Source organism: Roseateles sp. GW821-FHT09G09 (genome assembly GCF_059415965.1).
In genome coordinates, this window is sequence record NZ_JBWKOG010000001.1 from 57,031 (window position 1) to 113,382 (window position 56,352).

The 56,352-nt window shown below is 69.5% G+C and carries 50 protein-coding genes (2 of these 50 cut by a window edge); 18 read left to right on the forward strand and 32 right to left on the reverse strand.

Annotation, left to right across the window (positions count from 1 at the left end; all coding sequences use genetic code 11):
- Both tlpB and mltA read left to right on the forward strand, forming a co-directional pair.
- Nucleotides 1-1,255 carry the 3' portion of a transporter-like protein TlpB gene (tlpB, locus tag AC07O8_RS00245; protein ID WP_495046136.1) on the forward strand. It extends 743 nt beyond the left edge of the window, so the window shows 1,255 of its 1,998 coding nt (coding positions 744-1,998); its start codon lies off the left edge, out of view; the stop codon is at nt 1,253-1,255.
- Nucleotides 1,256-1,421: 166 nt separating this feature from the next.
- Nucleotides 1,422-2,606 (forward strand): murein transglycosylase A, encoded by a 1,185-nt coding sequence (gene mltA, locus AC07O8_RS00250; RefSeq protein WP_495046137.1) that lies wholly within the window; start codon nt 1,422-1,424, stop codon nt 2,604-2,606.
- Here mltA and AC07O8_RS00255 read toward each other — a convergent pair.
- Nucleotides 2,596-2,877 (reverse strand): DUF427 domain-containing protein, encoded by a 282-nt coding sequence (locus AC07O8_RS00255; protein WP_067279015.1) that lies wholly within the window; start codon nt 2,875-2,877, stop codon nt 2,596-2,598. The genes mltA and AC07O8_RS00255 overlap by 11 nt on opposite strands.
- A gap of 11 nt (nt 2,878-2,888) precedes the next feature.
- Between AC07O8_RS00255 and AC07O8_RS00260 the strand changes: the two genes are divergently transcribed.
- The gene (locus AC07O8_RS00260; RefSeq protein ID WP_495046138.1) at nt 2,889-3,158 is read left to right on the forward strand and encodes a hypothetical protein; all 270 of its coding nucleotides are present in this window, start codon (nt 2,889-2,891) and stop codon (nt 3,156-3,158) included.
- A 111-nt stretch (nt 3,159-3,269) separates the two neighbouring features.
- Here AC07O8_RS00260 and AC07O8_RS00265 read toward each other — a convergent pair whose 3' ends face one another.
- Both AC07O8_RS00265 and AC07O8_RS00270 read right to left on the reverse strand, forming a co-directional pair.
- Complete coding sequence (locus tag AC07O8_RS00265; RefSeq protein WP_495046139.1) at nt 3,270-4,928, reverse strand: GDYXXLXY domain-containing protein; 1,659 nt, start codon at nt 4,926-4,928, stop codon at nt 3,270-3,272.
- On the reverse strand, nt 4,925-5,875 hold the full coding sequence (locus AC07O8_RS00270) for a DUF2157 domain-containing protein (protein ID WP_495046140.1): 951 nt from the start codon (nt 5,873-5,875) through the stop codon (nt 4,925-4,927). Before AC07O8_RS00270 ends, AC07O8_RS00265 begins: the two co-directional genes overlap by 4 nt.
- 112 nt (nt 5,876-5,987) lie before the next feature.
- Between AC07O8_RS00270 and AC07O8_RS00275 the strand changes: the two genes are divergently transcribed.
- A complete protein-coding gene (locus tag AC07O8_RS00275; RefSeq protein WP_495046141.1) occupies nt 5,988-6,659 on the forward strand; it encodes a dienelactone hydrolase family protein in 672 nt (223 codons plus the stop codon).
- A gap of 14 nt (nt 6,660-6,673) precedes the next feature.
- Nucleotides 6,674-8,167: a M28 family peptidase gene (locus tag AC07O8_RS00280; RefSeq protein WP_495046142.1), complete on the forward strand. Its 1,494-nt coding sequence runs from the start codon at nt 6,674-6,676 to the stop codon at nt 8,165-8,167.
- Here the strand turns inward: AC07O8_RS00280 and AC07O8_RS00285 are convergent.
- From AC07O8_RS00285 to AC07O8_RS00320, 8 genes are all read right to left on the reverse strand, one after another.
- A complete protein-coding gene (locus AC07O8_RS00285) occupies nt 8,120-8,443 on the reverse strand; it encodes a hypothetical protein (RefSeq protein WP_495046143.1) in 324 nt (107 codons plus the stop codon). The genes AC07O8_RS00280 and AC07O8_RS00285 overlap by 48 nt on opposite strands.
- A complete protein-coding gene (locus AC07O8_RS00290; protein ID WP_495046144.1) occupies nt 8,440-9,135 on the reverse strand; it encodes a helix-turn-helix transcriptional regulator in 696 nt (231 codons plus the stop codon). Before AC07O8_RS00290 ends, AC07O8_RS00285 begins: the two co-directional genes overlap by 4 nt.
- A 67-nt stretch (nt 9,136-9,202) precedes the next feature.
- The gene (locus AC07O8_RS00295; RefSeq protein WP_495046145.1) at nt 9,203-9,880 is read right to left on the reverse strand and encodes a YciI family protein; all 678 of its coding nucleotides are present in this window, start codon (nt 9,878-9,880) and stop codon (nt 9,203-9,205) included.
- Between the two features lie 60 nt (nt 9,881-9,940).
- Nucleotides 9,941-10,396, reverse strand: coding sequence for a methylglyoxal synthase (locus AC07O8_RS00300; protein WP_495046146.1), 456 nt, complete (start codon nt 10,394-10,396; stop codon nt 9,941-9,943).
- 36 nt (nt 10,397-10,432) lie between these two features.
- Nucleotides 10,433-11,767, reverse strand: a complete 1,335-nt coding sequence (locus AC07O8_RS00305; RefSeq protein ID WP_495046147.1) for a glycoside hydrolase family 18 protein — start codon at nt 11,765-11,767, stop codon at nt 10,433-10,435.
- A 133-nt stretch (nt 11,768-11,900) separates the two neighbouring features.
- Nucleotides 11,901-12,608 carry a hypothetical protein gene (locus tag AC07O8_RS00310; protein ID WP_495046148.1) on the reverse strand — a complete coding sequence of 236 codons (708 nt, stop codon included), beginning with the start codon at nt 12,606-12,608 and terminating at the stop codon, nt 11,901-11,903.
- An 84-nt stretch (nt 12,609-12,692) separates the two neighbouring features.
- Nucleotides 12,693-13,466, reverse strand: coding sequence for a zinc metalloprotease (locus AC07O8_RS00315; RefSeq protein ID WP_495046149.1), 774 nt, complete (start codon nt 13,464-13,466; stop codon nt 12,693-12,695).
- A 2-nt stretch (nt 13,467-13,468) separates the two neighbouring features.
- Nucleotides 13,469-14,359: an EamA family transporter gene (locus AC07O8_RS00320; protein WP_495046150.1), complete on the reverse strand. Its 891-nt coding sequence runs from the start codon at nt 14,357-14,359 to the stop codon at nt 13,469-13,471.
- A 357-nt stretch (nt 14,360-14,716) separates the two neighbouring features.
- Here AC07O8_RS00320 and AC07O8_RS00325 point away from each other — a divergent pair, with 357 nt between their 5' ends.
- Both AC07O8_RS00325 and AC07O8_RS00330 read left to right on the forward strand, forming a co-directional pair.
- Complete coding sequence (locus AC07O8_RS00325; RefSeq protein WP_495046151.1) at nt 14,717-14,992, forward strand: ABC transporter permease; 276 nt, start codon at nt 14,717-14,719, stop codon at nt 14,990-14,992.
- 4 nt (nt 14,993-14,996) lie between these two features.
- Nucleotides 14,997-15,206 carry a hypothetical protein gene (locus AC07O8_RS00330; protein WP_495046152.1) on the forward strand — a complete coding sequence of 70 codons (210 nt, stop codon included), beginning with the start codon at nt 14,997-14,999 and terminating at the stop codon, nt 15,204-15,206.
- Nucleotides 15,207-15,239: 33 nt separating this feature from the next.
- Here AC07O8_RS00330 and AC07O8_RS00335 read toward each other — a convergent pair whose 3' ends face one another.
- Nucleotides 15,240-15,827 carry an Lrp/AsnC family transcriptional regulator gene (locus AC07O8_RS00335; RefSeq protein ID WP_495046153.1) on the reverse strand — a complete coding sequence of 196 codons (588 nt, stop codon included), beginning with the start codon at nt 15,825-15,827 and terminating at the stop codon, nt 15,240-15,242.
- 239 nt (nt 15,828-16,066) lie between these two features.
- Here AC07O8_RS00335 and AC07O8_RS00340 point away from each other — a divergent pair, with 239 nt between their 5' ends.
- The 3 genes from AC07O8_RS00340 (at nt 16,067) to AC07O8_RS00350 (ending at nt 21,465) form a co-directional block, all read left to right on the forward strand.
- The gene (locus tag AC07O8_RS00340) at nt 16,067-19,627 is read left to right on the forward strand and encodes an indolepyruvate ferredoxin oxidoreductase family protein (protein WP_495046154.1); all 3,561 of its coding nucleotides are present in this window, start codon (nt 16,067-16,069) and stop codon (nt 19,625-19,627) included.
- Nucleotides 19,628-19,808: 181 nt separating this feature from the next.
- Nucleotides 19,809-20,726, forward strand: a complete 918-nt coding sequence (locus AC07O8_RS00345) for a DUF2167 domain-containing protein (RefSeq protein ID WP_495046155.1) — start codon at nt 19,809-19,811, stop codon at nt 20,724-20,726.
- Between the two features lie 4 nt (nt 20,727-20,730).
- Entirely contained in the window at nt 20,731-21,465 is a 735-nt protein-coding gene (locus AC07O8_RS00350) for a site-2 protease family protein (protein ID WP_495046156.1), read from the forward strand.
- 54 nt (nt 21,466-21,519) lie between these two features.
- Here the strand turns inward: AC07O8_RS00350 and AC07O8_RS00355 are convergent, their stop codons facing one another.
- The 6 genes from AC07O8_RS00355 to AC07O8_RS00380 form a co-directional block, all read right to left on the reverse strand.
- Nucleotides 21,520-22,035 (reverse strand): hypothetical protein, encoded by a 516-nt coding sequence (locus AC07O8_RS00355; RefSeq protein WP_495046157.1) that lies wholly within the window; start codon nt 22,033-22,035, stop codon nt 21,520-21,522.
- Nucleotides 22,036-22,131: 96 nt separating this feature from the next.
- Nucleotides 22,132-23,802, reverse strand: a complete 1,671-nt coding sequence (locus tag AC07O8_RS00360; protein ID WP_495046158.1) for a CYTH domain-containing protein — start codon at nt 23,800-23,802, stop codon at nt 22,132-22,134.
- Between the two features lie 54 nt (nt 23,803-23,856).
- Nucleotides 23,857-25,683 carry an alkaline phosphatase D family protein gene (locus tag AC07O8_RS00365; protein ID WP_495046159.1) on the reverse strand — a complete coding sequence of 609 codons (1,827 nt, stop codon included), beginning with the start codon at nt 25,681-25,683 and terminating at the stop codon, nt 23,857-23,859.
- Nucleotides 25,680-29,951 carry an alpha/beta fold hydrolase gene (locus AC07O8_RS00370; RefSeq protein ID WP_495046160.1) on the reverse strand — a complete coding sequence of 1,424 codons (4,272 nt, stop codon included), beginning with the start codon at nt 29,949-29,951 and terminating at the stop codon, nt 25,680-25,682. Before AC07O8_RS00370 ends, AC07O8_RS00365 begins: the two co-directional genes overlap by 4 nt.
- On the reverse strand, nt 29,911-31,713 hold the full coding sequence (locus tag AC07O8_RS00375) for an ATP-binding response regulator (RefSeq protein WP_495046161.1): 1,803 nt from the start codon (nt 31,711-31,713) through the stop codon (nt 29,911-29,913). Before AC07O8_RS00375 ends, AC07O8_RS00370 begins: the two co-directional genes overlap by 41 nt.
- A 359-nt stretch (nt 31,714-32,072) precedes the next feature.
- Entirely contained in the window at nt 32,073-32,651 is a 579-nt protein-coding gene (locus AC07O8_RS00380) for an HD domain-containing protein (RefSeq protein WP_297524212.1), read from the reverse strand.
- A gap of 319 nt (nt 32,652-32,970) precedes the next feature.
- Here AC07O8_RS00380 and AC07O8_RS00385 point away from each other — a divergent pair, with 319 nt between their 5' ends.
- From AC07O8_RS00385 to AC07O8_RS00410, 6 genes are all read left to right on the forward strand, one after another.
- Nucleotides 32,971-33,573, forward strand: coding sequence for a cytochrome b (locus AC07O8_RS00385; protein WP_495046948.1), 603 nt, complete (start codon nt 32,971-32,973; stop codon nt 33,571-33,573).
- A gap of 116 nt (nt 33,574-33,689) precedes the next feature.
- Nucleotides 33,690-34,322: a YceI family protein gene (locus AC07O8_RS00390; protein ID WP_495046162.1), complete on the forward strand. Its 633-nt coding sequence runs from the start codon at nt 33,690-33,692 to the stop codon at nt 34,320-34,322.
- Nucleotides 34,323-34,458: 136 nt separating this feature from the next.
- Nucleotides 34,459-35,028 carry a YceI family protein gene (locus tag AC07O8_RS00395; RefSeq protein ID WP_297524284.1) on the forward strand — a complete coding sequence of 190 codons (570 nt, stop codon included), beginning with the start codon at nt 34,459-34,461 and terminating at the stop codon, nt 35,026-35,028.
- A gap of 217 nt (nt 35,029-35,245) precedes the next feature.
- Nucleotides 35,246-36,775 (forward strand): sensor histidine kinase, encoded by a 1,530-nt coding sequence (locus tag AC07O8_RS00400; RefSeq protein ID WP_495046163.1) that lies wholly within the window; start codon nt 35,246-35,248, stop codon nt 36,773-36,775.
- Complete coding sequence (locus AC07O8_RS00405; RefSeq protein ID WP_495046164.1) at nt 36,772-37,236, forward strand: hypothetical protein; 465 nt, start codon at nt 36,772-36,774, stop codon at nt 37,234-37,236. Before AC07O8_RS00400 ends, AC07O8_RS00405 begins: the two co-directional genes overlap by 4 nt.
- A gap of 32 nt (nt 37,237-37,268) precedes the next feature.
- Nucleotides 37,269-38,105: a LytR/AlgR family response regulator transcription factor gene (locus AC07O8_RS00410; RefSeq protein WP_495046165.1), complete on the forward strand. Its 837-nt coding sequence runs from the start codon at nt 37,269-37,271 to the stop codon at nt 38,103-38,105.
- Between the two features lie 150 nt (nt 38,106-38,255).
- On the opposite strand, the gene AC07O8_RS00415 is transcribed toward AC07O8_RS00410, so the two are convergent.
- The 8 genes from AC07O8_RS00415 to AC07O8_RS00450 form a co-directional block, all read right to left on the reverse strand.
- Entirely contained in the window at nt 38,256-38,954 is a 699-nt protein-coding gene (locus AC07O8_RS00415) for an adenylate/guanylate cyclase domain-containing protein (RefSeq protein ID WP_495046166.1), read from the reverse strand.
- Between the two features lie 10 nt (nt 38,955-38,964).
- On the reverse strand, nt 38,965-39,459 hold the full coding sequence (locus AC07O8_RS00420; protein WP_495046167.1) for a Pycsar system effector family protein: 495 nt from the start codon (nt 39,457-39,459) through the stop codon (nt 38,965-38,967).
- 103 nt (nt 39,460-39,562) lie between these two features.
- Nucleotides 39,563-40,063, reverse strand: a complete 501-nt coding sequence (locus AC07O8_RS00425) for a hypothetical protein (protein ID WP_495046168.1) — start codon at nt 40,061-40,063, stop codon at nt 39,563-39,565.
- 41 nt (nt 40,064-40,104) lie between these two features.
- Nucleotides 40,105-40,623, reverse strand: a complete 519-nt coding sequence (locus AC07O8_RS00430; protein ID WP_495046169.1) for a hypothetical protein — start codon at nt 40,621-40,623, stop codon at nt 40,105-40,107.
- A 316-nt stretch (nt 40,624-40,939) separates the two neighbouring features.
- Nucleotides 40,940-43,603: a hypothetical protein gene (locus AC07O8_RS00435; protein ID WP_495046170.1), complete on the reverse strand. Its 2,664-nt coding sequence runs from the start codon at nt 43,601-43,603 to the stop codon at nt 40,940-40,942.
- Nucleotides 43,600-44,298 (reverse strand): lysoplasmalogenase, encoded by a 699-nt coding sequence (locus tag AC07O8_RS00440; RefSeq protein ID WP_495046171.1) that lies wholly within the window; start codon nt 44,296-44,298, stop codon nt 43,600-43,602. The genes AC07O8_RS00435 and AC07O8_RS00440 overlap by 4 nt, the downstream gene beginning before the upstream one ends.
- 180 nt (nt 44,299-44,478) lie before the next feature.
- Entirely contained in the window at nt 44,479-45,042 is a 564-nt protein-coding gene (locus tag AC07O8_RS00445; RefSeq protein WP_495046172.1) for an ImmA/IrrE family metallo-endopeptidase, read from the reverse strand.
- A 128-nt stretch (nt 45,043-45,170) separates the two neighbouring features.
- A complete protein-coding gene (locus AC07O8_RS00450; RefSeq protein WP_495046173.1) occupies nt 45,171-47,237 on the reverse strand; it encodes an ATP-dependent helicase in 2,067 nt (688 codons plus the stop codon).
- 64 nt (nt 47,238-47,301) lie between these two features.
- Here AC07O8_RS00450 and AC07O8_RS00455 point away from each other — a divergent pair, with 64 nt between their 5' ends.
- Nucleotides 47,302-47,679, forward strand: a complete 378-nt coding sequence (locus AC07O8_RS00455) for a DUF1304 domain-containing protein (protein WP_495046174.1) — start codon at nt 47,302-47,304, stop codon at nt 47,677-47,679.
- 9 nt (nt 47,680-47,688) lie between these two features.
- Here the strand turns inward: AC07O8_RS00455 and AC07O8_RS00460 are convergent, their stop codons facing one another.
- The 3 genes from AC07O8_RS00460 to AC07O8_RS00470 form a co-directional block, all read right to left on the reverse strand.
- The gene (locus AC07O8_RS00460; RefSeq protein WP_495046175.1) at nt 47,689-48,486 is read right to left on the reverse strand and encodes a substrate-binding periplasmic protein; all 798 of its coding nucleotides are present in this window, start codon (nt 48,484-48,486) and stop codon (nt 47,689-47,691) included.
- 30 nt (nt 48,487-48,516) lie between these two features.
- Nucleotides 48,517-48,996, reverse strand: a complete 480-nt coding sequence (locus AC07O8_RS00465; RefSeq protein WP_495046176.1) for a hypothetical protein — start codon at nt 48,994-48,996, stop codon at nt 48,517-48,519.
- 226 nt (nt 48,997-49,222) lie between these two features.
- Nucleotides 49,223-50,335, reverse strand: a complete 1,113-nt coding sequence (locus AC07O8_RS00470) for a serine/threonine-protein kinase (RefSeq protein WP_495046177.1) — start codon at nt 50,333-50,335, stop codon at nt 49,223-49,225.
- 35 nt (nt 50,336-50,370) lie between these two features.
- Between AC07O8_RS00470 and AC07O8_RS00475 the strand changes: the two genes are divergently transcribed.
- A complete protein-coding gene (locus AC07O8_RS00475; protein WP_495046178.1) occupies nt 50,371-52,881 on the forward strand; it encodes an alpha/beta hydrolase family protein in 2,511 nt (836 codons plus the stop codon).
- Nucleotide 52,882: 1 nt separating this feature from the next.
- Here AC07O8_RS00475 and ypfJ read toward each other — a convergent pair whose 3' ends face one another.
- The 3 genes in view from ypfJ to AC07O8_RS00490 are tightly spaced (at most 30 nt apart) and all read right to left on the reverse strand, a layout consistent with a single transcriptional unit that may run on beyond the window.
- Nucleotides 52,883-53,776: a KPN_02809 family neutral zinc metallopeptidase gene (gene ypfJ, locus AC07O8_RS00480; RefSeq protein WP_495046179.1), complete on the reverse strand. Its 894-nt coding sequence runs from the start codon at nt 53,774-53,776 to the stop codon at nt 52,883-52,885.
- A 30-nt stretch (nt 53,777-53,806) separates the two neighbouring features.
- Nucleotides 53,807-55,987, reverse strand: coding sequence for a sensor histidine kinase (locus AC07O8_RS00485; RefSeq protein ID WP_495046180.1), 2,181 nt, complete (start codon nt 55,985-55,987; stop codon nt 53,807-53,809).
- Nucleotides 55,988-56,002: 15 nt separating this feature from the next.
- Nucleotides 56,003-56,352: the 3' end of a substrate-binding periplasmic protein gene (locus AC07O8_RS00490; protein ID WP_495046949.1), read on the reverse strand. The gene runs 439 nt beyond the window's last position; the window shows 350 of its 789 coding nt (coding positions 440-789); its start codon lies beyond the right edge, outside the window — the gene reads right to left on this strand; its stop codon occupies nt 56,003-56,005.

The window sequence follows — 56,352 nt, forward strand, 5'->3', positions numbered from 1 at the left end:
TTCCGTCCCGGATCATCTCGAGGAACACGGCGTCTCGGTGGACCTGATGTTCGGCGTGGAGCAGATGCAGGCGCGGCTGCGCCGTGTCGAGGACCTGCTGGCGGTGTTGCTGGCCGATCACCCGCAGCGCGAGCTGCTGCGCCTGGTCGCGGCGCTGGTGGCGGTGGTGCACGACCGCCGCAGCATCCGGACGCTGTTCGCGCGGCACTACTCGCTGCTGGCGCGCAAGGTCGCGGAACGCAGCGCCGAGACCGGCGAGCACTACATCACCCGCAACCGCGAGGAGTACGGCGACATGCTGCGTCGCGCCGGCGGCGGCGGGGTGGTGATCGCGGGCACGACCTTCATGAAGTTCGCGATCATGGCGGTGGGGTTGTCCGCGTTCTGGGGCGGCTTCTGGGCGGGCGTGAACTACGCGGCCAGCTTCGTCTTCATCCTGCTGATGCATTGGACCGTCGCGACCAAGCAGCCGGCGATGACGGCGCCGGCGCTGGCCGACAAGCTCCGCCACATCGACAGCGACGCGGGCTTGCAGGCCTTCGTCGACGAGGTCGTGCACCTGTTCCGCTCCCAGACGGCGGGCATCCTCGGCAACCTCGCGCTGGCGGCGCCGATGGTGCTCGTCGTGCAGCTGGCGGCGTGGCTGAGCTTCGGCAAGCCGCTGGTCGGCGTGAAGGAAGCCGAGCACGTGCTGCATTCGCTGAACGTGCTGGGGCCGTCGCTGTTCTTCGCCGTATTCACCGGGGTGCTGCTGTTCGCATCCAGCCTGATCGCGGGCTGGGTCGAGAACTGGTTCGTCTTCCACCGGCTGGACAGCGCCATCGCCTGGAACCCGCGCATCGTGGCGCGGCTGGGCGCGGGCCGGGCGGCCCGCTGGTCGCTCTGGTGGCGGGACAACATCTCGGGGCTGACCGCCAACATCAGCCTGGGCCTGATGCTCGGCCTGGTGCCGGCGCTGCTGGGCTTCTTCGGCCTGCCGATCGAGGTCAGGCACGTGACGCTGTCGACCGGCCAACTGGCCGCCGCGGCCGGGGCGCTGGGGCTGGACGTGCTCAAGCACTGGCCGTTCTGGCTCTGCGTGATCAGCATCCTGGGGACCGGCGTGCTGAACGTGGGCGTGAGCTTCTTCCTGGCGTTCAAGGTGGCGTTGCGCTCGCGCGGGATCCGGCTCGCGGACCAGCGGCGCGTGCGCGCGGCGATCTGGACGCGGATGCGCCGGCAGCCGATGAGCTTCCTGGTGCCGCCTAAGGGTTGAGGACGAAGGACGCTTGAATGCGGCGCACCGGCGGCGCACGGGAGCCGCTCAGGCGGCGTCGTGGTCGTCGGGCCGCTCGCCGCCCTTGCGGCCGGAGAACATCGTCCACCAGACGATGAAGACGAGCAGCGCGAGGGCGCCGAGCGCCTCCAGCAAAATCACGCCCATGATTCGTGGTCCGATCCGTAGCAGAACTCGCCGCTGGAGCGCGGCGCTGGCGATTCTAGGCGCGCTGGGCGCGGCCTCCGCGGCCATCCTCGCGACCCCGGCGTCTGCGGCGGGGCTGCCGATCGATCCGGAGAAGTTGCTCAACGGCGAGGACGACACCGCCGGCCGGCATGTGCTGCAGCGCGAGCGCGCCCGCTGGGTCGCCGCCGCGTGGAACGAGCTGCCCGGCTGGGGCCAGGACCGCGCGCTGGAATGGTGGCCCGCGCTGCTGCGCGGCTGCGAGAAGCCGATGCCGGGCTGGGCCGCGATCTGCACGCAGGCCCGCGGCTTCAAGCCGGGCGACGACTGGGACGCGATGGTCTGGCTGATGAAGCGCCTGCAGCCCTACCGCGTCGAGTCGCCGGACGGTCAGCGCGAAGGCGTGGCGACCGGTTACTACGAACCGGAGCTCGTCGCGCGCCGCCAGCCGCAGGGCGACTTCCGCGTGCCGCTGCTGGCGCCGCCGCAGGACCTGGCGCAGCGCAAGCCCTACGACACCCGTCAGCAGATCGAGGAACAGATCGAGAACAACGCGTCGCTGTCGCGGCTCAGCCTGGCCTGGGTGCAGGACCCGCTGGAGGCGCTGGTGATGCAGATCCAGGGCAGCGGGCGATTGCGCGTGACCGAGCCCGACGGCAGGAGCCGCTGGGTGCGGCTGTCCTTCGCGGCGCACAACGAGCAGCCTTACCGCTCGATGGGCCAGTGGCTGATCGCCCAGGGCGAGCTGCGGGCCACGGAGGCCTCGTGGCCGGGCATCAAGGACTGGGGGCGGCGCAATCCGCAGCGGCTCAAGGAGGCGATGTGGGCCAACCCGCGCTACGTCTTCTTCCGCGAGGAGCCGCTGCCCGATCTGGCGGTCGGTCCACGCGGGGGTCAGGGCGTGCCACTGACGCCGGGACGCTCGATCGCCGTGGACAAGGCCAGCATCCCCTACGGCACGCCGGTGTGGCTGGACACGACGGAGCCGCTGTCGACGACGCCGATGCGCCGGCTCGTGATGGCGCAGGACACCGGCGCGGCGATCGTCGGCGCGGTGCGGGCGGACTACTTCTGGGGCTGGGGCGAGGCCGCCGAGGCGCAGGCCGGCCGCATGAAGCAGCCGCTGCGGCTGTGGGTGCTGTGGCCGAAGACGCTCACTCGGTGACCTGGACGCCCTTCCAGAAGGCGACGCGGTCCTTGATCTCGGCGGCGGCCTCGGAGGGCTCCGGGTAATACCAGACGGCGTCCGGGTTCATGTCGCCGTGGACCATCAGGCTAAAGTAGTGCGCCTGGCCCTTCCACGGGCAGGACGTGCGGTGATTGCTGAACGTGGTGAACTCGCGTTTCAGCGAGGCGACGGGGAAGTAATGATTTCCCTCGACCACCACGGTGTCGTCGCTTTCGGCGATGACTTCGCCGTTCCAGATTGCCTTCATTCCAACTCCTCGTGCTCAAACGCTATTTCGCCCATCGGGGCAAGGACATCTTCGTCACCGCCGGGTCCGCCAGAGACCTCGCCCCCGGCAGTTTCGGGATCTGCGCGATCGGGGGCGGCGCGGAGGGCTGGTCCGTCGTCCATGTCGGCCCCGACGGCGACGCCGCCGACCTCGGCGGGGAGTACTACTTTGCCACCTCCGAGGAAGCCCTGGCGTTCCTGAAGGAACTGATCGACCTGATGGTGGATGGGGGTGAGCCGGAGGGGCTCTCGGAGGACTGAATCATCCGTGAGGCGATTGGGCGACCTAATCGCATCAAATTTGAGGCGATTAGAGGGGCTGATCGCCTCACAGGATGAGGCGATAAAGACTCGGGCCACGGGGCACAGGCTTCACAACGGCTTCAGGTCCTCCCCCACCACCCGCACCAGCAGTCCCTTGCCCTCGGGCGTCACGCGGAACTCGCCGTACTTCGCCGGCTGCCAGCGCGCCGCCTCGCCCTCCTTGAAGAACCAGGCGTCGGACACGAAGGTCCATTGGCCGCCCTTGGGTGCCAGCTCGAGCAGCTGAGCGCCAGCGGGCACCGCCTCACCTGGCGCGAGCAGCTTTGGCGAGTGCGCGATGCCGCGCTCATCGAGCAGCACGGCGACACGCGGCCGCGCGCCCCAGAGCAGGGAAGCATCCGGTTCGGATCGGAAACGCCATCCCACGCCCGGCAGGTCGTAGCTCAGCCGCATGTAATCGCCCTGCATCAGCGAGCGCGGATCCACAGGCGCCAGCTTCACGAAGACCGGGCGGCCGTCGGCGATCGAGCGCTCTCGCGCGGCGATCAGGATATTCACCAGCACGAGCGACAGCACGCCCGCGCCGAGCAGCACGGCCGTCGCCCCACGCATCGCGAGGGTCGACCGCGCGTCCCCGTCGGTCGATGACACCGCCGGATGCCACGCCAGCCAACGCACCCATGCCGCCAGCACCGCGCCGGCTGCGACCAGCGCCAGCGACTTGTGCGCGAGCGGCAGTTGCCACTCGTAGTACAGCGCCCCGATCGCCCACACGGCTGCCGCGCCGGCGAGCGCAGCCAGCCGCCAGCGTCGCGTCGACGCCATCAGCGCCAGCACCAGCAGGATGCCGCCGAGCGCCGGCATCAACGCGGAGAGCGCCACCAGCACCAGGACCGGCGGAGCCAACCGCGCCGCGCCCGCGGGACGCCACCGACGCCACAGCCAGGCGGCCGCGATGAGCGTCAGCAATGCCGACACGGTCCTCGACACCCAGATCAAGGTCACATCCGATGACGCCAGCCCCGGCGTCGCGCCCCGGAAGACGCCGCCGAGCACGCCGCCCATCGCGAACGACCAGCCCGCCGCCATGGCGAAGGCGGCCAGCACGGCCACCCACCAGCCCGTCAGCACCGGCTCAAGCATCGCTGCATGACGAGCAGAAGGCGCTCGTCGCCCCGCACCATGCTGCGCCACCATCAGCGCCAGGCCCACGAGCAGCAGCAAGGTCGCCAACGCCCACCCAATACCGCCATGGCGTTCGTACCAGGTGAGCGAGAACACCTCCTTGAAGGCCAGATGGCCGAGGTGCGCCACCGGCACGGCCATCGCCCCGCCGAGCAGCAGCCGCATCCACGACGCCCCCAGCAGCAGGATCAGGCCCGCGCCGCCCCCCAGCGCGACGACATCGACGCCCGCCGGCGGCAGGTCCTTCGCCAGGGCCATGAACAGCAGCACCAGGCCGGTGATCAGCAGGGGCACGGCGGCCTGCTCGAGGAACAGCGCGATCCCGCGGGACCGCAGCATCACCACCGACAGCGCGATCAACGAAAGGCCGAAGAGATAGCCGACGGCCTCGCGCTCGAGGGCCGAGCCGAACAGCGCGAAGAACAGCATCAGGAACGGCGGCACGGCGAGCCACGCGCCCAGCGCCGTCAGCAGCACGACGGGCCAGGGCCTCGTCGCCTCCGGCGCTTCCCGCGCTTCCCGCGGGTCCGTCGGCGCCAGTCCCTCCGCCCGGGCCTGTTCGATCCAGTCGACGCCGTTCATGCCCGCGCCTCCGCGGCGCGCAGGCGCCGCATGATCAGGCTGACGCTGACGGCCAGCAGCGCGCACGCGGCCATGCCGATCAGGAAGTAGCCGCCGACGTCCCACTTCTCGTCGACGATCCACCGCGCAAGACCTGCCACCAGCAAGGTGTCGACCGCCAGCGCGAGCGCGCTCAGCGCGAAGACTTCGGCGCGCCGCCACGCGAGCGCCAGCCCGATGCCCAGCACCCCGAGGCCGAGGAAGTACTGCGGCGCGACCTGCCGCGCGAACAGGCCGCCCAGCGCCGTGCCGGAGATCGCGATCACCGACGCCAGCACCGCCAAGCGCCACGCCCACGGCTGCGACGCCGCCGCCGGCCGCAGCGCAAGTCCGGCGCACAGCAGGCCGTACGCGACGAAGCCGATCGCATGCACCGGCACCGTGGCCGCGTCGAAGCGCCACGAATGGCCGCCGAAGGTTTCCATCCACAGCCCGATCCCGGTCGCGACCACCAGCGCCCACGGCGTCCACGCCAGGTCCGAGCGGGCGGCCCACGCGATCGGCAGCCCGAGCGCGGCCCAGAGCGCGAAGAGCTGCCAGGGATCGGCGCCGGTCTGGTAGGTCTGCCCGAAGAACGCCAGCAGGCCGCCCAGGGTCGGGAAGGCCGCCAGCGCCAGCGGCGCACGCCACGGCCTCAGCGTCGCCGCCGCCACCAGGCTGACGGCGAGCACCGCCTGCAGCAATCCGAAGCGCATGACGCGCCCGAAGTCGTCCCAGTTCGCCGCGACCCACAGGATCAAGCCGAATCCGATCAACCCTGCCGCCAGCGCGCCCGCGCCGCGGCGCAGCGGCGTCCACGGATCGCCCGGCGGATCATCGATACCGCTGAGCAGGCGCAAGCGCCGTGCGCTGGTCGCATCCAGGCCTTGCCGGGCCGTCCATTGGTACAACTGCTCGTGCAGACTCACGGGTTCCTCCCTCAGGATGCGACCGCCCGCAGGGGCCGCCGGTGATGTTCGTCGAGGGAGCCGATTCTTCCTCATCCTCCGCTTCTTCCTCTTTCGGCACTGGGAGTTCCACATGGGCCAGATGATCGACTTCAACCGCCCCGACGGCGGGACCACCGCCGGCTACCTCGCCAGCGCCGGCGACGGCGCGCCGGGCATGATCCTCATCCAGGAATGGTGGGGGCTCAAACCCCACATCAAGGACATCGCCGAACGCCTGGCCTCCGCCGGCATCACGACGCTGGCCCCCGACCTCTACCGCGGCCGCATCGCCGCCGACGCGGACGAGGCCAGCCACATGATGGACGGCCTGGACTTCGCCGACGCCACGACGCAGGACCTGCAGGGCGCGCTGACGCACCTGCGCGAGCACCTCGGCTGCGGCCAGGTCGGCGTGATGGGCTACTGCATGGGCGGCGCGCTGACCATCCTCGCAGGCGTGAACCTCAAGGACCTGCAGGCGGCGGTCTGCTACTACGGCATCCCGCCGGCTGAATTCGCCGACCCGGCGAAGATCGACGCGCCCTTCCTCGGCCACTTCGCCACGCGCGACGACTGGTGCACGCCGGAGAAGGTCGACGCCCTGGAGGCCCGCATGAAGGCGGGCGGCAAGGCCCCGGTCATCCACCGCTACGTCGCGGACCACGCGTTCTCCAACAAGACCCGCCCCGAGGTCTACGACGAGGCCGCCGCCGAGCTGGCCTGGTCGCGCACCCTGGACTTCCTCAAGCAACACCTTGCCTGACAACGCCTGACCCCATGACCTTCCATCGCCGCCGCCTCCTCCCCACCGCCGCCGCTGTCTGGGCGCTGATCGCTTCCTCCGCCATCGCTCAGACCACGCCGGCCTCGGGGCCGGCATCGGCGACGGCGCGCGCCGCCTCGGAGACCGCGGCGCCGCCGCTGGATCCGCGCGTGGCGCCGATGCTCGTGGACATCTCCGCCGCGCGCATCGAGTCGACCATCCGCAAGCTCGCCGCCTTCGGCACGCGCCACACGGCGTCGGACACGAAGAGCGACACGCGCGGCATCGGCGCCGCACGGCGCTGGATCGAGCGCCAGCTGAAGGACTGCAGCGCGAAGACCGGCGGCCGCTTGCAGGTCACGATGGACGCGTTCATCGAGCCGGCGGGCAACCGCCTCTCCGCGCCGACGGAACTGGTGAACGTCGTGGCCACGCTGCCCGGCGCGTCGGCGGGCACGCCGCGTGAACGCATCCTGGTCGTGAGCGGACATTACGACTCGCGCAACGGCGACGTGATGGACGCCCAGGGCGAGGCGCCCGGCGCCAACGACGACGCCTCCGGCACGGCCGCGGTCATGGAGATGGCCTGCGCGGCGGCGAAGCAGCGCTTCGACGCGACGCTCGTGTTCATGGCCGTTCCCGGCGAGGAACAGGGCCTGCTCGGCGCCCGCCACTGGGCGCGTCGAGCGCGTGCGCAGGGGCTGAACGTCGAAGGCATGATCACCAACGACATCGTCGGCAGCTCGCGTGGCGACAAGGGCGAGCACGACCCGAAGCGGCTGCGCCTGTTCGCCGACGGCTTCGATCCGCTGCTGCGCCTGCTGGTCAACGCGAACGCCAACAGCCCGGCCAACGAGGACGAGGTCAAGACCAACGCGGCGATCCGCGCGCAGCTGCAACCGCTGGCGGTGGCCGGCGGCGGCGAGGAGTTGCCGACGCAGCAGTTCGGTCGTCACCTGAAGGCCGAGGGCGAGCGCTACCTGCCAGACTTCCACATCGACCTGATCCAGCGCCGCGACCGCTACCTGCGTGGCGGCGATCACCTGCCCTTCCTGGAGCGCGGTTACGCCGCGGTGCGATTCACCGAGCCCTTCGAGGACTTCCGCCATCAGCATCAGAACCTGCGCACGGAGAACGGTGTCGTCTACGGCGACCTGCCGGAGTTCGTCGATTTCGGCTACGTGGCCGACGTCGCGCGCGTGAACCTCGCGGGCCTGGCGACGCTGGCGTGGGCGCCGTCGCCGGTCAAGGGCGCGCGCATCGATGCGCGCGAGCTGACCAACGACACGACGCTGCTGTGGACCGCGAACGCCGATCCGGAGCTCGCGGGTTATCGCGTCGTCTGGCGCCGCAGCGAGTCGCAGGCCTGGGAAGGGGCGAAGGATGTCGGCAACGTCACCCTGGTCACGCTGCCGCTGTCCAAGGACAACCTGATCTTCGGCGTGCAGGCGGTTTCCAAGTCAGGCCATGCGAGCCTGGCGAGTTATCCGTTGCCGCTGGCCCGTTGAGAGCGCAGTAGAAGCGCCGTAGAAGCGCCGCTTCAAGCCTTGCGCAAAGCGCGTCGCGCGCAGTCGTGCCGATCCTTCGCCGATGGCGCCATCGATCATGTCTGCAAGTTCTGGCGCTTGGAGCGGATAGATGTCCGCTTCCATGGAGACGATGAAGACGTCTTCGGGCGTTGCCGTTGTGCCAAGAATCGACTGGCTCCCGAGGATCACGAACTCGTACTGATCGGTGATATCGCCGCTGGCTCGGATGATGTGTTCCAGCTCCTGCCGCGTCATGGTGTCTCTCCCGTCTCTTCCGTCGGAGTGCCGACCTCGGAGTCAAGGATGACGCCTTTCCTGAGTTGGTTCACCTGCCTCAAGATGCGTTGTCGCGACGCCTCCGGAAGGATCGTGACCAGAGGAGATGCCTGTCGAAGCTGTTGTGCGCGCCGTGTGGCGCCAAGCGCCTTCCGCCAGGTACCGTCACGCAGGATGTCCTGCCATTCACGCCACAACGTTGCCGAGCGGGAGTCGCCCGAAGACAGCCAGCGCTCGACGGTTGCCTCCGCTTTTTTGACCAAGGCGGGATCTGCCTTGGCCAGCCGCACGGCCTCCTGATGGAGCGCAATGCTCTGCAAGTCCTGGAGGCGATGCTCCGCACTGCTGGCGGAGATCTCCACGCGCACGATCGGCGCGTCTCGCCGCGATCTTGCGGCGGCCGAATCCGCGGGGGGCGTTTGCAGGATGTCACCGGCGAGCAACGCGAGTTCGCCACCGATCCCGAGCACCGACATCACCCGCAGGTAGGTGCCGATGGAGGTTGCCGGATCCCCGGCCTCCACGGCTCGCAGCGTGTTGCGCGTGACGCCGACCCGCTCCGCCATGTCGACGGTGCCGAGGCCTTGCGATTTGCGCAGGCGGCGGAGGCGATCACCCAGTTGCAGCAGCAACTGGCGATCGAGGACATCAGTGGCTTGATGGGCGCTCATCTGGTCAGCATATTAACCAAAACATCGACTTTTGGTTAATTTGCTGATCAGATGATTGAGTCTCAAGTCAGCGCAGCACGCCCTTCCCCAACCACTGCCCCCAGATCTTCATCGTGACGCGCTGATCCCGGAGCCCCGGGTATTCGGCCATCGTCTTGCGCAGCGCCGTCTCGTCGGTGCCGCGCGAGAAGACGACCTCGCCGATCGGGCCGTCCTGCAGCGAGTACCAGGCGCCGATGACGCCCTCGTCGAGCGCTCGTTGGAGGAATACCGGGACCGCATCCCGATCCTTCTCTTCCGCGCGGCTGAACAGCACGATGCGGTTTTCCTCGATGCCATCGGGATCGATGCCGGTGTGGTGCAGCGCCTGGTGCACGGTCGCCGGCTGGGCGTTGACGACCATGTAGCCCTCGCGGATGTACTGGTCGGGCTCGAAGTAGCTCAGCAGGATCTGCCGGTTGGGCGCCTTGGCCACGACGATGCCGCGCTTCTGCTTCAAGGGATCGCGCATCGGTCCGGCCGCGAAGAGCTTCTCGTCGGCGAAGAGCCGCTTGAAGTTCTCGAGGTGCCCGGCCTGCATCGCCGCGACGGCGGCCTTGTCGTCGGGCACCGGCTTGCCGGTCTCGAGGAAGATGAAGAAGTACTGCTCGGCGGCGATCATTGGCGGGCGTGTCTGTGCGCGGGCCGGCAGCGCCGCGAGCGCGGGCATCGCCGCCGCGGTGGCGATCAGGGAACGTCGTTGCATCGGAGTCTCCTTCTGTCGTTCACCGGGTGATCGACGGTCCCCCGGCATCGACGGACGACTCTACTCCCGGCCGCCGCCCGTGCCGAGCACCTGCAGCGAACGCAGCATCAGCCGGCTGCTGGTGACGTTGGTGGCGCAGGCCACGTTGTGGACGTCGCAGGCGCGGACCAGGGCGTTGATGTCGGGTTCATGCGGCTGCGGCGTCATCGGGTCGCGCAGGAACACGACGGCGTCGACCAGCCCGACCGCCAGGCGCGCGCCGATCTGCAGGTCGCCGCCGTGCGGGCCGGACAGCATGCGCTCGACCGTCAGGCCGACCTCCGCCGTCAGGCGCGAGCCGGTCGTGCCGGTCGCCACGAGCTCGCAGCCGCCGAGGAAACCGGCGAACTCGGTGGCGAGCATCACCATCTCGTCCTTCTTGCCGTCGTGGGCGATCAGGGCGATGCGCAGGCGCGCGGGCGCGGCGGGCGGCGTCGCGGAGCCTGGAAAGGAAGCGGGAGCGGTGGAGGCAGTCATGGCCGTGATCGTAGGCCTGCAGAAGCCGTGCGCGAGTTACCGGCGCGGTTCTTTCTGCGTCGCCAGCGGCACGTTGCCGACGCCGCGGTTCATCGCGTTGAGCAGGTCGCCGTTGTCCTGGCTCAGCTCCCAGGCGAAGACGCCGGCGAGGCCCTGGTCGCGCACGAACCGGCCCTTGGCGAGCACGGCGCGCGGATCGTCGTAGCCCATCCAGAGCTTCTGCTTCGGATTGAACAGCGACCAGGACTGCGTCACCGGGTCCCAGACGGACTGGTAGCCCGCGCGGCCGTTGCCCTTCGCGTCGAGGATGCGGCCGGCCATCTCGCGGTAGCCCTGGGCGCCCTCGCCGCCGGGATAGGCGCCGGTCTTCGCCGCGCCGGCCTTGGCCTCGCTCACGCCGGTGAAGCCCCGACCGTACATCGCGACCCCCGCGACCAGCTTCGAGCGCGGCACGCCCGCCGTCTCCAGGTTGCGGACCGCGCGCTCCAGGCTGTCGTCCGCCTGCAGCGACGACGCGCGCAGCGTCGTGTGATGACCCGCCACCGGCGACCACATGCCGTAGAAGTCGTAGGTCATCATGAAGACCAGATCCAGCGGCTTGGACGCGTCCTTGAAGTTGATCTTGCCGACGATTGAATCCATCGGGTTCACGGCCGTCGTCAGCAGGTAGGGGCGGCCCGTCTCCGCCGTCAGCGCGTCCAGCGCCTGGCGCAGGTCGGCCATCAGCGCCGCATAGGACTGGCCGTCCTGCGGGCTGCCCAGTTGCACGCCATTGGCCGCGCCGTTGTTGCCGGGATGCTCCCAGTCGATGTCGATGCCGTCGAAGGCCGGATGGTCGCGCAGGAACTGCTGCGCCGAGGCCGCGAACACCGCGCGCTTCGACGGATCGCCGACCAGGTGGAAGATCGGATCCGACCCGCCCCAGCCGCCCACCGACGCGACGATCTTCAGGTGCGGGGCGCGCTGCTTGTAGCGTTGGAATGCGTCATTGAAACGCGTGTCGATCGGCCCGGTGCCGATCTCGAATTCCTTCTTGCCGACGCACTTGGCGGCGTCCTTCTCCAACTGGCCGGGACCGCACAGGCGCAGGAAGGCGTAGAGCACGTGGGTCAGGTTTTGCGGCGGCACGCGCTCGATCAGCTCCACCGGCTCCCAGTTGGGCACGTAGATGCCGACGATCTTCCCGCCGGTGCGTTCGAACTCGACCGGCTTCGCGCCGAAGAGCGGGTAGCCCGGTGCATCCGAGTTCTTGTCGGCCTTCCCCTCGGAGGCCGGCGTTGCGGCGATGGCGGCCGAGGCGGCGATCGCGCCGAGCGCGGCGATCGCAGCGGTCAACGGGGTCGGGATGCGGGACAGAACGCGAACGGACATGCGGGGCCTCCAATGGACGCCGCAGCTTAGCGGATCAGGTCGAAAAACAACACCAGTCAAATACCAATTCAACCAATGCAGTGACTTCGGAGAAACCTTTATGGAGCCACTTCGCTGGGTGGCGCCCCTTCGATCAAGGCGCCACGTCGACGCGAAGTTGCAGCTCGCGCAGCTTCTGCACTTCCGCGTCCCGCGTGCTGTAGGTGTTGCGGCTGGCGCTTGTGGCCACGCTGCCCGTTCGCGCGATCGTGACCCAGATCCCGAGCGGCGCCTGCACAGTGCTGAGGACGTCGGTGCTCGGACGCTGCTGACCGTCGGGCAGCGAAGTGCCGTAGGCGCCGCCCTGCGGCATCTGCGCCTGGTCCGAGGCCCGGACTTCGACATCCACCGGGCTGCGTCCGCCCGGCCACTTCGGCCGGACGACGATGCCCCGCACCCGCTCCGCCATGCCCTGGCGCGGCACGACGACCACGCGGTCGCGCTCGCCCCGCTGGCGGTCGAGCGCAACATCGACCCATTGGATCGGCGTCGACTCGGTCATCGTGAACGAGGCCTGCGCGCCGTTGAGCACCAGCAGGCGCGGGAACAGTTGCTGGCGTTGCTCGCGGTTCTCGGTGGAGAGCGACACGCCGCCGCGCGCCGACACGGAGCCGCCCGTGCTCACGACCGTGCTGCCGTCGCGGATGCCGGCGACCGTGGCGCCGCTGAGCTCGGACTCGACCCAGCGCATCTCGACCTGCAGGTTCTGCTTCGGGCCTTGCGCGCGGACCGGCGTCATCAGGGAGGCGCCGACGCCGAGCGCGGCGGCGGCAAGAACGACGAGGCGGCGATTCGAGTTCATCGCATCAGCATACGCCGCGAGGACGACGCTTGTTCCATGCGTGCCTGCCCATCGCCCTCCCCCGCGTCGCCTCTTGGACGGCGGCTACTTGTTCAGCGCTCTGCAGCGGTCGATGTCGCAGGCGGTCGGCAGCATCGAGCGGTACTCGACGACGCTGCCCCAGCTCTTCGGATCGCGCAGCGCGCAGCGCTCGCCCTTGCCGTTGTCGTAGTAGGACATCGTGTCGACGCAGCGCTTGGAATGCGCCATCAGGCCGAAGAAGTGACCCATCTCATGCGAGAGCACCATCTGCAGCGTCTGGTCCGCGGGGTGCTTCGGGTTGCGCTCGCGCAGCAGCGCGAACAGGCCGGGGCCGATCGACAGGCTGCGCGCCGTCACGTTGGCCAGCGCGAACTGGCCGCGGCTGCCGACGTCGCTCCAGAGGATCTGGATGGCGTCCTCGGGCGGCACCTGGCCGCTCGGCACGGCGATGACGGCGAGCTTCAGTCCGCAGGCGGTCCAGGCCTCGGTGGAGCGCTTCACCAGCGCCATCACCTGCGGTTCGCTGAACCAGGGCGGCGCGTTGTCGTGGCGATAGGCGAAACGCAAGGCGCGCGTCGCGATCGCGCGATCGCGACCGTCGCCCCAGGTCTGCACCTCGCCGGGCAGGCATTGGGCGATCTCCTGGTCGCGCACCGAGGGCATCGTCGTGGGCGTCTTGCCCTTGTTCGGCGGGACGAGCTGGGCGCTCACGCCCGGCGACATGAACACACCGAAAAGCGCCATGGCCACGGCGGCCAGGACGCAGGCAAGCCTGCGGTGCGCGCTCGTGCCGAGGCTGGCGCGCATGCCCGATCCCAGGTGCCTGCTGATCCTCATGCTCAGGCCTTCGCGGTCCGCAGCACGCCGCGCAGGTGCGGCCACAGCAGGTTGATCGCGAGCCCGCTGATGACCAGCGCCGCGGCGATCAGCTTCCACGGCGGCAGGCCTTCGCCGAGCAGCAGCGCGGAGCAGCTCATGCCGAACACCGGCACGAGCAGCGCCATCGGGACGATGGTCGCGGCGGGATGGCGCGACAACAGGAAGCTCCACGCGCCGTAGCCGAAGAGCGTGTTGCCCACCGACTGCCAGAGCACCGCGCCCCACGCGCCGATGCTGGCGTTCTGGATCGCCTCACCGATCTGCACGGGACCTTCAACGATGAAGGAGAGGACGAACAGTGCTGGCGCGGCGAAGGCGCTGCTCCAGACGACATAGGCCAGCATGTTCACGGCGCCGGCGCGCTTGCCGACGATGTTGCCGCTGGACCAGCAGAGCGCGGCGAGCAGCACCATCCCCAGGCCCAGCACGGTGGTCGTGCCGTCGGTGTGCGACGCGATGACGCCGATGCCGGCTGCGGCCGTGATCAAGGCGAGCCACTGGAAGCCCTGGACGCGTTCGCCGCTCATCTTCATGGCGAGCAGCAGCGTGAAGAACACCTGCGTCTGGATGACGAGCGAGGCGAGCCCCGGGGAGATCTGCGAGCGCATCGCCAGGTAGAGCAGCGCGAACTGGCCGACGCCGACGAAGGCGCCGTAGGCGGCGAGGTTGCGCCAGCCGACCTTCGGCCGCGGCAGCAGCAGCATCGCGGGCAGCGCGGCGAAGGTGAACCGCAGCGCTGCGAACAGCAGCGGCGGGAACGCGTTCAGGCCCCAGCGGATCACGACGAAGTTGCTTCCCCAGATGGCGACCACGGACAGCGCGAGCAGGAAATGTCGGAGCGGTAGCGTCATGGCGGCCGGGGAGCGAGGAGGATCGTCGACTATGCCAGCGGGGCTCTCCGTCGAGCCGGCACAGGGCTCGGCAGTGCGACCGGTACAGCTTTCCATCCTCGACGTGGTATCGCCGCACCATCACGTCCGACCTTTCATGACCGCCAGCTCAATTTAGCTTACTCGCTTTTGTTATTTCCAGCGCAAGGCAATATCCAAATTGACCAATTCAGCTCACCCATTTCCATGATCGACTTTTCCCCTATTTCTTGACCGGCACGCGGCCGTTAGCGTCGTCAGCGCGGCATGCATGAAAAGGTGCCGTCGCCGTGACCGCCACATGAGCGGCATGAAAATCAACGTCAATGAGGAAACGTCATGTCTACGATGGAAATCAACTACGGAGAAATTCGAGAGCTGACTGAGGAGGAAATCGATATGGTGAGCGGTGGCTGGAATTGGGATGGTGCGCGGGCGGGTGGTTGGAACGGGGCCCTGCAAGGAGGGATCGTCGGAGGGATCTCGACAGCATTCACCGGCGGCGGCGTCGCTTTTGGCATCGGCGTGGGCGCCGTCGCGGGAGGTATTGGTGGCTTTGTCGTGGGCGGCCTGTCGCAGAGTTCCTCGTCGTACACGTGCATGCGTGAGGAGTGAATCCGTGAATCAGCCGAAGGAATCGCCTAATGCCCGCCGTTGGGCATGGCTCCGGTTATTCATTCCCGTGATGGCGGCCGGCCATCCGCTGGTGTACCGCATTTCCACGGAAGCATGGCCGCAGCCGCTGCACTGGGCTCTTTTCGTATTCCTGATTTCCGGCGTGGCCGGGCTGATCGTGACATTGCTGAATCGCTCAGATAAGCACAGGTGACGCGCATGCGGCCGGCGACATATCGTCGGCCGCTCACCCCTTCGGCTTCAGATGCCCCAGCGGCAGCGCCCCGCCCGCCTTCACTTCCCCGAGCGAGAAGCTCGTGTGGATGTCCTTCACGTTCGGCAGGTTCAGCAGCGTGTCGATCGAGAACCGGCTGAACGCGTCCAGGTCGGTGGCCATCACCTCCAGCTCGAAAGTCCCCGCGCCGCTGATGTAGTGGCAGGCGATCACCTCCGGCAATTGCCGGATCGCTTCCTCCAGCTGCTTGGTCGCCGCGCCGTTGTTGCGGTCCGCGTCCACGCGAACGAACGCCAGCACCCCCAGGCCGAGGCGGCGCCGGTCGATCTCGGCGCGGTAGCCGGTGATGAAGCCCTGCTCCTCCAGCCACCGCACGCGGCGCCAAGTGGGCGCCGGCGACAGGCCGATGCGCGTCGCCAACTCCGCGTTGGACAGGCGCGCCTCGCGCTGCAGCTCCCCGAGGATCGCCACGTGATAACGGTCGAGTTCGCCGCTTGCCGGTGCTCCGGATCCGACCGCCTCCTCACTGCGATCGGCGCTGCGATCAGCGCCCCGGTCCGTCCCCTCGTCGCCGCCCGCGGAACCCGCCGTCGCCCTCATGGTTTTCCCTGATGCACCGTTTTTCGATGCCATTCGAATCCCTTTCGTCATTCCCGGAAAGATTCTTGCTCAAACAGCCGCCACCGGCGCAGAACTAGCAAACACTCGCCGGGCATTGTTTCCTACACTGTTCTCTGCGTTTTCCGCGCGCCGCCATACTTGGCGCGACGGCAGCCAAGGCACACGGCCTCGCCACAAGCGGGGACCGGAAGTCAGCCACCCATCAGGAGACTCCCCGCATGAACGCCCCCTTGCCCGAACACATCCTGCGCGCCCTCGAGAAGGTCACGCTGGATGACAAGTACGCACTCGACGAGGGCCGCGCCTTCATGAGCGGCGTCCAGGCGCTGGTCCGCCTGCCGATGCTGCAACGCACCCGCGACGCCATCGCCGGCCTCAACACCGCCGGCTTCATCTCGGGCTACCGCGGGTCCCCGCTGGGCGGCTACGACCAGGCCCTGATGGCCGCGAAGAAGCACCTCGCCAAGCAGCACATCGTCTTCCAGCCCGGCGTCAACGAGGAACTGGGCGCCACCGCCGTCTGGGGCACCCAGCAGCTCGCGCTCTTCCCCGAGAAGGCGAAGTTCGACGGCGTCTTCGGCATGTGGTACGGCAAGGGCCCCGGCGTGGACCGCTCCATCGACGTGTTCAAGCACGCCAACATGGCCGGCACGTCCAAGCACGGCGGCGTGATCGCCATCGCCGCGGACGACCACATCGCCAAGAGCTCCACCGCCGCCCACCAGAGCGACCACGTCTTCAAGGCCGTCGGCTTCCCGGTGTTCTTCCCGAGCAGCGTCCAGGAGATCCTGGACATGGGCCTGCACGCCTTCGCGATGAGCCGCTTCTCCGGCCTGTGGTCGGGCATGAAGACGATCCAGGAGATCGTCGAATCCTCCAGCAGCGTCAGCGTCGATCCCGACCGCGTCGAGATCCTGATGCCCGAGGATTTCCAGATGCCCCCGGGCGGCCTGCACATCCGCTGGCCCGACCCGCCGCTGGACCAGGAAGCGCGGATGATGGACCACAAGTGGTATGCCGCCCTCGCCTATGTCCGCGCCAACAAGCTCAACCACAACGTCGTCGCCACGCCGCATGACCGCATCGGCCTGATCGCGTCGGGCAAGGCCTGGAACGACACCCGCCAGGCGCTGCACGACCTGGGCCTGGACGACGACAGCTGCCGCCGCCTGGGCATCCGGCTGCACAAGGTCAACGTCGTGTGGCCGCTGGAAGCGACCATCACCCGCGACTTCGCCACCGGGCTGCAGGAGATCCTCGTCATCGAGGAGAAGCGCCAGATGATCGAGTACCAGCTCAAGGAAGAGCTGTACAACTGGCGTCCCGACGTCCGCCCGAACGTGCTCGGCAAGTTCGACGAGACCGACGGCGACCGCAGCGGCGGCGAGTGGAGCCACCCGAACCCGAGCAGCAACTGGCTGCTGCGCCCGCAGGCCGACCTGACGCCGGCGATCATCGCGCGCGCCATCGCCAAGCGGCTGAAGAAGCTGGGCGTCGACGCCGACACCGCCGCGCGCCTGGACGCCCGCATGGCGCTGATCGACGCCAAGGAGCAGTCGCTCAAGAGCGAGGAGAAGACCGCCGGCGGCGCCGACCGCACGCCGTGGTTCTGCTCCGGCTGCCCGCACAACACCAGCACGCGCGTGCCGGACGGCTCGCGCGCCGTCGGCGGCATCGGCTGCCACTACATGGTCACCTGGATGCCGGGCCGCAACACCGCGACCTTCACCCAGATGGGCGGCGAGGGCGTGCCCTGGGTGGGCCAGGCGCCGTTCACCGACGAGAAGCACATCTTCAGCAACCTCGGCGACGGCACCTACTTCCACAGCGGCATCCTGGCGATCCGCCAGTCCATCGCCGCGGGCGTGAACATCACCTACAAGGTGCTCTACAACGACGCGGTGGCGATGACCGGCGGCCAGCAGGTCGGCGAGCGGCCCGAGGGCCACAGCGTCACGCAGATCATGAACAGCCTGGTCAGCGAAGGCGTGGCCAAGCTGATCATCGTCACCGACGAGCCGGAGAAGTACGACGGCAAGCCGCTGGCGCCCGGCGTCACGGTCCACCACCGCGACGAGCTCGACGAGCTGCAGCGCCAGTTCCGCGAGATCCCCGGCACCACGGTCATCATCTACGACCAGACCTGCGCGACCGAGAAGCGCCGCCGCCGCAAGCGCGGCAAGCTGGTCGACCCGGCCAAGCGCACCGTCATCAACGAGCTGGTCTGCGAAGGCTGCGGCGACTGCTCGGTGCAGTCGAACTGCCTGTCGGTCGAGCCGCTGGAGACCGAGTTCGGCCGCAAGCGCCAGATCAACCAGAACACCTGCAACAAGGACTTTTCCTGCGTGAAGGGCTTCTGCCCGAGCTTCGTCACGATCGAAGGCGGTGAGCTCAAGAAGCCCAAGAAGGACAAGCGCGTCAGCCCGTTCGACGCATCGCTGCCGGTCATCCCGCAACCGACGATCCCGAACGCGGTCGAGGCCTGGGGCATCGTCGTGGCCGGCGTGGGCGGCACCGGCGTGATCACGATCGGCCAGTTGCTCGGCATGGCCGCGCATCTGGAAGGCAAGGGCGTGATCACGCAGGATGCGGCCGGTCTCGCGCAAAAGGGCGGCGCGACCTGGAGCCACATCCAGATCGCCAACACGCCCGACGCGATCCACTGCACCAAGGTCGGCACCGCGGAGGCCGACCTGGTCATCGCCTGCGATTCCATCGTCGCCGCCAACAAGACGACGCTGGCCGTGATGCGCGAAGGCCGCAGCTTCGTGGCGCTGAACACGCACGGCTCGCCGACCGCGACGCTGGTCAACGACGCCAACTGGTCCTTCCCCGGCGCCGCCTGCGAGGCCGCCGTGCAGAAGGCCGTGGGCGCCTCGCACCTGGGCATGTTCGACGCGGAAGAGGTCGCGGTGAAGCTGCTGGGCGACTCGCTGTACACCAACCCGCTGATGCTGGGCTACGCGTGGCAGAAGGGCCGCGTGCCGCTGAGCCACGCCGCGCTGATGCGCGCCATCGAGCTCAACGGCGTGCAGGTCGACAACAACAAGGCCGCGTTCGAATGGGGCCGTCGCTGCGCGCAGGACCTGGCCGCGGTGCAGTCGCTGTTCGCCGCGCAGCAGGTCATCAACTTCGTCAAGCGCCAGGGCGTCGACGAGCTGATCACCAAGCGCGTCGAGTTCCTGACCGACTACCAGAACGCCGCCTACGCCGAGCAGTACCGCGCCTTCGTCGAGAAGGTCCGCCAGGCGGAAGCGCCGGTGGGCGGCACGCGCCTGACTGAGGCCGTGGCCCGCTATCTGTTCAAGCTGATGGCCTACAAGGACGAGTACGAGGTCGCCCGCCTGCACACCGACACGAAGTTCCTCGACAAGATCAAGGGCCAGTTCGAAGGCGACTTCAAGGTCGTGCATCACCTGGCGCCGCCGATGCTCGCCAAGAAGGACGGCCAAGGTCATCTGCAGAAGCGCGCCTTCGGCGCGTGGGTGCGGCCGGCGATGGGCGTGCTGGCCAGGATGAAGGGCCTGCGCGGCACCGCCTTCGATCCGTTCGGCTACACCGAGGAACGCAGGACGGAACGCCAACTGATCAACGACTACCGCGCGACCATCGACGCCATCCTGGCCAAGGGCCTCACGACGGAGCGTCTGTCGACGGCCGTCGAACTGGCCCGCATTCCGGAAGACATCCGCGGCTACGGCCACGTGAAGGAGCGCCACCTGAAGGCGGCGCGCCTCAAGTGGGACCAGTTGCAGAAGCAGTGGCAAGAAGTGGCGTGACCTGCCACGGCCGCTGCTGACATACAGCCCCCTCGCGGGGCTGTATGTCTTTGGTCACTGCGCTGGCTTTTTGATGCCCCCGGATGGGGGAAGTGCGGATTTCCCGACGGTCCCCATCGATAGACTCGCACCCTTCGGCCCGAAGAGGCCGGGTTCGATACACCGTTTCGAGGGAATCTCCATGACCACCACCCCCTTCGCCCGCTCGTTGCGGGTCCTCGCCGGCGCACTGTTCGGCGCGATGTTCATCGCCGCGGCGCCGGTCTGGGCGCAGTCCGGCGAGAACGAGTTCGCCAAGGTCCTGACGGCCGCGCAGAACGACATCGTGAAGGGGCCGCAGGACGTGAAGCTGTCCAGCCAGGCCGTGCTGCACCTGCCCGACGGCAAGCTCTACGTGCCGCAGCCGCATGCGGCCAAGCTGATGCGCGCGATGGGCAACCCCGGCGACTACAGCGACCTGGAAGGCGTGGTGTTCCCGCGCGGCGACGCCGACTGGTTCGCGACGCTGCGTTTCGAGAAGTCGGGCTACATCAAGGACGACGACGCCAAGCACTGGGACGCCGCCGACATGCTGAAGAGCTTCAAGGAAGGCACCGAGGCCAGCAACGACGAGCGCAAGAAGATGGGCGGCCGCGCGCTGGAGATCACCGGCTGGGCGCAGGAGCCGGCCTACGCGGCGGACTCGCACCGCCTGGTCTGGGCGATGAAATCGCGCGAGGTCGGCGCGCCGGCGAACGAGCCGCAGGGCGTCAACTACAACACCTACGCGCTGGGCCGCGAGGGCTACATGAGCCTGAACCTGGTCACCGGCCTGGATGACCTGCCGAAGTACAAGGGCGACGCGCAGCAGCTGCTGGGCGCGCTGGAGTTCAACGACGGCAAGCGCTACGCCGACTTCAACGGCAGCACCGACAAGGTCGCCGAGTACGGCCTGGCCGCGCTGGTGCTGGGCGTCGGCGCGAAGAAGCTGGGCCTGCTGGCGGTGATCGGCGCGTTCGTCCTGAAGTTCGCCAAGATCATCCTGCTGGCGGTCGTCGGTTTCGGCGGCGCGATCATGAAGCTCTTCGGCCGCAAGAAGAGCGAGTCCGCGGAGTCCTGAGCCGATGACCAAGCTCCTGTTCCTGCTGTTCTCCGGCGTCAAGCTGAGCAAGCTGCTGCTCAGCGGGGGCACGATGCTGCTGTCGGTGCTGCTGTACGCTTGGGTCTACGGCTGGCGCTACGCGGTGGGGTTCATCGCGCTGCTGTTCGTGCACGAGATGGGCCACTACCTGGCCGCGCGCCAGAAGGGCCTGAACGTCGGCCTGCCGACCTTCATCCCCTTCGTCGGCGCCTGGATCGAGCTCAAGGAGATGCCGCACGACGCGCAGACGGAGGCCTACGTCGGCCTGGGCGGGCCGCTGCTGGGCACCGTCGGCGCCACCGTCTGCTACCTGCTGGCGCGCAGCTGGAACCTGGACTGGCTGCTGGCGGTGTCCTACGCCGGCTTCTTCCTGAACCTGTTCAACCTGATCCCGATGTCGCCGTTCGACGGCGGTCGGATCACGGCGGTGCTGTCGCCGCGGATCTGGTTCGCGGGCGTGCCGGTGCTGGTCGCGCTGTTCGTCTACCGGCCCAGCCCGATGCTGCTGCTGATCGCGCTGCTGGCCGCGCCCCAGCTGATGAAGGCCTGGAAGTACCGCGCCGACAGCGAGGAGGCGATGACCTACTACGCCGTGCCCACCCGGGTGAAATGGGAGTACGCCGCGTACTACATCGGCCTGGCGGCCTTCCTCGCGGTGATGACGCACGACGTCCACGAGATGCTGGGCGCGGCGCGCCATCTCGGCGGCGACGTCTGAGGTCGCCACGCCGCCGCGTCACCAGGACGCCGGGACGCCAGGACGCCAGGACGCTCAGTCCGACGCCTCGGGCGCCCGGTAGAACATCGCGCTCGGCGTCTTGCCGCCCTGCCCGCTCGCCCAGCGGAAGTGCGGGTAGGCGGCCTGGTTGTCCACGACGATCATCTCGTCCTGGTTGACGCACCGGACGACCAGGAAGACGTGGTCCTCGCCGTGATGTCGCTCCTCGCGACAGGTGCTGCCGATGTCGCCGGCCTGCTGCGCGCCCGGCGGCACCTCCCGCCATCCGCGCGCCAGCAGCATCGCCGGCACGTCGATCGCCCAGTAGCGTTCGTGGACCTCGAATCCGGCCGCCCGCATGAGCAAGGTCAAGGTGATCGCGCACCCGTCGGCGGGATAGATCTCGCCGCCGGGATCCACAAGTCTTCGGGCGGCGAGCGCCTGGACGGCGCACAGCTGGTCGGGATCGACCGCCATCGCCAGCAACGCGGGGATCCGGTCGCGATCCGGGACCTCGTCGTCGGGGCGTGGGGGGAGTTCGGTGAACGGCAGGGAATGGAACTGCGTCATGTCGGCCTCGAAGTGACTGGAATGAGTGAACGCCTCCCGACGCCTCGGCATGAGGCGGGGGTGCGCTCCTCAGTGAAGTCAGTCGGGTGAAGCGCTTCAGTCCGGCTTGGCGCGTCTCGCCGGCTTGACCTGCTTCCCGGCACCGCCCGCGCCAGCGCCCTTGATCGCCTTCGAGGCCTTGGTCGCCTTGACGGCTTTCACCGCCTTCACCGCCTTTATGGCCTTTATGGCCTTTATGGCCTTTACGGCCTTGGCGGCTTTTTCCAGCGCCTGCTGCTGACGCGGCCTCAGCCATCCCAGCGAGAAGCCCGCCTGGGCCGCGGCCGGCACGTCGCCGTGCGCCATGGCCAGCGCCAGTTGCTCGCGCGCCTGGGACAGGCCGACCTCGAGGTCGTTCAACGCCCCCAGGCGCTGCGCGGCCTCGTGGACGCGCGCCAGTTGACGGGCCCGCGACTCGATCTCCTTCTTGGACAGGCGACCGCCGTCGTTCCCGCCGGGCACGGCGAAGGTCAGCTCCAGCGCGAGCCGCAGGCGTCTCAGGCGTCGTCTCAGGTGATGGCGTCCCTCGGTGTCAAGGCGGTCGAACCGCTTGACCTGCTTGTCCGTGCCGGCACGCCAGCGCGCGATGTGCGCGTGGACGAGGGCCAGGCCTTGCTCGTCCTCGGGCGCGTGGTCGGGCGCAGGGCGCGCGAGCCAGCCGATGATCGCGAGCATCCAGCCCTGGACCTCCGGCCCGAGCAGCAGGCCGGCGACGTCGATGGGCGGCGCGAGGGGCAACTCGGAGGCCGCGGACGGACGCTCGGCGCGCCAGGCGGCGAGCATCGCGACGCGCCAGGCGGCTTCGGCCTGGGCATCCACGTCGCGCGCGGCGGTGAGCCGTCGCGACAGTTGTCCGGCACCGTCGGCCAACGCGTGCAGCGCCAGGTCGTCGTCCGATGCGAGCAGCCGCAGGCCGGCGCGCAGGCGCCGCAGGCCGACGCGCAGCTGATGCAGGTGTTCGGGCCGATGACGTCCGCTCGCGATCTGCGAGGCATTGCCCACGATCGGTTCCAGGCACTCGCGCAACAGCAGGTGGAGCGCGTCATCGCGGGTCATGTCGCCGGTCCAGTGGATCGCGCGCGAGCCGGCGACCGGCGCGCAGTCGAGGCCGCGCGCGAGCAGGTCGCCGCGCAGCGCCTTCGTGCGCAGTTCCAGCGACAGCCCGAAGCGTTCGATGGCCCACTGCCGCGCGGTTTCGAGCACGGCGCGCGCTTCGCCGCTCTTCAATTCGATCTCGAGTTCGGCGACCGGCGTGCTGCGCAGCGCGTCGCCCTCCCCGGCGAGCAGCGCGCCGTGATCGAGCGCGAGTTCGACCGTGCCATGCGGCGTCCGCAGCGGACGCGTGAGACGGGTGATGTCGGTGCGGAACAGCGCCTGCAGCGCGCCTTCGGGCAGTTGCTCAAGCAAGGCCTGAAGCGCCTGCCCGGCGGGATGGTCGGCGTGACGGGCGACATCGAGCTGGGGGATGTCCGCCCCCAGTGGCACGTTGTGCTCGAGGCGCGTCATGCCGTCGGGCGCGGCGCCCTTGAGCGTCTGCACCCAGACGTCGCCCTCGCGGCGCAGCCGCAGCGCGAAGCCGGCGTGCGCGAGGTCGCGCTCGAGCGTATCGAAGTAGGAGGCCTGCAGGCGTTCCTCGGTTGCGACGGACTTGCCGGTCCCTGCGACCCAGCGGCGCACGGCGGACCATTGCGATTCGGGGATCTGGAAACGCAGTTCGATTTCGGTCATCCGGCAGTGTCGCATGTGAGGGATGACAGGCATCGGGCAGCGGAGCTTGGTGCCTCACACCTCGAGATTTCCAGACGACAACACCCCATCCGGCGCATCCGAAATTTGACCGGCTCGGTCAAACCAGAGTTCGACCTCGCCGCCTTTGGCGCGCAGCACGGCGAAGCCGTCGCCGGGGTGGTCGGACCACGCGCTGACCACGCAGCGCAGGCGCCGACCGTCCGGGCCGTCGAACTCGAAGGCATCGGGCGCGGCCAGCTCCTCGGCAGCCGTGATCGCGAACGGCCACGGCGCATACAGCGCCGAGCTGTGGACCGAGTGAACCCGCACCGGCGCGCGGTCGCCGCCGTCGACCGCGGAGATCTCCGCGCTCACCCAGCCCGAGCGGTGCTCGTCGCCCGACAAGAACACCAGCCCCGACGCGCGATGCCGCCATACCGCCCCCAGCAGCTCGTGCAGGCTGTGCGGATAGCCGTCCCAGGCATCGGAGCGCAGGCAGCTCGCCGCATGCTCCACCGTCGTGCGACGACGCGGCAGCGGCAGCGAACCGCTCAGCACGAACTTCGGCCGATCCCCGCCGCGCGACAACCACCCGCCGAAGGCATCGCGTTGCGCGGTCGACCACAGGCGCGCGCTCGACCAGTTCGCGACGCGTCGCGCCTCGCGCTCGCAACGCGCGTCGGCGATGAAGAAGGCCGCGCCGCGCCAGTCGAAGTCGTGCCACAGCAGTTCAGGCCCGCCCACGCGCGCACCGGCCTCCCAGCGGTGATGCCAGGCCGCCTGGCGCGCGACATCGAACCACGGGCCCTTGCCCCCGTGACTGGCACCGGGGCTGGGCTCCCAGTTGTCGACGATCTCGTGATCGTCGATCGCGTGGACGATGCGCGCCACCGTCGGCGGCAACAGACGCGCCGGGCCGGCCTTGAAGTCCCCGTAGCCGCGCGCATAACGCTCGATGCCGCTGCGCGAGTCGGCCAGCCCGCCGCTTGCATCCGCGTAGATCTGGTCGCCGGCGAACAGCACCAGCGAGCACGTCCGTCCGCGCGCCGTCGATCGCGTGAAGGCGTGCAGACGCGCCAACGACGCCAGACCCGGCCCCGCTTGCGAGGCGTCGAGCTCCCAACCCGGACTCGCATCGAGCAGACCCGGCGGGTACTGGCACGCCGCCAGCGCGAAGCACACGCCCTCGCCCTCGCCCTCGCCCTCGCCCTCGCCCTCGCGTTCGGACTCGGAGTCAGGCTCGGACTCCTTCGGCGACGGCACGAAGCCATGCGCCCAGCGACAGGGCGGCAGATCGAGGAGCTGCTCGAGCGCGCCCTCGACCTGCGCGCGCAGCTCGTCATCGCCGAGCTCATGCATCACGCCGCGATGCGCGCCCTCCATCGCGAGCGCGCGCGGCTCAAGATAGAGCGCCACCAGCAGCAGGCCGTGGACGTCGATCGCACGGTCGTCGTCGCCTTCGACGTCGGCCTCGACGCCGGCCGCGTCATTCATGTAGACCGCCGCACCAGGTAGTGCGTCGGGTAGTGCATCGGGTAATGGGACGAGTGGTGCGACGGGTGGTGCGCCGGGCCCCGGCCGAAACGCCTCCACCGCCTGCGACATGCGCCACGGCGCGCCCGGCTGCCCCACGCCGGGCGGCACGAACGGCTCGATCCGCCAGGGCTGCGGCAACGGCTCATAGGCCCATCCGCCGCGCCACCGCATCGGCACCCACAGCAGCCAGTGCGGCCAGCCCCGCTCAGGCCGCAGCGCCGTCAGCAGCGGCACGCGGCCATGCTCCGGCGCCGCGCATTCGACGCGATGGCCGGGCGCCTCCGCGCCGATCAGCAGCCCGTCGGCCGCCGTGCCGAGACGGGTCGCGCGCAGGAACCCGCTCACGGCGGCGACTCCTCGGCCAGGAAGGCAAGCACGTGCGGGAACACCTGCGTCGCGACGTGGCGTCCGATCAGACAGTCCTGATGCCCGTGGCCCGCGATCACCCGGTACCGATAACGTCCCGGCGCGGCCTGGTCGTAGTAGGCCTTCAGCAACTCGGCGCTGTCGGCGCTGCACAGGCCGTTGTCCTCGCCGTGCAGCGACAGCACCGGGAACGACATCAGCAGCGCCAGGCTCTTCGCGAGGCTGTCCAGGTAGACGCTGGCCCCCTGCCAGTCGGTGATCTCGTGGCAGCGCGCGAAGTGGATCGCCTGCGCGACCGTGTCCAGGTTGAGCGGACCGAAGTGGTCGTCGATGAAATCGAACACGGCGCGGTCGACGTTGCCGATCGCGAAGTCGCGTCCGTACAGCAGGTCCATGCGATGCCGCGTCGCCGTCCAGGGGGTGCGTCGCATCCGCCATGGCGGCCAGGGCGGCGGGTTCTCCAGGTCGAACTCCGCCTCCGGATACGGCAGGCTGGCGAGCAGCCGGTCGAGCAGGTGATCGAACAGCGTGAGCGTGCCCTCCGGCCGGAATGCGTAGTCCCCCAGCGGCAGGTACGGCCGCAGGTACTGCATCAGCACGCCGCGCAGGCTGTTGGTCGGCGACATCACCATCAGCGGCGTGACCTGCGAGATGACCAGCTTCGAGATCCTGTCCTTCAAGGCGGCGCGCAACGGGAAGCAGCGTTCCCAGGACTGCTCGCGCGGCTCCAGCAGCGCCATGTGCAGCATCACCGACCCCATGCAATGCGCGAGGATGTTCAGCCGCTCCCGGCCGGTCTCGCGCAGCACCCGGTCGACGGCGAGCGGGATGTCGTTGAACGCGGCTTCCTCGAAGGTCCACGGCAGCCGGGCCGTCGGCAGGCCGGCGCTGGTGCGCAGGTCCAGCACCCAGACGTCGTGGCCCGCGTCCCACAGCAGCTTGGCCGGACCGGGACGCACGGCGTGATGCGCGAACGTGGTGCCGCTGGCGCTGTAGCCATGGATCATCAGCACGGGGTCCCCGCCCGGCCGGGCGTAGTGCGTGAGCCGGATCAGCACCGGGCGCTCGTCGTCCTCCCGCGGCGGGCGGTCGAGGTCCTGGCGCTGCGCGCCCGCGTCGCCCCAGCGCCCGGCGGCCATCTCCATCACCACGGGATCCGGCAGGCCGGGCACCGCGCCCGGCAGGCGCGAGATGCGCCGCGGCGGCGCCTCGTCGGGCTTGCGGAAGGTCCAGGCATGCAGCCCGATCGTCATTCGCGCGACATAGGCCATCAGGGCGCCGATGTCGCGCGCCGCCGAGGGGATGTCGCGCGCCTGCCGGAGGCGCAGCAGCGGCACCCGCTCGCGGGCGAGGTGATGCATGTCCAGCGTCAGCACGATCTCCCGCGCCCCTGGCGGCGGCGCCATGCCGGCGACGGGCGACAGCGTCATGCGGCTCAGCTGCGTCCACGGGTTGCCGCGTCGCGTGTAGCTGATCCGCTTGGCCCCGACCAATGGCTGGTCGCGCAACGCGGCCGCCCATTCGGGCAGATCCGCGGTCCGGTCGACGCGCACCTGGTAGCGCATCACCCGCGCCTCCCCCGCGTGTCCGGCGAGGTGCCAGGCGTTGACGGCGCGCGCGCGCAGGCCCGCCCGTGCCGCGCTCGGCGCCCTCGGCGGCGATCGGCGTCCGGCCCAGTCGATCAGGCCCTGCCAGGCATCGCGCACGCCGCGATTGATCGCCCACGCCCACAACCCGCGCGCGTGCCGTCGCAACGAACCCGACGCTTCACGCTGGAACAGCGTGAGCTCCCCGTCCGCCAGCGGCGCGGTGAAGAGCGCGTGCTCGTCGCCGCGTTCCTCGTGCGCCCAGAGGCGGCCGTCGCCGGGCTTCGCGCCGACGATGTCGAAGCAGCCGGGCCGGCGCTCGCGCGTCTCGAAAACGCGCAGCCGACTCCCCGGCGCCACGATCAGCCGCCGCTCGGGGCCAGGTCTCAACAGGTCCGTCAACGCCTTCGGCTGGTAGACGACGCAGAGCTCCAGGTACTTCACCGGCGAGCCCGGCGCGCCGGACCAGCGCACGAAACCGCCGAGGCGCTCGCGCACCTCGATCACCGTCGCGTCGCCACCGGTTTCAGCGGCGCCGCCCGTGCTACCAGTGCCGCCCGCGCTACCAGTGCCACCCGTGCCACCAGTGCTGCTATTGCTGCCGCTGCCACGAGTGCTGCCCGCACTCCCCGTGCCGACCGTCGATGAATGCGACGGTGCCTGCCGTCCCTGCCCGGGCAACGGGCGGAAGACGGGCCGCGCCGGTTCCCGGCGCACGGCGACGGGCGACGGCGCGCCCAGTCGCCAGAGGAGGACCAGCTGATCCAGCGCCCGCTGCGCCAGCGCGCTGATCGTCAGCGCCGGATTGATCGCGAGCGATCCGGGCACGATGGCGCCGTCCATCACGACCAGGCCGTCATGCACCGCCTCGCCGTCGCCGGAGAACACCCGTCCGATCGCATCGACCACCCCGTCGGTGCCTCGGTCGCCCATCGCGCAGCCGCCGAGCGGATGCACGCTGAGCATTGGCCCACGCGCGTCGTTCGTGAGGAAGGCCATCTCCGGCGGCAGCAGCTGCCACAGCGGGTTGCGCAACAGCCGCGCGCCCTGGGCGCGCAGGCGCCGTTCGAGCGCCTCGTGCCGGCGCGCGATCGCCGGCTCATCGCGCAGCCCGGGCCAGTCGACCTGCAATCCGCCGGGTTCCTCGAATCCCTCGCGCCGGACCAGGCGCCCGGTGCCGCTGTCCCGCCCGACGATCGCCAGCGGCAACTGCCGCTCGGTCACCGAGGGGCGGACGGCGAAGGGGTCGTCGAAGTCGGCGCGCTCCTCGTGCGGTCCGGGGTTGGCGCGCGCCAGCGCGTCCAGCGTCGCCGCCAGCGCGAAGCCCTCCTCGAAGATCGGACGCAGCGCGCCGGGAACCGCGAGGTCCTCGACGACATGATCCGGGCCGGCCCGCCACACGCCGGTGATCGTCGGACCGACCTGCCGCGCCGCGGGGGCCTGGTCCTCGTCGGCGACCGCGTGGACGACGCGCGGCCATTCGTGGCCGACCGCGAGCACATCCCCGTTGGCCGAGAACGCCTGCCCGAGCATGCGCGACAGCGGCAGGCCGCGGTCCCGCGAACGCATCAGGATCTCCGTCGATCCCAGGGTGCCGGCCGCCAGGATCACGCGACGCGCGAGCACCTCGAACGGCTCCCCCTGGCGCTGGCGCAACAGCTCGTCGGTGTGCTGCAGCGTGACGCGCCAGCCGACGCCCGGTGCGGCGGCGAGCGCCTCGACACTCGCGCCGCAGACGAGTTCGGCCCCTTGCCGCCAGGCCTGCAGCAGCAGGCCGGTGTCCAGCGACTGCTTGGCCTCGTGGTTGCAGCCGGTCGCGCAGTCTCCGCAGGCGATGCACGCGTGGTGCGACCACCCGGCCGCGCCGCGCGGACGGCCGTCCATCGCCACCTGGATCCGGGCCGCACGCGTATCCGACGGGCCGAGCGCCTTCAACGCATCGAGGCGGCGCGTCTGGAAGCCGGCGTGGGCGCGCAGCCGCTCGACGGTGTTGTCGCCCTCGCCCTCGCCCTCGCCCTCGTTGTCGCGGACGCCGAGCAGCCGCTCGGCGCGCTCGAACCACGGCGTCATGTCCTCGCCCAGGAAGGCCTGCGGCCAACCGGGCTCGCGGAACACCGACGGGTCGGGCCGCTCCATCACGCCCGCGTTGATCAGCGAGCCCCCGCCCAGACCGTTGGCGAGCGCGACACAGACATCCGACCCCAGGCGCAGATCGAAGAGCCCCTCGCGACGCCCCATCGGCGCGTCCGCGCCCGGAGGCGCGAGCCTCACGTGGCCCGGCAGGTCCGCGAAACGGTTGGGGAAAGCGCCGGGCAGGTACTCGCGGCCGCGTTCGAGCACAACCACGTTCAGGCGCCGGCCGTCCTCGGCGCGCCGGCCGGCGAGGGCGTGCGCCGCCGCGGCGCCGCCATAACCGCTGCCGACGATCAGCACATCGACGACCGCCGGGCCGGGCTCGGGCAGCACCAGCCGCTCGGCCATCCAGTCCTCGAGCGGCCGCGACAGCCAGCGGGTGCCCAACGGTCTCGGAGGCGGCGCATCGGTGCCGTGGGTCGGCACGTCGGTCGGCGCGTCGGACCTGGCATCGGATGCGGTGTCGGACACCGTGCCGGACACCGTGTCAGACCGGACTCTCGGCGCCTCCTCGAACGGGCGAGACATCGGGACCCTCCCTTCGATATTCGGCGAGCGCGGCCTGCATCGCGCTGATGAGCAGGTCTTCGGTGACCGGCTTGTGCAGCAGCGTGAGTCCCGCCTCGTGGGCTTCCCGCAACCGCTCGGGCGCAGTGTCGCCGCTCACGATCAAGGCGGGCAGTCCCGGGAACGCGCTTCGCAGCGAGCGCACCGCGCTGATGCCGTCCTCGCCGCCGCGCAGCCGGAAATCGGTCAGCAGCAGGTCGGGCTGCTGGCCCATGCTCTTGAGCAGGCCCTCGCGCGTGCTGCCGGCCAGCAGCACCTGGCAGCCGTGCGCGCTCAGCAGCGCATGCATGGCGACCCGCACCGGCTCCTCGTCGTCGATCACCAACACCCGCATCGGCGGCAGCGCCGGACCTTGCGTCGGCGTCGAGCCCGGCCGCACCAGCGCGATGTCGGCGGCGCTCACGTTCAGCATGAAGCTCGAGCCCTGCCCCGGCGTCGAGCGCAACGCCAGGTGCAGGTCCAGCAGGTCCACCAGCCGCGTCACGATCGACAGGCCCAGCCCCAGGCCCTTGGCGCGGTCGCGCTCCGGATTCCCGACCTGGTAGAACTCGTCGAAGATGCGCTGCTGCTCGTGCTCCGGGATGCCCATGCCGGTGTCGCGCACCGACAGCCGCCAGACCTCCTCGTCCTGGCCGCGGTTGACCTCGATGGCGACCTCGCCGCGCGCCGTGTACTTGAGCGCGTTGTCGATCAGGTTGCGCACCACGCGCTCCAGCAGCACCGGGTCGCTCTCGACGCAGGCCTCCGGCGGGCAGTCCAGCCGCAGCAGCAGGTGCTTGCGCAGCGCGGCCGGCTGGAACTCGCGCTGCAGCCGGCCCAGCCAGGGCTGCAAGGCGAAGACCTGGTTGTTCACCGGCACGACGTTGGCGTCGAGCTTGGAGATGTCCAGCAGCGCGTCCATCTGCGAGGACAGCGAATGCAGCGCCAGGTTCATCTGCGTGACGATGACCCGGCCCTCGTCGTCGAGCGGGCGCTTGTCCAGCGCCGCGCCGAACAGCGACAGCGTGTGCATCGGCTGGCGCAGGTCGTGGCTCGCCGAGGCGAGGAAGCGCGTCTTCGCCGCCATCGCGGATTCCGCCTGCGACAGCGCCTGGCGCAGCTGCTGGTTGCTCTTGTTCTGCTGCAGCCGGATCAGCACGGATTCGGCGAACACGCGGTAGGTGTCGCGTGCCAGGCCGGTCAGGATCAGGCCGAAGAAGATGATCAGCGCCGACAGCACCCAGTCCAGCCAGCGCTGCTCCGCGCCGGGCTCGTGGAACAGGCCCCACGACAGCGCGGTGGCCAGGGTCACCGGCCAGAGGAAGACCTGGAACACGACGCGGTGCCCGGCGGTCGTCGCGACCGCGCCGGCGCACAGGCCCAGCAGCACGATGGTCTGCACCATCCGCTGGAAGTCGCTCAGGTGCGGCGCCGCGACCAGCGAGGCGCTGAAGGCCAGCCCGTTGGCCAGGCTCAGCCACACGGCCCAGTCCATGCGCTGCTCGAGCGGGCGGTGCTGCATCTCCGGCAGGCGGCCCAGCACGGCCCAGCGCGCCGCCAGCACCGCGTACACGACGGCCAGCCATCCGTAGGCCAGCCAGGGCGACATCACGCTGGCCGCCATCACCGCCATCATCAGTGCGGCGATGCTCACAGGGTAGGGGACGCGACGGCCCTGCCTGCCGATCAGGCGCAGCAGTTCGAGCTCGACGCTCGCCTGCTCGGCGCTGCGCTCACCCGCCATGACCGGAGGAGACAGCGCCTGGCCGCTGCCGCGAAGGGAACTGCATGGGTTGTGTAAAGCTTGTTCTGGGCGGGCAATATATCTTGCCGATTCCCTTCACGCCCAAGCGTTCGCGATGCGCCACGCAGATAAAACTATGCCGACCACCGCCACCCTTGCGGGCTTTGGTAGGTCGGCATAGCACTCCTCCCCTTGATCACATCGCTGAGGTCCAGGCAGCGAGCGATCGGGATCCAGTATGCAAAGCGGGCGGGGGGTCCGATATCCCCCTCAAGAGGGAGACCTCCTTTGACATCGTCCCCCTCCGCTTGCGCCGGTTCCGCATGAACTCATCCGGAAGGCGCATGAGCCGTCCGCGTTCAGGCGATGCGCACCCGCTCCGGCGCGCGCGCTTCCCGCAGCAGCTCCTCGAGCAGCGCCAGGTAGTAGGCGAGCGGCGGCGTGCGCATGCCCGGCCGCTTGGCGAGGTCGTCCCAGCGGCGCAGCTGCAGCGACGCGCTCGCCTGCGGGTGGGCCATGAAGAGCAGCCTCTCCTCCGCGTTCATCGGCCCGCCCTGCAGCGCGAGGCTGTGGCGCGAGGCGTCGGACAGGCTCGGCCCGTAGGCCGGGTCCGTGCTCACGAGGTAGCGCTTGGCGGCGACATGCAGGCGGATCGGCTCCACCACGTCCGGGCCCAGTCCGCCAGCGCGCAGCAGCGGGAGGGCGGTCAGCTCGTGCTCGTCGTCCCGCAGGGGGGCGGCAGAACCACCGTCCATCAGTTGCCCGAGGTCGTGCAGCAGCGCCGCGACGACAAGGCTATGCTCCGCGTGCGCCCACTCGGCGAGCTGGGCGCATTGGAGCGCGTGCTCCAGCGCGGTGACGGGTTCCCGGCGCTCGTCACCGTACTGCAGGTGTCCGCGGCGGTGGAACACCGCCTCGATCTTGGCGATCAGGTCCATGGCAACTCCTAGCCATCGCTCCAAGGGCGGAGCGGGCGCCAGTCTCGACGCCGCCTATGACGGATCTGTGAAGCTTGACCGGGCTCCCCATTCAAATTGGATGAATAGTGGCCTCAGTTCCGGTGAACCGACGATGTACGGCGCACGCGGACACTTCGATCCATTCCGGACCTCCCGGCGCCCCAGGTCTTTCCAAGGACGCGAGCCCGACATGACCATCAACCACCAGCACAACGACCCCGACCAGCAGCCCACGCTGCCCGCCGAGACGCTCGACGCCTCCGCGCCCGCCGTGGCCGTGACGTCGGCGGCCACGCCGATGCCGCCGGTGGCGCCCTCTCCTGCATTTCCTGGATCTCCCGTATCCCCGACGGCAGCCGCCACGCCGCCCGGCAAGACCCGCTACGACGGCCTGGCGATGCTCTTCCACTGGGTGCTGGCCATTGCCATCATCGGCACCTTCTCGGTGGGCTGGTACATGGCCGACCTGCCCTTCTCGCTGACGCGGCTGAAGCTCTTCAACTGGCACAAGTGGGCCGGCGTGACCATCCTGGCGCTGTCGGCGCTGCGGTTGCTGTGGCGCCTGACCCATCGGCCGCCGGCGGACCTGCCGATGCCGGGCTGGCAGAAGCTGGGCGCGCACGCGGTGCACTGGCTGCTGTACGCCGCCTTCTTCGCGGTGCCGCTGAGCGGCTGGGCCTACAGCTCCGCCGCGGGTTTCCCGATCGTGTGGTTCGGCGTGCTGCCGCTGCCGGACTTCGTCGGCAAGGACAAGGCACTCGCCGAATCGCTCAAGCAGCTGCACCAGTTCTTCGCCTACGGCCTGGGCCTGCTCGTCCTTGCCCACCTTGGCGCCGTGGTCAAGCATGTCGTCCTCGACAAGGACGGCCTGCTGCGGCGCATGCTCCCGGGCCGCGCCTGAGCGCACCGCCCGGAACGACCCGGACAACACCTGACCCCACGGGCGCAAAGTCACTTCACAGGACGCGCTCCACAACGCGCTCCACAGACCCGCTTCACAGAATTGCAGAGGACCTCATGACCGCACGCATGGCCACCCATCTCTCGATCACCGCGTTGTCGGTGCTGAGCGCCGCCCTCCTCCTGGCCGCGCCGGCGATGGCGCAGACCAAGCCGGCCGCGCGCCCCGCCGCCGCGGCTGCGGCGGCCGCGCCGAAGCTGGTGCCGGCGCAGAGCGACATCGCCTTCACCTTCCGCCAGATGGGCGTGCCGGTGGACGGCCACTTCAAGAAGTTCGACGCCCAACTGGCCTTCGACCCGAAGAACGCCGCGGCCGGCAAGGTGACCCTGTCGATCGAGCTGGGCAGCGCCACGCTGGGCGACGCCGCGACCGACGCGGAGCTGGTCAAGCCCGAGTGGTTCAACGTCAAGAAGGTGCCGACGGCGACCTTCCAGAGCACGGCGATCAAGGCGCTGGGCGGCGGCAAGTTCGAGGCCACCGGCAAGCTGACCATCAAGGGTCAGGTCAAGGACGTGGTCGTCCCGGTCGCGCTGGCGCAGGCCGGCGGCACGACGACGGCGACCGGCGCGTTCGCGATCAAGCGGCTGGACTTCAACATCGGCGAAGGCGAGTGGAAGGACACCTCCATGGTCGCCAACGACGTGCAGGTGAAGTTCAAGCTGGCCATCACCGGCATGGCGCCGCTGTAAGCCGACGCTGCCGCAGATCACGGCCTCCCGATTTCTCCAACCGGTCCGGGTCCTTCGCCCGGTTCCTTTCCACCGCGGTACCGCCGCGGTTTCCACCACCGTTCCGACCCCTGGTCGACAAGGACCCACCACCATGATGAAGAAAGCCCTGCTGCTCGCCTCCCTGATCGCCGTTGCCGGCCTGGCGCAAGCCCAGACCGCGACCTACGCGATCGACCCGACGCACACCTACGCCACGTTCGAGATCAAGCATTTCGGCACCTCGACCAACCGCGGCCGCTTCGAGAAGAAGGAAGGCACCGTGCAGTTCGACAAGGCCGGCAAGTCGGGCAAGGTCGAGATCACCTTCGACATGAACGGCATCAGCACCGGTTCGTCGCAGTTCGACACGCACCTGAAGAGCAAGGACTTCTTCGACGTGGCCAACAACCCGACGGCCAAGTTCGTCGGCGACAAGTTCACCTTCTCGGGTGACAAGGTCGCGACGGTGGCGGGCCAGCTGACGCTGAAGGGCAAGACCGCGCCGGTGACCCTGACGGCCACCAACTTCAACTGCTATGAGAACCCGATGCTCAAGCGCGAAGTCTGCGGCGGCGACTTCGAGACCACCTTCGACCGCACCGCCTTCGGCGTCGACTACGGCATCCAGTACGGCTTCTCGAAGGACATCAAGGTCATCGTCCAGGTCGAGGCCGTGAAGCAGTAATCCCTCCGGGAATACTTCTCACCAATGCTGGAAGGCCCGCGGAAGCGGGCCTTTCGTCCTTGTGGCGCCCGCACCGATCCGGGGCGCATGAGCCGTCCGGGCCTCCGGCCTGTCGCCGATCGGTGCAGTCCATCCCGCCGTCCGCACGGCGCGTCGCCCGCCGCCCCGGAGACGCCGGGGTCTTGCGTAAAGTGCGAGCCATACGACAGGTCCTCCCATGAACTCGCCGACTCCCGCCTCCCCCACCCCGCGCCAGCGCTGGCAGAGCATCATGAAGACTGCCGAGCAGGTCTTCCACGCCTACGGCAGCTGGCTGGTGAGCATCACCTGGAAGCGCTTCACGCTGCTGGCGGTGATGCTGATCATCGGCGCCAACATCCTGCAGACCCTGCCGCCCTTCTCCTTCAGCTGGCAGTTGCCGGTCGAGACGACCGAGACCATCCATCCGCCCAAGGGCCGCGATCGGGACGCCGAGCGCGACCGCCGCGAGAAGCAGCGCGCCGCCGAGGTGGAGAAGAAGGTGGCCGAGGCGCAGAAGAAGGTGGAGAAGGCCACGCAGCCTGAGGAATCCGCCAATGCCGGCTCCCAGTCCGGACACGGCGCCTCCGACGCCGCCGAGGGCGACGGCCTGCGCTACGAGGTCCAGATCGACAGCCGCGGCGTGCGCATCGTGCCGCGCCACCCGGTCGCCGCCGCGGCCAGCGCCGCCTCCGCGGCCGATGCCGAAGGCGCCGTCGATCCCACTCTGCCTTCCGTCGACATCCGCATCCCGAACGAGAAGCAGCGCGAAGCCATCCGCGAGGCGGTGAAGTCCGCCGCCGCCGACGCCAGGCGCGCCCTGGAAGAAGCCGCCGAGGAAGCCCGCCAGGCCAAGGCCGACGCCGAGGAAGCGCGCGACGAGCTCGAACAGGTCCAGCGCGAGACCTCCCGAAAGACGCGCTATCGCACCGTGCACCTGGGCGACTTCCTCGACAAGCTGGCCGTCCTGGTGGTGCTGGCCTCGGCGCTGCTGAAGGCCACCTACAAGGGCCGCCTGCAGGCCGAGGTGAAGGCCGCCAAGGCCACCGAGACCGCCGAGGCCGAATCGCTGCGCCGCCAGGTCGTCGAGGCCCGGATGGCCGCGATGCAGGCGCAGGTCGAGCCGCACTTCCTCTTCAACACGCTGGCCTCCATCGATCACCTGATCGAGACCGATCCGCCGCGCGCCTCGCAGATGCAGAAGAACCTGATCGCGCTGCTGCGGGCCTCGATGCCGACGATGCGCGAAGCCAACGCCAACGGCGGCGTGCGCGACCTGGGCCGCGAGATGGCCGTCATCCGGCCCTACCTCGAGATCCTGCAGGTCCGCATGGAAGAGCGCCTGGTGTCCCGCATCGAGGTGCCCGACGGCCTGCTGTCGGCCGAGTTCCCGCCGATGATGATCCAGAGCCTGGTCGAGAACGCCATCAAGCACGGCCTCGAACCCAAGGCCGAAGGCGGCAGCCTGCTGCTCAAGGCCGAGATCGTCCACGGCAAGCTGCAGGTCACCGTCGCAGACACCGGCCTGGGCTTCGGCCGCGCCGCGACCTCGGGCACCGGCGTTGGCCTGGCCAACATCCGCGAGCGCCTGTCGCTGCTCTACGGCAAGGCCGCCAGCGTCACCGTCGCCGAGAACCAGCCGTCCGGCACCGTCGTGATCATCACCGTCCCCTACCGGACGTCCGCCCACCACGCGCCAGAGCAAGGCACGCAAGGAGCACACGCATGAAAACGCTGTTCAAGACCTTCCTCGTCCTCGGATTCCTCCTCGTCGCCGGCTCATTGCTGCTCGGCTGGGGTCTGATCCACGTGCTCGGCGACGTCCCGGGCGTGCACCTCACCGTCGACGGCGAGGAGGTCATCCTCAGCGGCATGGGCCTGGCGGACGCCTTCGGCGCCGGCATCGGCCTGATCGTCGCGCTCGTCGTGCTGTGCCTGGTCGTGCCGCTGGTGCTGCTGCTCGGACTCGGTCTGCCGCTGCTGATCCTGGGCGCGATCGCGCTGGTGGCCCTGGCCGCGCTGGCCAGCGTCGGCGCGGTGGTCGGCTCGCCGCTGCTGATCATCGGCCTGGTCGTCTGGCTGCTGGTGCGCGACAAGCCGCGCAAGGCGCGCCGCGGCGAGTCGGGCCAGCCCGGCCAGGGCGCTCCCGGCCTGACGTCGCCGGCGGGCGAACCGTCCCTGCACGCCTGAATCGTCTCCGACCTGTCCTAACATCGCCTCCCATGAGCGACACCGCCGACACCCACCAAGCCCCGCGCGCCATCCTCGCGGACGATGAACGCCTGATGCGCGAGCAGCTGCGCAGCCGCATCGCCGAGGTCTGGCCCGAGCTGCAGATCGTCGCCGAGGCCAAGAACGGCCTGGAGGCGGTCGAGCTGGTCAAGGAACACAAGCCCGACCTGGTCTTCCTGGACATCCGCATGCCGGGCCTGACCGGCGTCGAGGCTGCCAAGCAGATCGCGCAGCTGCCCGACGACGACGACTGGCCCCTGCCCGAGATCGTCTTCATCACCGCCTACGACCAGTACGCGGTCGAGGCCTTCGAGCAGGGCGTGTGCGACTACGTGCTCAAGCCCGCCGAGCGCGACCGCCTGCTGGTCACCGTCGAGCGCATCAAGAAGCGCCTGGCCCTGCGCAGCGGCGAGGTCGAGCCGGACGGCCCGAGCACCGGCACGCTGCAGCAGCTGCTGCACTCGCTGTCGGCCCGGGTCAACAACACCAGCGGATCGCCGCAGTACCTGCAATGGATCCAGGCCTCCGTCGGCCAGACCATCCAGATGATCCCGGTCGAGGACGTGCTGTTCTTCATCAGCGACGAGAAGTACACCCGTGTCCAGACGCCCACGGTCGAGGCGCTGATCCGCAAGCCGATCAAGGAGCTGGTCGACGAGCTCGACCCCAAGCTGTTCTGGCAGATCCATCGCTCGACGCTGGTCAACGTCAAGGCCATCAACGGCATCGGCCGCGACTTCCGCGGCCGTCAGCTGGTGGGGGTGCGTGGCCTCGATGAAAAGCTCGAGGTCAGCCGCAGCTACACGCATCTCTTCAAAGGCATGTGACGAAGGAACGATTCGGGTGAGAGCTTCAGGACTGCCACCGCCGCTGGCCCTCCCCTGTCCTCTCTCGACAGCAATCGATGATGCGACGGTTTTCGTCCTTCGAGTTGCTCTCCGCCGTCGCAGTGGCGATGCCAAGCAAGGAAGAGCCGCTCAGATTTCGTACGCGGTCTCCGAGCAGTAGATCTCCATGTTGTTCATGGAGGTCCACAAGCGCTTCGCCCACATGTCGGTTTTCGTCACGCTATGGATTTTCACGTCGGTCAACATTGCGTCGTAGACAGCTTTGGTGATCCAGAGCGGCTTCTCGGAGAGCGTGGTGAGCTTCGCCGCATAGTTGGCTGCTCGACCGATCCATACGAGGTCGTTGTATCCACGAACGCCGATTCGAGCAGCTCGCAGCTGACTTGTGTCAACGCCAACGACGTGTTTCACGACCATGTCTGTAGACGTATAGACCGCCCGCATTTCGGGATTGATGATCGTCTTGACCGCTTGGTGAATCTTCATAGCAGCCCTAACCGCTGATGTGTTCTTCTGGTTCCCGCTGAAGATTGCCATCACTCGATCGCCGTCGTACGCGGTCACTATGCCGCCCTCGCTCGCAATGATGCGAGCCGCGCAGCGCAGGTAAGTCTTGTAGACCTCCGCAGCGAACCCCCACGAACGGCGATCGACCATGTCCGTTGAGCCATTGAGATCCGCGTAGAGCACGGTCGCTTCGTCAAGGTTCTTGGCGTGATTGCCTAGCCTGAGATCCGCAGGGTCAGGTATTCCGTTGGTGGCCTGTTCCTCCCACGCCAATCGGAACGTGTCGCGGACTTCGGTAACGAGATCGTCTTTCAACGCCATGTGTGAGACCTCAGATTTTTACCAACATGATGATCGCCACGATCCAAGGAATCGCCCCGAGGAACGACCAGACTAGGCTCTTCCGGACCCATTCATGCTTGTCGCTGGCGATCTCCGCATTACGGTGGATCTGCGTAGCAAGGTCTTCGAGCAAGGCGCGCTCATTGAGCTGCGCGAAGCGGCTCACGAAGTCGCCGACCGTTTGGTCCTTGATGCGCGCGAAGAAGATCATCGACTGGACGGGCCCACGCATGCGAGGCACCGCCGCCATGCCGGCACAGAAGATGGCGATCACCATCGCGCCCACGGCAGATAGAACTGCAAGGTAGCACCAAGCCGTTCGGTGCAGGGGGTCGGATGTGCCGAATGCCGTCGCTAGGCCGCCGAGCATCGCGGTGTCCAATGCCATCGCAACTCCCACCTTGACGTCTGCGGTCGCGATCCATCCGAGCGTCCGCTCGAACAGCCATTTCGCGAATTCGATTCGTTGCTTGTCGTCTGTCACGCTCTTCCTCTGTCAATAACAACGTGCCGCCGCCACCGCATTCTCAAACTCCGGCATCAGCGCCGGCTTGTCGACCAGTTCGTAGACCATGTTCGTCGCTTTCTCAAAGATTCGAGCGTTTGAGCAGCAACTCCATATCTGCATTCAATGCAATGAGAACCTCTGAGAACTGCAAGACGTCATTCAGATCAAGCATCTGCCCGGGTTTACGCACAAGCACGATCCCTGCGCCCGTGCTGGGACCAACGTCGTCCATTGCATGTGGCGGCACGTTGAGGGGGTTGTGCAGGATCTCGTTCCTGCGGACCGCTGATTTGATAGCTTTCACCCAGAACGTCGCCCAGTCGTCTGCCAGGGTTGGGTCTGTGGTGCGGAACTTCAACTCGACAATGTCGGCCGCACGTGTGGATCTGGCGACAAACAGCTTCTTGAGAGAAGCAGCCACGTCGGCCGGCTTTTCAAGCTGTTGCACGATGGTGTAGCTCGCCCACTCGATACGTGCGAAGTAGTAGGCCACCCACGCATAGGCCCAAAACCATGTGTCGCCCTCACTCCGACTCGACACGATGATGCCGCGCGCGGTTCCGGCGTTGCTCGTTGCCATGGTGTTGATCTCTTGAAAGACAGCCTAAGCGTGGTTGATGTCTAACCGGGGCTCAGTTCGTCGAGCATCAGTCGTGCTGATTGAAGCTGAGTTACTGCATCCGTTGCGAGCTGCTGGAGAGGGCGAAGCAAATCCGCCAGACCAGCAGCGTCGAGACCCAGCGGCACCGTGGCAATGACTTCGAGCGCCGTCTTGATCTGCTTGGTCGCGTTGCTTACGCGAAGGAGGAGGATTGCGCATTCCTTCGAAGCGGCGCTGAGTGCCAGCAAGTCCTCTCGGGATGGCAGCTGCAGCGTGCCAAGGATTGCTGCCATTTGCTGGGGTCGACTATTGGGCGTATCGGCACCGTCAATTCGACTCTGGAGGTCTTGAGCGACAGACTGGAGACCCGCGATCGTCTGATCGATGCCAGCAAGGATGCCACTTGCTGCCAGCTCCGCCGCGGCCAGGGCGCCCCTCTGAGCGACGCGCAGCTGCCACCACACAACGCCGATGGCGGCGAAGACCGCAAGCGCCGAAAACAAGGCCTGTGCCCACGATGCCCACTCCGAGCTTTGCAAGCAAGGCTCGCTCCAGAATAGGCACCACTCGCCGGGTTTGCTCTCCGTCGACATCACTCACACCGCGCGGTAGTCACAGCGGCCACAAACTCGGGAATCAACACCGGCTTCTCGGCTAGTTCGCCGACAGCTTCGGACTCGTCTGCGGCGCCACTTTGATCGTCCTGCATGTTGATCTCCGATGAATTGGCGAAGGCAAACATCCTAGGGGACGACGGACCAGCAGGGCTGTGCGCTTTACGGTTAGCGCGATTGCTTTTCGCCGCTCTATGCGCTTCAGGCAGTCAACAAGCAGAGCCGTACGGCCGCCGCTATCTCAGCGCGGTGGACCCTTGAGCTTCACACCCGCGGCTGCCATCGCGCGGCGGACTTCCGGGGCGTCCTCGAAGGCGGACTCCAGCTCCGGCTGCAGCGTCTCCAGTTCCAGCCGCGAATCCTCGTCGCCGGGCCGGCCCGACTTCCGCGACGGCGCCCGCAAGCCCAGTCCCAGCGCCATGAGCGCATAGAACAGGAAGGCGATCCGCGGCGCGTCGATGAGGCTGTCGAAGAGCCCCACGATCACGAAGCCCGCCAGCCCGCCCACCACCGCCGGCGCCAGCGGATGGTGCCGCCCCGCGCCGAAGGTCAGGCGCATCAGCACCGTCACCAGCAGGCTGGTCCAGAGCGCGAGACCGAACAGGCCCTGCTCGAACAGCACGTGCGCCGGCAGGCTCTTCATGTGGAAGGGCATGTGGTTGCGATCGCTGGTGAAGAACCACCGCGCCAGGCCGTCGCTGAAATCGCCGTTCTGCAGCACCGGCCCGTGGACGCTGTCGACGATAGACACCGACGCGATCTCCACCACCCCGCCACGCCAGTTCTGCGTCACCGACGCCACCAGCCGCTTCGGCGCCCAGGCGCGGCCGCCGAAGTCCACCGGCGCCTGGCCCAGCGCCATCTGGACCGGCTGCCACGCGCCGCCCTTCGGCTCGACATCGGCCTCGCGGTCCACGCAGCGCAACGGGTAGAGCAGGAACTTCTCGCAGACCTCGACGCGCAGCCGGGTCTTGAACTGCGTGCGCAGCGTCACCGTCGCCGCGATCTCGCCAGCCACCGCCGGCACGCGCTGGCTGAGCCGGAACATCTCGCCGTTGCCCATCATGTGCAGGCCGCTGGTCAGCGTCACCGTCGGACGCGGGAAAGGTTCCGCGCCGGGCAGTCCGGACGCCGGCATCTCGGACCGCGCCGGGTTCAGGTGGTAGTCGCCGACCCGCTCGTCGAAGGGACCGCCGTTGGCGAAACTCGCCGGGAAGCGCCCGCTGCCCTTGCCCAGCAGCCATTCATCCATGGACTTGAGCAGCCCCAGGCTGACGCGCCAATGCGCGAGGCGGCCTTCGAAGTCCTGCTGCCCGGTCGACATCCGTTGACCGATGTACGCGCCGCCGCCCAGCGCCGCGACCACCCCGCAGGCCAGCAGGCAGGCGGTCCAGACCAGCCCCCGGACGCGCCAGCCGGCGGTGCGCAGGTCCCCCCCGACGCGCGGCGACCATTGCGTCACTATCCATGCGATCGCGAGCGCCCCCAGCACGATGGCGATGGACACGGTGTCCCGTCCGCCGCCCCAGTGCGCCGCGACCAGGCCCGCGCCGGCCAGCGTCGCCATCCACACCACGGCCAGCGCGAAGGCCTGCGAGGGCTGCGTCAGTCCGCCGCGCCACAGCCAGGCCAGACCGAGGCCGAGCAGCACGAGGACGCCGTCGATCAGGTAGGCGCCCTTCGGCACGAGGTCGATCAGCAGCCCGCCCAGCAAGGCCAGCAGCAGCGCCGGCAACGGCGACAGCGCCATCAGCGTGCGCTGCTGTCCACGCGGCCAGGCGGCGCGCGAGGCCGGCATCGCCAGCAGCACCGCGACGCTGCCCGCCAACGCGAGCAGCGCGCGATAACCGCCGGCGCCGAACAGCACCCAGGCCGCGACGGCGGTTCCGGCGATCACGCCGATCGCGCCGGCGATCGGCACCTGTGCGCGTGCGCCGGGGACGGCGTGCGGCGACGACGCCCCCTCCTGTCGCGGCGCGTGCAGATCGTCGCGGCGCTGCACCGCCCACAGCAGCGCGCACAACGCCATGCCGAACGGAACCGCCAGATAGACGCCGCGCGAGAACGTCGTCAGCGACGCATAGAACGCCAGCAGCAGCACCGCCAGCGCCGCCACGAAGCGCAGCGGCCGGCGCTCCCCCATGGCCCACAGCATCGCGAAGGGCAGGCTCAGCGCGAGCGCGCCGTCCAGCGACGCGCCGCCGACGTTCATCTCCCAGAACAGCGAGGTCGTGCGGTAGTCCGTCGAGAAGTCCAGCAGGCCGGTATAGACCCAGCGCTCCCACGCCGCCCCGAGCGAGGTCGTGACCAGCACCAGCACCCAGGCCGCGCGCGACAGGCGTTGCACCGATGCCGGCTGCAGGTCGGACGCCTTCTGCCACAGCGGCAGCAGCAGCAGGACGAGGAAGAAGCTCTTGCCGGCGCGCAGGCTGTTCATCGGCTCCTGGAAGCCCTGCCAGAAGCCGAAGTCCACGCCGCCGGCCTGATCGAAGCCGCGCCAGACGGCGATGAATGCGGACAGCGCAAACACCGCCATCAGCACCCGCACCGCCGCGCGCCAGCGCAGCGTGCGGTAGCGCCACGCCACCGGCTTGTGCGGCGGCACCGTCAACGCGATCGCCGCGTAGCCGCCGGCGGCGACCGCCAGCACGACCAGGTCCAGTTCCTCGAAGGTGATCCAGCCGGTCCACGGCGCGAAGCCGATGACCGGCACCAGCGCCGGCACCAGCAGCGGCAGCATGCGCCAGCCGAAGAAGCCGGCGACCGCGAGCGCGGCCCACAGGGCGGTGGCGGCGACCGGTTCGATCGGGTAATGCCGCATGAGCCAGAGCCCGACGGCGGCGCAGGCCGCGCCGGTCGCCAGCGTGGCCAGGGACGAGGGGCGCCGGGGCAGGACGAACTTCATGCGCGGGTCCGTCCCAGGCTGCTGGCGATGCACCACTGCGCCGGCCAGTAGCTGGCCAGCACCCAGAAGCTGGCCATCTCCAGCGGCCCGGCGAACTTGTTGATCGCCAGCATCGCATCCGACAACACGAACAGCGTGCCGCCCCAGGCGGCCCAGCGCGCGAGCGGCTCATCGGGCTGGCCGACGCTGCCGCGCCACCAGGCCCAGGCCTGCGCCGCCATGGCCGACAGGCAGACGACGTAGACGACCACCGGCGCCCGCAGCTCCGCCGGGATGTGCGGCCAGAGCCGCCCCAGGACCGCCGCCGCGATGACGCCGAACATCAGGAAGGGCCAGCGCACCGCGCCCAGTTTCTTGCGGGTGCAGAAGCCCACGATGTAGCAGACGTGGGCGGCCAGGAAGCTCACCAGCCCGGGCAGGAAGCCTGGCTCCGGCCACAGCAGCGCGACGTCGCCCGCCAGCGAACACAGCAGCCCGGCGCGCAGCCAGCGCGCCAGGCGCGGGCGGTCAGCGCCGCGGGGCCAGGCGTAGAGCAGGATGAGGATCGTCGTGAGCGGCTTGAAGACGAAGGCGAAGGCCGGCGGCAGTTGCGCGGGCTGGGACAACGCGAGGATGGCGGCGACCGCGCTGATCAGGGTCAGCAGCGGCAGTGCGGCGGCGAGCCTGGTGGTGGACTTGGCGGCGGAGGCTGTCATGCGCCCGCATTCTGCCGTTTGCCGGTGACGTCCACCCCCCGGGTCCAGGTGATATGGCAGACCTTACAGGGTCGATCCCGAGGCGGACGGAGAGCGCCGCGCGGTGGCGGGGATCGCCCGTCTCGCCACTCTCGCCCGTGTCGCCAGTCTGGTCCGTCTCGCGCGTGGCGCGCAAGGCGCTCAAAGGTGGGACCAGTGCCGGTCCAGGGCCCGCAGGCGCTCGTGCATGGCGGACTCGGGGACCAGGAACTTCTCCGACAGCCTGTGCGCGCTGACCACGCCCTGGTCCATCAGCCGGTAGATCGCGAAGGCCGGCATCAGCAGATCGAGCGCGAAGCGATGGGCGTCCTGCTCGATGCGGAGCGGGTGGTGGCTCGACAAGGTGGGCGTCGTCTCCGGCGGCACCGGGCCGTGCCCGAGCACGTGGTGGCCCAGCGCATGGGCCAGGACGATCCGCCGCCGCAGCGGTTCCTCGGCGCGGTTGAGCTCGATCACCGGGCGCCCGTCGAGGTAGAGCAGTCGCCCGCGATAGGGATACATCGGCTCCTGCGCCCCGCCCCGGTCGCGTACCTCGACGCCGGCACCTTCGGCCAGCTCATGGGCACTCACGGGCAGGCTGGACTGATCCCAATGGGCGTGGCGCAGTTCGTCGGCGAGGACTTCGATGTCGCGCTGCCGCGCCGCGGCTTCGGCCGGCGTGCGGTGTTCGCGGAACGGGTGGCAGGAAGGCGGGGCATCGGCCATGGGTCGGTTTCCTCGGCAGGCGCAGAGGGACCGAATGCTAGAAACCTGCGTCTCGCCGCGAAATGACTCGAACCAGTAAGAATCGTTCGTCCACCCCCTTCACTCGCTGTTCGAGTGACAGGTCTTGCTCAGCGATCGTCCTTCGCGGCCTGCGCCTGCCGGGCCGCGGTTTCGGCGGCCTTGGCGGCGAACTGCTCGCGCATGCGCTTGAGCTTCTCGCGCGGGTCTTCCTTGACCCCGCCCTCGCCGAGCTTCATCTCCGCGATGAACCGGCTCGGCACCCCGACGACCGTCTCCCGGTTCTTCTTGCGGCGCCGCAGCGTCGACACCGCCAGCGTCTGCCGCGCGCGCGTGATGCCGACGTACATCAGCCGGCGTTCTTCCTCGACGCGCTGGGGCGTGAGTTCGTCGTTGTCCGCCTTGAACGGCAGCAGGCCCTCGTTGACGCCGGCCAGCACCACGTGGGGCCACTCGAGGCCCTTGGACGCATGCAGCGTCGTCAGCACGACCTGGTCCTGCTCTTCCTGGCGCTCGGCCAGCGACAGGATCACGCTGATCGTCTGCGCCACCTCGAGCAGCGTCTGGCGCGGGCTCTCGGTGGTGATGCCGCCGTCGGTCGAGATCTCGCCGCCGCAGCGCTTGGCGACCCAGTCCACGAAGTCGAGCACGTTGCCCCAGCGGGCCTGCGCGACCTTCTCGTTCTCTTCCTGGTCGATCAGGTGCTGCTCATAGGCGATGTCCTTGAGCCACTCCATGATCAGCGCCTTGCCCTCCTCCGCGCCGACGGCGTGGCGGGCGCGGTACTCGAGGTCGACGACGTAGCGGCCGAACTCGTGCAGCCCGTGCAGCGCCTTGCTCGACAGCGTCGCCTTGAGCGACTCGGCGAACAGCGACTCGAACATCGACAGCTTCCACTTCGCCGAGAACTCGCTCAGGTGGCCCAGCGTCTGGTGGCCGATGCCGCGCTTGGGCGTGGTCACGGCGCGCAGGAACGCCGGATCGTCGTCCTGGTTGACCAGCAGCCGCAGCCAGGCGCAGAGGTCCTTGATCTCGGTGCGGTCGAAGAAGCTCTGCCCGCCCGAGACCTTGTACGGGATCTCGGCGCGGCGCAGCGCCTGCTCGAAGATGCGCGACTGGTGGTTGGCGCGGTACAGGATCGCGAAGTCCGAGAACCTCGTCGTCGGCTGGTTGGCCCGGATGGCCTGGATGCGGGCGACGGCGCGCTCGGCCTCGTGCTCCTCGCCGTCGGCCTCGACCAGCACGACGGGATCGCCTTCGCCGAACTCGCTCCACAGCGTCTTCGGGAACAGCTTGGGATTGCCGCCGATCACGTTGTTGGCCGCGCGCAGGATCGCGCTGGTCGAGCGGTAGTTCTGCTCCAGCGGAATGATCTTCAGCTGCGGGAAGTCGACCGGCAGCTTCTTGAGGTTCTCGATCGTCGCGCCGCGCCAGCCGTAGATGGACTGGTCGTCGTCGCCCACGGCGGTGAACATCGCGCGCTCGCCGACCAGGCACTTCAGCAGCTCGTACTGGACCGCGTTGGTGTCCTGGTACTCGTCGACCAGCACGTAGCGCAGCGTCTCCTGCCACTTGCCGCGGGCCTCCTCGTTGGTCTGCAGCAGCTTCAGCGGCAGGCCGATCAGGTCGTCGAAGTCGACCGCCTGGTACGCGGTCAGCCGCTCCTGGTAACGCTGCATGACGACGGCGGCGGCGCGCTCCATGTCGTCCTTCGCATAGGCCAGCGCCTGCTGCGCGCTCAGGTTCTGGTTCTTCCACAAGGAGATGGTCCACTGCCAGGACTTGGCCGTCGCCGCGTCGGTCGTGCCGCCGGCATCGCGCAGCACCGACAGCACGTCGTCCGAATCGAGGATGGAGAACTGCTCCTTGAGCCCGAGGTGGCGGCCGTCCTGGCGCAGGATGCGCACCCCCAGCGAGTGGAAGGTCGACACCACCAGCTCCGAGCCCGCCTTGCTGCCCACGAGGTGCCTGGCGCGCTCGCGCATTTCCTGCGAGGCCTTGTTCGTGAACGTGATCGCGGCGATGTTCTTGGGGCGGTAGCCCTCGGCCATCAGCTTGGCGATCTTCTGCGTGATCACGCTCGTCTTGCCCGAGCCCGCGCCCGCGATCACCAGGCAAGGGCCCGACAGGTGATGCACCGCCGCCAACTGGGCGGGGTTGAGCTGGGCTTTGGACATGGAACGTGCGGGACAGGAAAGCGCGGAGGGGCCGGGGATGATAGCGGGACGTACAGTGCGAACCATGAACACAACACTTGCCCTTGCCGCCAATGTCGCTGACGTCGTCATTGCCCTCGTGGCCCTGATCCACGTCTACATCCTCATCCTCGAGATGTTCCTCTGGACCACGCCCAGGGGCCGCAAGGCCTTCGGACTGACGCCGGAATTCGCCGAGGCGAGCAAGGTGCTCGCCGCCAACCAGGGGCTGTACAACGGCTTCCTCGCGGCCGGCCTGATCTGGGGCCTGGCGCTGGGCGCCGCGGGCGGACCGGTGAAGCTGTTCTTCCTGGCCTGCGTGCTGGTGGCGGGTCTGTACGGCGCCGCGACGGCCAGCCGCAAGATCCTCTTCATCCAGGCCCTGCCGGCGGCGATCGGCCTGGCGCTCCTGCTGCTGAGCTGAGGGGTCCTTTCAGTCCGGCAGCACGACGCCGCGCCGGACCGCCATCTGCTGCAGCTCGCCGCTGGCGCGCAGGCGCTGCATGCCGGCATCGACCAGCGTCGCCCAGGGTTCGCCCGCCGGATCGCGTCTGAACGCGAAGTGGCCGCGCAGCTGCGCGAACGGCGGCGTGCACCGGGCGACCTGGTCCGTCAGTCCGAGGTCCTGGATCACCGGCTCCGAGTTGCGCTGGTTGGCGGCGATCAGATCCAGCCGGTCGAGCTGGAGCATGCGCAGCGCCGTGGCCAGGTCCCGCACCGCCGTCACGTTCAGGCCCAGGCGCGCCTGCTCGAAGCGCTCGCCGTAGACCCAGCCCTGCACCGCGCCGATCCGCAGCGGCTGCAAGGCGCGGAAGTCGCCCCACCAGAGTCCCTCCTCGCGGCGGCGCGCGTAGAACACCAGCGCATCCTCGTAGAAGGCCTGGCGCGAGAAACGCATCAGCCGCTCGCGCGCGGGCGTGCGGTACGGGCCGACGAGGATCTGTGCCGGACCGTGTTCGATCATGGCCTGCGCGCGCAGCCAGGGATAGAACTCGTAGCGCGGCTGGTGGCCGGCGGGCACCAGGATCGCATCGAGCAGGTCGACGGCCAGACCGCGCGGCTTGCCGTCCGCGCCAGGCTCGAAGAGCTGCGCGAAGCTCGTGCCGGCGACGAGCACCTGCGTCGAACGCGGGCCTGCCGACGAGGGCTGCGCCCGTGCCGCTCCCGTCACGCCGACGGCCATCGCACCGAGCGCGGCATGACGGAGCAGGTGGCGGCGGAAGGCGTCCATGGGTGGGCCCCATGATAGAGGGCCGCCAGCTCAGCGGGCGCGGGTCTCGGCGGCCAGGTCCTCGGGCACGAGCGCACCGGGGATGAAGACCGGCATGCGGATCGGGTCGCGGCCGATGTCCTCGCCATGGGAGCCGTGGACGGCGAACGCCGCCGAGAGCACCGCGTGGACCTGTCCCATCGCCTCGCAGGACGGCGACGAGCCGCCGGCGAAGAACACCTTCGCGTCGCCGATGCCCAGTCCGCACAAGCCGTAGACCCGGTCGCCGACCCGGGCGCAGAACTGGTCGGCGATCTGGCGTCCGATCAGCGACGGCAGCCGGACCAGGTAGTCGCCCGTCCCGGCATCCACGGCCCAGCGCGTGGCCAGCCGGATCCAGTGCGCGTTCTTGCCGTCGACGCAGGTCTCGAGCACGCCGCGCAGCCAGGGCGAACACTCGGGATCCGTCACGGAATCCCGCCAGCAGTGGCGCCAGTCCTCGGCGGACATCGGCCGGATTTCGAAACTCACGCGCATCCTCCTCGCGTCGCCACGCCGGCGACAGGAGGACGATCGTAGGCAGGCCGCCCCCGTTCGGACAATCCGCCTTCATCGACCGATGCATGACTCTTCGAAGTCGATCGCCAACGCGAAGTTGTCAATGCGCATGGGCGATTTCCAGCGTCGCTGCCCCACCCCTGCGGGAGAACTAGTGCATCGAGGTGGGTCGCCGACTCATCTCCGCTTGCGCGGCGGCTCAGCCGCCGCGCAGCAGCAGCCAGACGACGATCGCCGCGAGCGCCAGCACGAGCGCGAGGCCGGCCAGGCGCTCGGCCCAGGATGCGCGGGCAGCGCGGGCCGTGCGCGATGAAGCCGGGCCGTCATCGTCGACCTCGAGCGGCGGCGGCGACGGCAGCAACGGCATCGGCGCCGAGGCCGGGCCGCCCGTGCCAGACGCCGGGCGCGTCGGCGCGGGCTCGACCGCGATCCAGTCGCGCACCGCCTGCGCCAGCAGTTGACGATCGGTGAACGAGCGGCCGTCCATCATCGCCCGGTCCAGCAACTGATCCAGGCTCTCGCGCTGCGCGGCCGTCAGCGACAGCCACGACTGCAGCGACGCCACGGGCGTCGCGCCGGGTTCCGGCTCGTCCTCGACACCGTCCTCGGCGCTCGCATCGCGACGCGGCAGGCGCCCGTTGACCAGCATGCCCAGCAAGCGGCCCAGCGCATGGGTTTCGCTGTTGGCGTCGGGGCGGCCTCCGGCCCGTTGCCGCGCGTTGGCCAGCGGCTCGGCGGCGCGCACCAGCGCGGCGGGCGCCTGGCTGTCGCGCGGCGTCAGGCCCTGCCCCAGCCAGTGCAGCTGTTGCGCGGGGCTCAGCCACAAGGTGCCGGGGTCCAGCTCCTGCAGCACCAGCCCGTGACCGTGGGCGGCGTCGAGCATCTCGATCAGGTCCAGCAGCAGTTGCATGCGCCGCTTCAGCGGCAGCGCCATCGCGACGCGCAGCAGCGGCGCGCCCTCCATCGCCGGCACGACGAGGTAGGGCAGGCCCGCGGGACTCAGCCCGCTGTCCAGCGGCGCGCCGTAGGCCGGGTGCTGGAAACGCGACAGCGCCTCCGAGTCCTCCGCGAAGCGCATCAGCACCGCCTGCGCGTCGGACTCGTGGCGATAGACCAGCGCGAGCCCGGTCTGCGCGGCGGCCTTGCCGTGCTCCACGCGGTACCAGACGCCGGACGCGCACTCGAAGAGCACGGTGGCGACCCGCCAGACCCCCAGGCGCTCGCCCACCGCCGGCAGCACCGCGGGGACCCGGGCGGCCGGGTCGTGCGATGCGCGGAGGTCGTGCGCGTGCGGGGCGGGGGGCTCGATCATGGGCGCGAATCCTAGCGCAGCGATACTTCGACCCCATGTCCTCCCGCGTCCCCTCTGTCGGCCTGAGCCATCCGCCCATCGGCGCCCGGGGTGCCCCGGGTGCCCCGGGCGCCGTGACGACCCTCCTCCAGCGGGCCGGCGTCGTGCTGCTCACGGTGGCGCTCTGCGGGGGAGCCGCCGCGGCGCCCGCCCCGTACAAGCAGCCGTCGGCGGCGATCCGCGAGCTGCTGGACGCGCCGGCGCTGCCGCGCCTCATCCCGTCGCCGGACCGGCAGGCGCTGGCGCTGGTCGAGCAGCGCCGCTACACGCCGCTCGAGGAGCTGGCGCGACCCGGCCTGCGCCTGGCGGGGGCCCGCTTCGATCCGCGCAACGCCAGCCAGCAGAACCTGCTCGCCGTGCAGCGCGTGCGCCTGCGCTCGCTGCTCGAGCCGGAGGCGGCCGAGCGCGACGTCGAACTCCCGGCCGGCGGGACCTGGCACAACTTCCTCTGGGCCCCGGACGGGCAACGGTTCCTGCTGTCCCGACGCACCGACACGGCCGATGAGCTGTGGGCCGGCGCGACGTCCAACGGCCAGCTCTGGCGCATCTACAACGTGCGGCTGAACAACGCCGTCGATGCCGACGACATCGCCTGGCTGAATCCCCGCGAGGCCGTCGTGCTGACCGTCCCCGACGATCGCGGTGCCGCGCCGAGCCGGGCCCAGACCGGTCCGGCGATCCAGGAAACGCATGGCAAGGCCTCGCCCGAACGCACCTATCCGGACCTGCTGCGCAACCCGCGCGACGAAGACCTGTTCGAGCACTACGCGCGCTCGCAGCTGACGCTGGTCGACATCGCCAGCGGACAGAGCCGCGACATCGGCACGCCGGGCCTGTTCACCAGCGTCTCCAGCGTCGGCACCGGCCAGGCGCTGCTCACCGAGCGGCTGGTGCGGCCCTTCAGCTACAACCTGACCTTCGACGATTTCCCGACCGTGGTCGAAGTCCGCCAGCGCGACGGCAAGGTGATCCGCGAGCTGGGGAAGATGCCGCTGAAGCAGGGGGTCGCGATCGACGGCGCCCTGCCGGGTCCGCGCGTGTTCTATCCGTCGCCGACCAAGGACGCGGCGATCTACTGGGTCGAGGCGCTGGACGGCGGCAACCCGGCCAACCGCGCGGCGTTCCGCGACCGCGTGATGCGGCTGGACCCGCCCTACACCGGCGATCCCTTCGAGGTGCAGCGCATGCCCTACCGCTTCACGCGGCTGCGCTTCCTCGACGACGGCATCCACGGCCTGTTGACGGAGGAGGACCGCAGCCGGGGCTGGTCGCGGACCTACCTGCTGCCGCTCAACGGCAAGCAGAGCCGCCCGCTGTTCGAGCACTCGGTGCGCGAGCGCTACCGGCATCCCGGTTATCCGTTCATGCGCACGCTGGCCAACGGCCATCAGGTGGCGCAGACGCTGGGCGGCGACCTGCTGCTGTCGGGCCAGGGCGCGGGTCCGAAGGGCGACCGGCCCTTCCTGGACAAGCTGTCGCTGAAGGACCTCGGCGTGCAGCGGCTGTTCCAGTCGGCCGAGGGCGTCTACGAGCAGCCGGTGGCGCTGCTCGAGGACCGCCGGCTGCTGACGCAGCGGGAGACCGAGCACGAACCGCCCAACCTGGTGCTGCGCGAGAACGGCAAGGCGACGCCGCTGACGCGGATCAAGGATCCGACGCCTCAGCTGAAGGGCGTGCGTCGCGAGCTGGTGAGCTTCAAGCGCAACGACGGCGTGGAGCTGTCGTTCTGGATGTACCTGCCGCCGGACCAGCGCGAGGGGGAGAAGCGTCCGGCGCTGGTGTGGGCCTATCCGCTGGAGTTCAACGACGCGGCGATCGCGGGGCAGCTGAGCGGATCGCCGGGGCGCTACATGAGCTTCTCCGGCATCAGTCCGCTGAACCTGCTGATGGACGGGTATGTGGTGCTGATGGACGCGACGATGCCGGTGGTGGGCGACGCGCGGAACATGAACGACAGCTTCATCGAGCAGATCACGGCGAACGCGCGGGCGATCGTGGACAAGGCCGAGGATCTGGGCACGGTGGACCCGAAGCGGGTGGCGATCGGCGGTCACAGCTATGGCGCGTTCATGGCGGTGAACCTGATGGCGCACACGAAGCTGTTCCGCTGCGGCATCGCGCGCAGCGGCGCCTACAACCGCACGCTGACGCCGTTCGGATTCCAGAGCGAACGCCGGTCGCTGTGGGACGCGAAGGACGTCTACCTGAAGCTGTCGCCCTTCCTCTTCGCCAACCAGATCAAGGATCCCCTGCTGCTGATCCACGGCGAGGCGGACAACAACTCGGGCACCTTCCCGATGCAGAGCGAGCGGCTGTACCAGGCGATGGCGGGTCTGGGCGGCACGGCGCGCTACGTGCTGCTGCCCTTCGAGGCCCACGGCTACACGGCGCGCGAATCCGCGGGCCAGGTGCAATGGGAGATGAGCCAGTGGTTGAAGGGCTGTGTCGGCGATCCCCGCGTCGAGGCCAGGCCGCGCCCCGCCGCCGGATCCGGCGCCTCGCAGTGACCTACAGCTGCTTCACCGAGAAGGTGTCGCAGTCCCGCAGATCCCCCTGGGCCATGCCGCGCTTGAACCAGCGCTGCCGCTGCTCACTGCTGCCGTGGGTGAAGCTCTCGGGCACGACGGCCCGGCCGGCGCTGCGTTGGAGGGTGTCGTCTCCGATCTTGGCGGCGGCGTTGAGGGCTTCGTCGATGTCACCCGCTTCGAGCCAGCCCTTGGACTGCTGGGAGTGGTGGGCCCACACGCCGGCGAAGCAGTCGGCCTGGAGTTCCACGCGGACGCTGGTGGCGTTGGCGGCCTGTTCGGATTGACGGCGCCGGGCGGCGTCGACCTTGTCGGTGATGCCGAGCAGATGCTGGACGTGGTGCCCCACCTCATGGGCGATCACGTAGGCCTGCGCGAAGTCGCCGGGAGCGCCAAGCCGGTCGCGCAGGGTCTGATAGAAGCCGAGGTCGATGTAGACCTTGCTGTCGCCGGGGCAGTAGAACGGCCCCATGGCGGCCTGTCCGAGTCCGCAGGCGGTGCGCGACTGGCCTTCGAAGAGGACCAGCGTGGGGGCCTGGTAGGCCTTGCCGCCGGCCTTGAAGAGCGGCGTCCAGACGTCCTCGGTGTCGGCGAGCACGATGCTGACGAACTTCGCCGGCGCGTCCTGGGGACGGCTGTGCTCGGCGGGGCGCTGGGCCGGTCCGGGCGCGGTCTGGACGGCGCTGCCGTCGAGGGCGCTGAGGACGGTCAGCGGATTGATGCCGAACGCCCAGGACGCGAGCAGGGCCACCACGATGCCGCCGATGCCGATGCCGCGCCCGCCGAGCATCGGCAGTCCGCCACCGCCGCTGCTGCCGCCGCCGCTGCCGCGCAGATCCTCGACGTTGTCGCTCTCGCGATTGCCTTCCCATTTCATGGTGTGCTCCTGATGCGGGCTTGAATGTCGTCAGTCGGCCGCCTGGGCCTCGCTCCCCACCGCCGACGTGTCGTGCGCGGGGAGGATCAGGTGGAATTCTGCGCCACCGCCTTCGCGATTGGCGGCGTAGAGCCGCCCGCCGTGCATCTCGACGATGCGCCGGCTGATCGGCAGGCCGAGGCCGGTGCCCCCGGAGCCGTCCTTGGTCGCGCTGGACTGGACGAAGGGATCGAAGATGCGCTCGAGTTCGTCGACCGGGATGCCCGGCCCGCGGTCGGCGACGCAGAGGTGCAGCGCGCCCTCGGCGGTGCGGTCGCCGCGGAGCTCGATGGTGCCGCCCTGCGGGGCGAACTTGATGGCGTTGGCCAGCACGTTGCGCACCGCCTGCTGGAAGCGCAGCGGATCGACGCGCGCCGGCATCGGCGCGGGCAGCTCGACGGCCAGGCTCAGGTGGCGCTTCGCGGTCAAGGGCGCGAGCTCGCGCATCACCGCGTCGACCGGTTCGCGCAGATCCTCCGCCCGCAGCTCCAGCGCGCCGACGGCGTCGAGCTTGGAGGCGTCGAGCAGGTCGTTGACCAGCGCCAGCATCCGCTGCCCCGAGCCGTGGATGTCCGAGAACATCGCCTGCAGCCGCTCCTGCCCGCCGCTGCGCGCGATGCCGAGCTCGGAGAAGCCGAGGATCGATTGCAGCGGCGTGCGCAGTTCATGGCTGATGTTGGCGAGGAACTCGGTCTTGGTCCGCGAGGCTTCCTCCGCCGCGTCGCGCGCCTGGCGCGTCAGCCGCTCGGCGGCGGCGCGCTCGGTGACGTCGACCGCGCTGCCGGCGTAGCCCAGCAGTTCCCCGTCGCGGCGCAGCGGCACCGTCGCGATCTCGTAGCGGCGCGGTGCGCCCTCGCCGTTGCGGATCGTGGCCTCGACGCTGCGCACCCCCTCCCCGCCGCCGAACAGGCTGGCCACGGCGTCGCGGTCGGCCGGCTCGGCGAGGTCCGCCAGCCGGCGGCCGACGGCCTCGTCCGGGCGCCCGCGGTGCAGCGTCGTCCACCGGGCGTTCACGAAGGTCAGCGTGCCCGCGGGATTGGTCCGGAAGATCACCTCCTGCACGCTCTTGAGCAGCACGCGCATGTCGCGCTCGCGGTCGGCGAGCTGCGCATGCGCGCCCTCCAGCGCCTCCATCGCCTCGGCCCGCGCCTGCAGGCTGCGGCGCACCGTGATCGTCGCCAGCGCGATCAGCGCCAGGGCCAGCGCGCCGATCAGCAGCAGCCAGCGCAGGCCCGCGTGCCAGCCGGCGAGCACCTCCTCGACCGACTGCTCCACACCGACCATCAACGGGCGCCGGGGCGCCGCGCGGTAGGCGACGACGACTTCGCCCGGCAGCGCGCCGGCGCCGATGTAGGTGTCGTGCTCGCGCCCGCGGCGCAGCGCGTCGAAGGCCGGATGCCCGTCCAGGCGCTGGCCGGGCAGTTGATGCAGGGTCTCCATCGCGGCGAGCAGTTGGCCGTCGGTCGAGGCCAGCCAGGCGGCGCTGCGGCCCGTGGGCAGCGCGCGCTGCTGGACCTGCGTCAAAGCATCCGGATTGATCAGCGCCAGCAGCCAGCGCGCGTCGCCGTCCCGCGTGCCGGACAAGAGGCCCATCGAGGCCGCGGCGCCGCTGGCGGGCTCGTCGGGCGGCGGCGGCAGTTGCAGCAGCAGCGGCAGCATGCCCACCGGCGACCCTCGCGCCCCGCGTCCCCGCGCGAGGTCCGCCAGGCCGCGCCCCGGCCGCAACGGCAGCAGCATGTCGCGGTCGGGACCGGGCAGGCGACCGAAGTCGTCGAGTGGAATCTCCAGGCCGATCTCGTCGGTGTTCGTGCTGACCAGCACCCGCCCGCGCGTGTCCAGCAAGGACACGCTGCGGATGAAGGGCAGGCCCACCAGCACATGGCTGAGATGCTCCTGGAGGTGCCGGGCCTCATGCGGATCGGAGACCGTGCGCGCCAGGCCGTCGCCGATGGCATGCAGGGACAGCGAGGCGGTCTCGATCGTGCGGCTCGCGTCGCTTTCCAGCACCTGCGCCAGCAGCGCGCCGCGGGCGCGCGCCTCGTCGATGGCTTCCTGCCGGCCGACCCACGCCGGGCCGATCAGGCCGGCCAGGGTGCCCGCCCCCACGACGACGCCCGCCCACAGCGTCGCGCGACGCAGGCGCAGCAGGGATCGGACGGCCGGACCGAGCATCGTGGCGGCTCCGCGTCAGGGCACGACGATCGCGCTCAGGCCGTGGCGCTCGGCAGCGGCGCGCAGCCGGCCGTCGCGCTTGATCCGCGCGACGAAGTCGTCCAGCCGCGCCAGCCACACGGCATCGCCGCGCTTGATCGCATAGGCGTACGGCAGGACATGGAAGGGTTTGGGCGACGCGATCAGCTGCGCCCAGTCGGCGTTGTCCAGCAGCCGCCGGCTGTAGGGATAGTCGGTCATGAAGACGTCGGCGCGGCCGGACTCCAGCTCGCGCTCCCGCGTCGCGGGCGGCTGCACCACCAGCAGCGTCGCGCGCTTGAGCGCGTCGCGCATCACCCGCTCGGTCGAGGTGCCGGCCTGCACAG

What these genes read in the sequence shown, in the direction of transcription:
- mltA (WP_495046137.1), top strand. Translation starts at nt 1,422, where the DNA reads ATGATTCGTGGTCCGATCCGTAGCAGAACTCGCCGCTGGAGCGCGGCG.
- AC07O8_RS00255 (WP_067279015.1), bottom strand. Translation starts at nt 2,877, where the DNA reads ATGAAGGCAATCTGGAACGGCGAAGTCATCGCCGAAAGCGACGACACC.
- AC07O8_RS00265 (WP_495046139.1), bottom strand. Translation starts at nt 4,928, where the DNA reads ATGAACGGCGTCGACTGGATCGAACAGGCCCGGGCGGAGGGACTGGCG.
- AC07O8_RS00275 (WP_495046141.1), top strand. Translation starts at nt 5,988, where the DNA reads ATGGGCCAGATGATCGACTTCAACCGCCCCGACGGCGGGACCACCGCC.
- AC07O8_RS00280 (WP_495046142.1), top strand. Translation starts at nt 6,674, where the DNA reads ATGACCTTCCATCGCCGCCGCCTCCTCCCCACCGCCGCCGCTGTCTGG.
- AC07O8_RS00285 (WP_495046143.1), bottom strand. Translation starts at nt 8,443, where the DNA reads ATGACGCGGCAGGAGCTGGAACACATCATCCGAGCCAGCGGCGATATC.
- AC07O8_RS00290 (WP_495046144.1), bottom strand. Translation starts at nt 9,135, where the DNA reads ATGAGCGCCCATCAAGCCACTGATGTCCTCGATCGCCAGTTGCTGCTG.
- AC07O8_RS00295 (WP_495046145.1), bottom strand. Translation starts at nt 9,880, where the DNA reads ATGCAACGACGTTCCCTGATCGCCACCGCGGCGGCGATGCCCGCGCTC.
- AC07O8_RS00300 (WP_495046146.1), bottom strand. Translation starts at nt 10,396, where the DNA reads ATGACTGCCTCCACCGCTCCCGCTTCCTTTCCAGGCTCCGCGACGCCG.
- AC07O8_RS00305 (WP_495046147.1), bottom strand. Translation starts at nt 11,767, where the DNA reads ATGTCCGTTCGCGTTCTGTCCCGCATCCCGACCCCGTTGACCGCTGCG.
- AC07O8_RS00310 (WP_495046148.1), bottom strand. Translation starts at nt 12,608, where the DNA reads ATGAACTCGAATCGCCGCCTCGTCGTTCTTGCCGCCGCCGCGCTCGGC.
- AC07O8_RS00315 (WP_495046149.1), bottom strand. Translation starts at nt 13,466, where the DNA reads ATGAGGATCAGCAGGCACCTGGGATCGGGCATGCGCGCCAGCCTCGGC.
- AC07O8_RS00320 (WP_495046150.1), bottom strand. Translation starts at nt 14,359, where the DNA reads ATGACGCTACCGCTCCGACATTTCCTGCTCGCGCTGTCCGTGGTCGCC.
- AC07O8_RS00325 (WP_495046151.1), top strand. Translation starts at nt 14,717, where the DNA reads ATGTCTACGATGGAAATCAACTACGGAGAAATTCGAGAGCTGACTGAG.
- AC07O8_RS00335 (WP_495046153.1), bottom strand. Translation starts at nt 15,827, where the DNA reads ATGAGGGCGACGGCGGGTTCCGCGGGCGGCGACGAGGGGACGGACCGG.
- AC07O8_RS00340 (WP_495046154.1), top strand. Translation starts at nt 16,067, where the DNA reads ATGAACGCCCCCTTGCCCGAACACATCCTGCGCGCCCTCGAGAAGGTC.
- AC07O8_RS00345 (WP_495046155.1), top strand. Translation starts at nt 19,809, where the DNA reads ATGACCACCACCCCCTTCGCCCGCTCGTTGCGGGTCCTCGCCGGCGCA.
- AC07O8_RS00350 (WP_495046156.1), top strand. Translation starts at nt 20,731, where the DNA reads ATGACCAAGCTCCTGTTCCTGCTGTTCTCCGGCGTCAAGCTGAGCAAG.
- AC07O8_RS00355 (WP_495046157.1), bottom strand. Translation starts at nt 22,035, where the DNA reads ATGACGCAGTTCCATTCCCTGCCGTTCACCGAACTCCCCCCACGCCCC.
- AC07O8_RS00360 (WP_495046158.1), bottom strand. Translation starts at nt 23,802, where the DNA reads ATGACCGAAATCGAACTGCGTTTCCAGATCCCCGAATCGCAATGGTCC.
- AC07O8_RS00370 (WP_495046160.1), bottom strand. Translation starts at nt 29,951, where the DNA reads ATGTCTCGCCCGTTCGAGGAGGCGCCGAGAGTCCGGTCTGACACGGTG.
- AC07O8_RS00375 (WP_495046161.1), bottom strand. Translation starts at nt 31,713, where the DNA reads ATGGCGGGTGAGCGCAGCGCCGAGCAGGCGAGCGTCGAGCTCGAACTG.
- AC07O8_RS00380 (WP_297524212.1), bottom strand. Translation starts at nt 32,651, where the DNA reads ATGGACCTGATCGCCAAGATCGAGGCGGTGTTCCACCGCCGCGGACAC.
- AC07O8_RS00385 (WP_495046948.1), top strand. Translation starts at nt 32,971, where the DNA reads ATGCCGCCGGTGGCGCCCTCTCCTGCATTTCCTGGATCTCCCGTATCC.
- AC07O8_RS00390 (WP_495046162.1), top strand. Translation starts at nt 33,690, where the DNA reads ATGACCGCACGCATGGCCACCCATCTCTCGATCACCGCGTTGTCGGTG.
- AC07O8_RS00395 (WP_297524284.1), top strand. Translation starts at nt 34,459, where the DNA reads ATGAAGAAAGCCCTGCTGCTCGCCTCCCTGATCGCCGTTGCCGGCCTG.
- AC07O8_RS00400 (WP_495046163.1), top strand. Translation starts at nt 35,246, where the DNA reads ATGAACTCGCCGACTCCCGCCTCCCCCACCCCGCGCCAGCGCTGGCAG.
- AC07O8_RS00405 (WP_495046164.1), top strand. Translation starts at nt 36,772, where the DNA reads ATGAAAACGCTGTTCAAGACCTTCCTCGTCCTCGGATTCCTCCTCGTC.
- AC07O8_RS00410 (WP_495046165.1), top strand. Translation starts at nt 37,269, where the DNA reads ATGAGCGACACCGCCGACACCCACCAAGCCCCGCGCGCCATCCTCGCG.
- AC07O8_RS00415 (WP_495046166.1), bottom strand. Translation starts at nt 38,954, where the DNA reads ATGGCGTTGAAAGACGATCTCGTTACCGAAGTCCGCGACACGTTCCGA.
- AC07O8_RS00425 (WP_495046168.1), bottom strand. Translation starts at nt 40,063, where the DNA reads ATGGCAACGAGCAACGCCGGAACCGCGCGCGGCATCATCGTGTCGAGT.
- AC07O8_RS00435 (WP_495046170.1), bottom strand. Translation starts at nt 43,603, where the DNA reads ATGAAGTTCGTCCTGCCCCGGCGCCCCTCGTCCCTGGCCACGCTGGCG.
- AC07O8_RS00440 (WP_495046171.1), bottom strand. Translation starts at nt 44,298, where the DNA reads ATGACAGCCTCCGCCGCCAAGTCCACCACCAGGCTCGCCGCCGCACTG.
- AC07O8_RS00445 (WP_495046172.1), bottom strand. Translation starts at nt 45,042, where the DNA reads ATGGCCGATGCCCCGCCTTCCTGCCACCCGTTCCGCGAACACCGCACG.
- AC07O8_RS00450 (WP_495046173.1), bottom strand. Translation starts at nt 47,237, where the DNA reads ATGTCCAAAGCCCAGCTCAACCCCGCCCAGTTGGCGGCGGTGCATCAC.
- AC07O8_RS00455 (WP_495046174.1), top strand. Translation starts at nt 47,302, where the DNA reads ATGAACACAACACTTGCCCTTGCCGCCAATGTCGCTGACGTCGTCATT.
- AC07O8_RS00460 (WP_495046175.1), bottom strand. Translation starts at nt 48,486, where the DNA reads ATGGACGCCTTCCGCCGCCACCTGCTCCGTCATGCCGCGCTCGGTGCG.
- AC07O8_RS00470 (WP_495046177.1), bottom strand. Translation starts at nt 50,335, where the DNA reads ATGATCGAGCCCCCCGCCCCGCACGCGCACGACCTCCGCGCATCGCAC.
- AC07O8_RS00475 (WP_495046178.1), top strand. Translation starts at nt 50,371, where the DNA reads ATGTCCTCCCGCGTCCCCTCTGTCGGCCTGAGCCATCCGCCCATCGGC.
- ypfJ (WP_495046179.1), bottom strand. Translation starts at nt 53,776, where the DNA reads ATGAAATGGGAAGGCAATCGCGAGAGCGACAACGTCGAGGATCTGCGC.
- AC07O8_RS00485 (WP_495046180.1), bottom strand. Translation starts at nt 55,987, where the DNA reads ATGCTCGGTCCGGCCGTCCGATCCCTGCTGCGCCTGCGTCGCGCGACG.